Source organism: Streptomyces sp. NPDC058663 (assembly GCF_042716745.1).
GTDB lineage: Bacteria > Actinomycetota > Actinomycetes > Streptomycetales > Streptomycetaceae > Streptomyces.
In genome coordinates, this window is record NZ_JBHXRV010000013.1 from 112,780 (window position 1) to 166,502 (window position 53,723).

The 53,723-nt window shown below is 69.7% G+C and carries 52 protein-coding genes and 3 pseudogenes (1 of these 55 running past the window's edge); 34 read left to right on the top strand and 21 right to left on the bottom strand.

Annotated features, from left to right (window positions below):
• On the top strand, positions 1–81 hold the end of the coding sequence (locus tag ACFWVV_RS12320) for a PucR family transcriptional regulator (RefSeq protein WP_384347335.1). It extends 1,482 nt beyond the left edge of the window; 81 of the gene's 1,563 nt are visible here — the last part of the coding sequence; its start codon lies off the left edge, out of view; the stop codon is at positions 79–81.
• A gap of 162 nt (positions 82–243) precedes the next feature.
• On the opposite strand, the gene ACFWVV_RS12325 is transcribed toward ACFWVV_RS12320, so the two are convergent.
• Entirely contained in the window at positions 244–831 is a 588-nt protein-coding gene (locus tag ACFWVV_RS12325; protein ID WP_384347332.1) for an isochorismatase family protein, read from the bottom strand.
• Between the two features lie 260 nt (positions 832–1,091).
• On the opposite strand from ACFWVV_RS12325, the gene ACFWVV_RS12330 reads away from it, so the two are divergent.
• From ACFWVV_RS12330 to ACFWVV_RS12365, 8 genes are all read left to right on the top strand, one after another.
• On the top strand, positions 1,092–1,586 hold the full coding sequence (locus ACFWVV_RS12330; protein ID WP_384347330.1) for an Lrp/AsnC family transcriptional regulator: 495 nt from the start codon (positions 1,092–1,094) through the stop codon (positions 1,584–1,586).
• A gap of 123 nt (positions 1,587–1,709) precedes the next feature.
• The gene (locus tag ACFWVV_RS12335) at positions 1,710–3,044 is read left to right on the top strand and encodes a serine hydrolase domain-containing protein (RefSeq protein WP_384347327.1); all 1,335 of its coding nucleotides are present in this window, start codon (positions 1,710–1,712) and stop codon (positions 3,042–3,044) included.
• A gap of 31 nt (positions 3,045–3,075) precedes the next feature.
• A complete protein-coding gene (locus ACFWVV_RS12340; protein WP_384347325.1) occupies positions 3,076–3,981 on the top strand; it encodes a serine hydrolase in 906 nt (301 codons plus the stop codon).
• A gap of 25 nt (positions 3,982–4,006) precedes the next feature.
• The gene (locus ACFWVV_RS12345) at positions 4,007–4,912 is read left to right on the top strand and encodes a serine hydrolase (RefSeq protein WP_384347322.1); all 906 of its coding nucleotides are present in this window, start codon (positions 4,007–4,009) and stop codon (positions 4,910–4,912) included.
• A 138-nt stretch (positions 4,913–5,050) separates the two neighbouring features.
• The gene (locus ACFWVV_RS12350) at positions 5,051–6,613 is read left to right on the top strand and encodes an ABC transporter substrate-binding protein (protein WP_384347319.1); all 1,563 of its coding nucleotides are present in this window, start codon (positions 5,051–5,053) and stop codon (positions 6,611–6,613) included.
• The gene (locus ACFWVV_RS12355) at positions 6,610–7,620 is read left to right on the top strand and encodes an ABC transporter permease (RefSeq protein WP_384347316.1); all 1,011 of its coding nucleotides are present in this window, start codon (positions 6,610–6,612) and stop codon (positions 7,618–7,620) included. The genes ACFWVV_RS12350 and ACFWVV_RS12355 overlap by 4 nt, the downstream gene beginning before the upstream one ends.
• Complete coding sequence (locus ACFWVV_RS12360; RefSeq protein ID WP_384347313.1) at positions 7,620–9,449, top strand: dipeptide/oligopeptide/nickel ABC transporter permease/ATP-binding protein; 1,830 nt, start codon at positions 7,620–7,622, stop codon at positions 9,447–9,449. Before ACFWVV_RS12355 ends, ACFWVV_RS12360 begins: the two co-directional genes overlap by 1 nt.
• Positions 9,446–10,144, top strand: coding sequence for an ABC transporter ATP-binding protein (locus tag ACFWVV_RS12365; RefSeq protein ID WP_384347310.1), 699 nt, complete (start codon positions 9,446–9,448; stop codon positions 10,142–10,144). Before ACFWVV_RS12360 ends, ACFWVV_RS12365 begins: the two co-directional genes overlap by 4 nt.
• Before the next feature lie 92 nt (positions 10,145–10,236).
• Here the strand turns inward: ACFWVV_RS12365 and menC are convergent, their stop codons facing one another.
• Genes menC through ACFWVV_RS12385 form a run of 4 tightly spaced genes read right to left on the bottom strand, consistent with a single transcriptional unit; the run spans position 10,237 to position 14,310 of the window.
• Entirely contained in the window at positions 10,237–11,337 is a 1,101-nt protein-coding gene (gene menC / locus ACFWVV_RS12370; protein ID WP_384347307.1) for an o-succinylbenzoate synthase, read from the bottom strand.
• Positions 11,334–12,152: a GNAT family N-acetyltransferase gene (locus ACFWVV_RS12375; protein ID WP_384347304.1), complete on the bottom strand. Its 819-nt coding sequence runs from the start codon at positions 12,150–12,152 to the stop codon at positions 11,334–11,336. Before ACFWVV_RS12375 ends, menC begins: the two co-directional genes overlap by 4 nt.
• Positions 12,149–13,276, bottom strand: coding sequence for a M20 family metallopeptidase (locus ACFWVV_RS12380; protein WP_384347301.1), 1,128 nt, complete (start codon positions 13,274–13,276; stop codon positions 12,149–12,151). The genes ACFWVV_RS12375 and ACFWVV_RS12380 overlap by 4 nt, the downstream gene beginning before the upstream one ends.
• Positions 13,273–14,310 carry a dipeptidase gene (locus ACFWVV_RS12385; protein ID WP_384347298.1) on the bottom strand — a complete coding sequence of 346 codons (1,038 nt, stop codon included), beginning with the start codon at positions 14,308–14,310 and terminating at the stop codon, positions 13,273–13,275. Before ACFWVV_RS12385 ends, ACFWVV_RS12380 begins: the two co-directional genes overlap by 4 nt.
• A gap of 325 nt (positions 14,311–14,635) precedes the next feature.
• Here ACFWVV_RS12385 and ACFWVV_RS12390 point away from each other — a divergent pair, with 325 nt between their 5' ends.
• Complete coding sequence (locus tag ACFWVV_RS12390) at positions 14,636–15,385, top strand: aspartate/glutamate racemase family protein (RefSeq protein WP_384347295.1); 750 nt, start codon at positions 14,636–14,638, stop codon at positions 15,383–15,385.
• Between the two features lie 150 nt (positions 15,386–15,535).
• Here the strand turns inward: ACFWVV_RS12390 and ACFWVV_RS12395 are convergent, their stop codons facing one another.
• Positions 15,536–15,658, bottom strand: a complete 123-nt coding sequence (locus ACFWVV_RS12395) for a hypothetical protein (RefSeq protein ID WP_384347292.1) — start codon at positions 15,656–15,658, stop codon at positions 15,536–15,538.
• Positions 15,659–15,740: 82 nt separating this feature from the next.
• Positions 15,741–16,001, bottom strand: coding sequence for a hypothetical protein (locus ACFWVV_RS12400; protein ID WP_384347289.1), 261 nt, complete (start codon positions 15,999–16,001; stop codon positions 15,741–15,743).
• Between ACFWVV_RS12400 and ACFWVV_RS12405 the strand changes: the two genes are divergently transcribed.
• The 6 genes from ACFWVV_RS12405 (at position 16,000) to ACFWVV_RS12430 (ending at position 22,719) form a co-directional block, all read left to right on the top strand.
• On the top strand, positions 16,000–17,685 hold the full coding sequence (locus ACFWVV_RS12405; RefSeq protein ID WP_384347286.1) for a sensor histidine kinase: 1,686 nt from the start codon (positions 16,000–16,002) through the stop codon (positions 17,683–17,685). The two genes, ACFWVV_RS12400 and ACFWVV_RS12405, sit on opposite strands and share 2 nt — an antisense overlap.
• A complete protein-coding gene (locus ACFWVV_RS12410; protein ID WP_384347283.1) occupies positions 17,682–18,362 on the top strand; it encodes a response regulator in 681 nt (226 codons plus the stop codon). The genes ACFWVV_RS12405 and ACFWVV_RS12410 overlap by 4 nt, the downstream gene beginning before the upstream one ends.
• Positions 18,363–18,576: 214 nt before the next feature.
• Complete coding sequence (locus ACFWVV_RS12415) at positions 18,577–19,386, top strand: ABC transporter ATP-binding protein (protein ID WP_384347280.1); 810 nt, start codon at positions 18,577–18,579, stop codon at positions 19,384–19,386.
• 74 nt (positions 19,387–19,460) lie between these two features.
• Positions 19,461–22,016 carry an ABC transporter permease gene (locus tag ACFWVV_RS12420; RefSeq protein WP_384422668.1) on the top strand — a complete coding sequence of 852 codons (2,556 nt, stop codon included), beginning with the start codon at positions 19,461–19,463 and terminating at the stop codon, positions 22,014–22,016.
• A gap of 200 nt (positions 22,017–22,216) precedes the next feature.
• Positions 22,217–22,471, top strand: a complete 255-nt coding sequence (locus ACFWVV_RS12425; protein ID WP_384347275.1) for a type II toxin-antitoxin system Phd/YefM family antitoxin — start codon at positions 22,217–22,219, stop codon at positions 22,469–22,471.
• Positions 22,468–22,719, top strand: a complete 252-nt coding sequence (locus ACFWVV_RS12430; RefSeq protein ID WP_384347272.1) for a type II toxin-antitoxin system RelE/ParE family toxin — start codon at positions 22,468–22,470, stop codon at positions 22,717–22,719. Before ACFWVV_RS12425 ends, ACFWVV_RS12430 begins: the two co-directional genes overlap by 4 nt.
• A 70-nt stretch (positions 22,720–22,789) precedes the next feature.
• Here ACFWVV_RS12430 and ACFWVV_RS12435 read toward each other — a convergent pair whose 3' ends face one another.
• From ACFWVV_RS12435 to ACFWVV_RS12460, 6 genes are all read right to left on the bottom strand, one after another.
• Positions 22,790–23,383, bottom strand: a complete 594-nt coding sequence (locus tag ACFWVV_RS12435; protein WP_384347269.1) for a DUF6461 domain-containing protein — start codon at positions 23,381–23,383, stop codon at positions 22,790–22,792.
• A gap of 17 nt (positions 23,384–23,400) precedes the next feature.
• Positions 23,401–23,838: a transposase family protein gene (locus ACFWVV_RS12440; RefSeq protein ID WP_384422671.1), complete on the bottom strand. Its 438-nt coding sequence runs from the start codon at positions 23,836–23,838 to the stop codon at positions 23,401–23,403.
• Between the two features lie 148 nt (positions 23,839–23,986).
• Entirely contained in the window at positions 23,987–24,460 is a 474-nt protein-coding gene (locus ACFWVV_RS12445; protein WP_384347266.1) for a ricin-type beta-trefoil lectin domain protein, read from the bottom strand.
• Between the two features lie 196 nt (positions 24,461–24,656).
• On the bottom strand, positions 24,657–24,800 hold the full coding sequence (locus ACFWVV_RS12450) for a hypothetical protein (RefSeq protein ID WP_384347263.1): 144 nt from the start codon (positions 24,798–24,800) through the stop codon (positions 24,657–24,659).
• A gap of 18 nt (positions 24,801–24,818) precedes the next feature.
• The gene (locus ACFWVV_RS12455; protein ID WP_384347260.1) at positions 24,819–25,118 is read right to left on the bottom strand and encodes a hypothetical protein; all 300 of its coding nucleotides are present in this window, start codon (positions 25,116–25,118) and stop codon (positions 24,819–24,821) included.
• A 621-nt stretch (positions 25,119–25,739) separates the two neighbouring features.
• Entirely contained in the window at positions 25,740–28,088 is a 2,349-nt protein-coding gene (locus ACFWVV_RS12460; RefSeq protein WP_384347257.1) for an Orn/Lys/Arg decarboxylase N-terminal domain-containing protein, read from the bottom strand.
• 818 nt (positions 28,089–28,906) lie between these two features.
• Between ACFWVV_RS12460 and ACFWVV_RS12465 the strand changes: the two are divergent.
• Together ACFWVV_RS12465 and ACFWVV_RS12470 are read left to right on the top strand one after the other, a co-directional pair.
• Positions 28,907–29,335 (top strand): annotated as a pseudogene (locus tag ACFWVV_RS12465) (hypothetical protein); the annotation flags it as partial.
• 677 nt (positions 29,336–30,012) lie between these two features.
• Positions 30,013–30,171, top strand: coding sequence for a hypothetical protein (locus tag ACFWVV_RS12470; protein WP_384422680.1), 159 nt, complete (start codon positions 30,013–30,015; stop codon positions 30,169–30,171).
• 308 nt (positions 30,172–30,479) lie between these two features.
• Here ACFWVV_RS12470 and ACFWVV_RS12475 read toward each other — a convergent pair whose 3' ends face one another.
• Entirely contained in the window at positions 30,480–31,160 is a 681-nt protein-coding gene (locus ACFWVV_RS12475; RefSeq protein ID WP_384347255.1) for a hypothetical protein, read from the bottom strand.
• Between the two features lie 188 nt (positions 31,161–31,348).
• On the opposite strand from ACFWVV_RS12475, the gene ACFWVV_RS12480 reads away from it, so the two are divergent.
• Positions 31,349–31,618 carry a hypothetical protein gene (locus ACFWVV_RS12480; RefSeq protein ID WP_384347253.1) on the top strand — a complete coding sequence of 90 codons (270 nt, stop codon included), beginning with the start codon at positions 31,349–31,351 and terminating at the stop codon, positions 31,616–31,618.
• 272 nt (positions 31,619–31,890) lie between these two features.
• Here the strand turns inward: ACFWVV_RS12480 and ACFWVV_RS12485 are convergent, their stop codons facing one another.
• From ACFWVV_RS12485 to ACFWVV_RS12495, 3 genes and pseudogenes are all read right to left on the bottom strand, one after another.
• Positions 31,891–32,265, bottom strand: coding sequence for a hypothetical protein (locus tag ACFWVV_RS12485; protein WP_384347251.1), 375 nt, complete (start codon positions 32,263–32,265; stop codon positions 31,891–31,893).
• Between the two features lie 218 nt (positions 32,266–32,483).
• Positions 32,484–32,657 (bottom strand): annotated as a pseudogene (locus ACFWVV_RS12490) (acyl-CoA desaturase); the annotation flags it as partial.
• A 455-nt stretch (positions 32,658–33,112) separates the two neighbouring features.
• Positions 33,113–33,682: an EF-hand domain-containing protein gene (locus ACFWVV_RS12495; protein WP_384347248.1), complete on the bottom strand. Its 570-nt coding sequence runs from the start codon at positions 33,680–33,682 to the stop codon at positions 33,113–33,115.
• Between the two features lie 972 nt (positions 33,683–34,654).
• Here ACFWVV_RS12495 and ACFWVV_RS12500 point away from each other — a divergent pair.
• The 5 genes from ACFWVV_RS12500 (at position 34,655) to ACFWVV_RS12520 (ending at position 37,712) form a co-directional block, all read left to right on the top strand.
• A complete protein-coding gene (locus ACFWVV_RS12500) occupies positions 34,655–35,032 on the top strand; it encodes a SpoIIE family protein phosphatase (protein ID WP_384347245.1) in 378 nt (125 codons plus the stop codon).
• A gap of 134 nt (positions 35,033–35,166) precedes the next feature.
• Positions 35,167–35,415: an STAS domain-containing protein gene (locus ACFWVV_RS12505; RefSeq protein WP_384422682.1), complete on the top strand. Its 249-nt coding sequence runs from the start codon at positions 35,167–35,169 to the stop codon at positions 35,413–35,415.
• 399 nt (positions 35,416–35,814) lie between these two features.
• Complete coding sequence (locus tag ACFWVV_RS12510) at positions 35,815–36,228, top strand: hypothetical protein (RefSeq protein WP_384347242.1); 414 nt, start codon at positions 35,815–35,817, stop codon at positions 36,226–36,228.
• Positions 36,225–36,959 (top strand): hypothetical protein, encoded by a 735-nt coding sequence (locus ACFWVV_RS12515; protein WP_384347239.1) that lies wholly within the window; start codon positions 36,225–36,227, stop codon positions 36,957–36,959. Before ACFWVV_RS12510 ends, ACFWVV_RS12515 begins: the two co-directional genes overlap by 4 nt.
• Positions 36,960–36,965: 6 nt before the next feature.
• The gene (locus ACFWVV_RS12520) at positions 36,966–37,712 is read left to right on the top strand and encodes a GAF domain-containing protein (protein WP_384347236.1); all 747 of its coding nucleotides are present in this window, start codon (positions 36,966–36,968) and stop codon (positions 37,710–37,712) included.
• A gap of 423 nt (positions 37,713–38,135) precedes the next feature.
• Here the strand turns inward: ACFWVV_RS12520 and ACFWVV_RS12525 are convergent, their stop codons facing one another.
• Both ACFWVV_RS12525 and ACFWVV_RS12530 read right to left on the bottom strand, forming a co-directional pair.
• Positions 38,136–38,861, bottom strand: a complete 726-nt coding sequence (locus ACFWVV_RS12525; protein ID WP_384347233.1) for a GAF domain-containing protein — start codon at positions 38,859–38,861, stop codon at positions 38,136–38,138.
• A gap of 116 nt (positions 38,862–38,977) precedes the next feature.
• On the bottom strand, positions 38,978–39,589 hold the full coding sequence (locus ACFWVV_RS12530; RefSeq protein WP_384347230.1) for a GAF domain-containing protein: 612 nt from the start codon (positions 39,587–39,589) through the stop codon (positions 38,978–38,980).
• 1,434 nt (positions 39,590–41,023) lie between these two features.
• Here ACFWVV_RS12530 and ACFWVV_RS12535 point away from each other — a divergent pair.
• The 10 genes and pseudogenes from ACFWVV_RS12535 to ACFWVV_RS12580 all read left to right on the top strand — a co-directional run bounded on the left by ACFWVV_RS12535 (position 41,024) and on the right by ACFWVV_RS12580 (position 50,019).
• Positions 41,024–41,530: an STAS domain-containing protein gene (locus ACFWVV_RS12535; protein WP_384422674.1), complete on the top strand. Its 507-nt coding sequence runs from the start codon at positions 41,024–41,026 to the stop codon at positions 41,528–41,530.
• A gap of 483 nt (positions 41,531–42,013) precedes the next feature.
• A complete protein-coding gene (locus ACFWVV_RS12540) occupies positions 42,014–42,634 on the top strand; it encodes a hypothetical protein (protein ID WP_384347223.1) in 621 nt (206 codons plus the stop codon).
• Positions 42,635–43,199: 565 nt separating this feature from the next.
• A complete protein-coding gene (locus ACFWVV_RS12545; RefSeq protein WP_384347220.1) occupies positions 43,200–43,454 on the top strand; it encodes a type II toxin-antitoxin system Phd/YefM family antitoxin in 255 nt (84 codons plus the stop codon).
• Complete coding sequence (locus tag ACFWVV_RS12550; RefSeq protein WP_384347217.1) at positions 43,451–43,702, top strand: type II toxin-antitoxin system RelE/ParE family toxin; 252 nt, start codon at positions 43,451–43,453, stop codon at positions 43,700–43,702. Before ACFWVV_RS12545 ends, ACFWVV_RS12550 begins: the two co-directional genes overlap by 4 nt.
• Before the next feature lie 84 nt (positions 43,703–43,786).
• Positions 43,787–45,019 carry an IS30 family transposase gene (locus ACFWVV_RS12555; RefSeq protein ID WP_384347214.1) on the top strand — a complete coding sequence of 411 codons (1,233 nt, stop codon included), beginning with the start codon at positions 43,787–43,789 and terminating at the stop codon, positions 45,017–45,019.
• Positions 45,020–45,202: 183 nt separating this feature from the next.
• Positions 45,203–45,952, top strand: a complete 750-nt coding sequence (locus ACFWVV_RS12560) for an ANTAR domain-containing protein (protein ID WP_384347598.1) — start codon at positions 45,203–45,205, stop codon at positions 45,950–45,952.
• A 459-nt stretch (positions 45,953–46,411) separates the two neighbouring features.
• Complete coding sequence (locus ACFWVV_RS12565; RefSeq protein ID WP_384347212.1) at positions 46,412–47,263, top strand: hypothetical protein; 852 nt, start codon at positions 46,412–46,414, stop codon at positions 47,261–47,263.
• A 404-nt stretch (positions 47,264–47,667) separates the two neighbouring features.
• A complete protein-coding gene (locus ACFWVV_RS12570) occupies positions 47,668–48,870 on the top strand; it encodes a heparin lyase I family protein (RefSeq protein WP_384347209.1) in 1,203 nt (400 codons plus the stop codon).
• 320 nt (positions 48,871–49,190) lie between these two features.
• Positions 49,191–49,457 (top strand): annotated as a pseudogene (locus ACFWVV_RS12575) (IS630 family transposase); the annotation flags it as partial.
• Between the two features lie 250 nt (positions 49,458–49,707).
• Positions 49,708–50,019: a hypothetical protein gene (locus tag ACFWVV_RS12580; RefSeq protein WP_384347206.1), complete on the top strand. Its 312-nt coding sequence runs from the start codon at positions 49,708–49,710 to the stop codon at positions 50,017–50,019.
• Between the two features lie 88 nt (positions 50,020–50,107).
• Here the strand turns inward: ACFWVV_RS12580 and ACFWVV_RS12585 are convergent, their stop codons facing one another.
• Complete coding sequence (locus ACFWVV_RS12585) at positions 50,108–50,404, bottom strand: hypothetical protein (RefSeq protein ID WP_384347204.1); 297 nt, start codon at positions 50,402–50,404, stop codon at positions 50,108–50,110.
• Positions 50,401–52,980 (bottom strand): Helicase associated domain protein, encoded by a 2,580-nt coding sequence (locus tag ACFWVV_RS12590; RefSeq protein ID WP_384347202.1) that lies wholly within the window; start codon positions 52,978–52,980, stop codon positions 50,401–50,403. Before ACFWVV_RS12590 ends, ACFWVV_RS12585 begins: the two co-directional genes overlap by 4 nt.
• Positions 52,981–53,723: the final 743 nt, after the last annotated feature.

Here is a 53,723-nt window from a genome sequence, read left to right on the forward strand (position 1 = left end):
GACCCGTCGGTGCGCTTCGCCCTGATGCTGCAACTGCGCCTGCTGCCGGACCCGGTGCCGCAGTCCGCCAGGGAGGGCTGAGGCCCGGACGCCTTGCGGGCGGCTCCGGTCGCCCCGATGACCCGCCGGCGACACGTTCCGGTGGGAAGGTGTCGCCGACGGGTCATCTCCCCCTGGCTTCCGCCCGCACCGCCCCTGTGACGGCGCGTGCGGGCGGACGTTCGTATCCCCGACCGGGCCTGGTCAGAACCGCAGGCCGGGCGGGACCGGAAGGTGCGGGGTGGCGCGATGGAAGGCGTTGGCCCGCTCGATGGTGCGTACCCAGTCGTAGAAGAGCTCTTTGGTGGAGAGCGTCTCGATGCCCGCGGCCGTCAGCCGTCGCAGCCCTGCGGTATGGGCCGGGCCCGGGGAGAAGGTGGCGTCGTCGACGACGACCACCCGCTTGCCCGCTGCCTGGAGCTGCAGGGCGGAGTGGGCGACGCAGATGTCGGTCTCCAGGCCCACCAGGACCATGGTCTGCCGGCCGGTCGCTTCGATTCCCGCGGCGATGTCCGGGTTGTCCGACACGGCGAAGGCGTTCTTCGGGAAGGTCTGCGCGTCGGCCGCCAGGGCCTGCACGATGGCCGGCTCGGTGCGTTCGTTGTGGTCGGGCTCTTCCTCCGTCACCACGGTCGGCACCTTGAGTTCCGCTGCGGCTGCGGCGATCCAGGCGACGCGCTGCACGGTCTCGCTCAGCCGCAGGCGATCGACGTCCAGGCGCTTGGCCGGGTAGAAGTCGCACTGCACATCGATAACCACCAGAGCGCAGTCGTCAACGTCGAGCAACGGCATGTTCATCTCCCACGGGACCGAAGAAACGTTTCTCCGCCCTCCGCACGACGTGCGAGGTACGGGCGGAGTCGGATCCGGCAAGAGGTGCCGGCGACCGCTGCTCTCACCCTAGGCACCGCAGCCGGGAGCAGGGGTCATCGCCTGGCACGAACGGTGGCCGGATTGTTCGTACCCCACCACCACCTGCCCTGAGCGGCTGTCGCGCAGGATGCCCAGACGCCCGCCGTGGGAGCGGGGCCGTCTGCGAGAAGGATGCAGTCATGCCGAAGTTGCCGCAGGCGCCGGGACCCGGCCGGCGCGAGACACCGGTGGATGCCACGGACCGTGCGCTGCTCGCGGAGCTGGTGAGCAACAGCCGGATCTCCGTGCGCGCGCTGGCCGAGCGGGTGCACATCTCCAGGGCAAGCGCGTACGCCCGGATAGAGCGGATGCTGGCGGAGAAGACCATCCGCGGGTTCACCGCCCGTCTCGATCCGGCGCGCGTCGGGCTGGGGACGACTGCCTATGTCACGCTCTCCATCGACCAGGCTGCCTGGCGTGCCCTGTGCCAGGCGCTGCGCTCTGTGCCGTACGTGGATCATTTCGCCCTGGTCGGCGCCGAGTTCGACGTGCTGGTCCTGGTACGGGCTCCGGACAACGAGGCCCTGCGGGACGTGGTCCTGCGAGAACTCCAGGCACTGCCCGGAGTGCGGAGCTCCCGTACCTGGCTGGTCTTCGAGGAAGCAGACGGCCCCGGTTTCACCGACCAGGCATGAGCCGTCTTCGTAGCCCCGGATGAACATCGCCCAGCTCTTTCGTCTCCGCCGCCATGAGCAGCGACGACATACAGCCATAGTGTGGCGATCCCGCCGCTCTCCCTTCGTCTCAAGGACGGTTTCGTGACGTCTCCTGCCGACCACAGTCACTGGCATCACCGCCTGGCCGCGCTGGCTGCCGAGTTCGGCATACCGGGCGCCTCGCTGGCGTTCTCACACCGCCAGGGCCCCATCCATACCTTTGCTGCCGGAGTTCTGAACCGGAGCACCGGCGCACGTGTGACGGCCGATTCCCTGTTCCAGATCGGGTCGATCACCAAAGTGTGGACGGCCACACAGCTCACGCTCCTGGTCGAGGAGGGCCGGATCGCCCTGGACACCCCGGTGGTGGACGTCCTGCCCGAATTCCGCGTGCGGGACGACGAAGCCACGCAGAAGATCACCGTCCGGCATCTGCTGACCCACACCTCGGGCATCGACGGGGACCTGTTCGTCGATACCGGGCGCGGTGACGACTGCCTTGAGAAGTACGTCCAGGCGTGCGCCGGGCTGGAGCAGCTGTTCGCTCCCGGTGACGGGCAGTCGTACTGCAACGCCGCCTTCGTCGTCGCCGGCCGGATGGTGGAGCGCCTCACCGAACTGGGCTGGGACGACGCGCTGCGCAGGCAGATCGTCGAGCCGCTCGGGCTGACGCACACCTGCACCCTGCCCGAGGACGCCCTGCGGTACGGAACGGCTCTGGGGCACGACGACGACGGCGCGCCCGTGGGAACGTGGGGGCTGCCGAGGTCGATCGGCCCGGCCGGGCTCGTGTGCGCGCGGGCCGCCGACGTCGTCGAGTTCGGCCTGGCCCATCTCGAACGGGGACGGCTGTTGGCCGATCCGGAGGCGCTGCGGGTGCCGCAGGTGGACGTGCCCAACCCGCATGGCGACGCGGAGCAGTGGGGTCTCGGCTGGGGCCTGACCACCTGGGACGGGCAGCAGGTCGCCTTTCACGGCGGGGACACCATCGGACAGCACGCCGTGCTGTGGGTGCTGCCGCACGCCGAAACGGTGGTCGCGCTGCTGACCAACGGGGGCCGCACCTTCGAGTTCCAGCACGCCCTCGCCCGCGAGGCGTTCGCCGAGCTGGCCCAGGTGAGCGTGCCGCCCCCGCCAACGCCCCCCGCGCGGCCAGTCGCCGCCGAGCCCGCGCGCCATGCCGGGGTGTACGAACGGGCCGGAAGCCGTCTCACCGCATCCGTGCGGGAAGGCGGGCTGTGGCTGCGGTCCGAGCCCACCGGAGCCCTCGAAGGACTCGCCCCCTCGCGCGACTTCCCGCTGACCGCGATCGACGAGCACACCTTCCTCTGCCGTCTCGACGACGCGTCCCTGTGGGACGCGGTCGTCTTCGAGACGCGGCCCGACGGCACCGCCTTTCTCCACTACAGCGGCCGGGCCACGCCCCGGGTCCGCTGAACCCTCCGGACCCGACCTGCCAGGAGCAGCCGTGACGGCACCTTCCTCCCTCCGAGCGCCCGCACCGGCCGCGCTCTTCCCTTCTCTCTTCCACCATGCCGGGGTCGACGGCTTCGTCCACGTCCTCGATGTGGATTCCGGGGCCGAGATCGCCTACCGGGCTGACCAACCGGTGGTCCTCGCTTCCGTGCGCAAGATCGCCATCGCGCTCGAATATGCCCGCCAGGCCGCTGCCGGCACTCTCGACCGGGCCTCCCGGCACACGGTGCGGGCGGCCCAGAAGGAGGGCGGCGGCATCGGCACCGACGGGTGCCTGGACGACGTGACGCTGGCCGCCCGCGACCTGGCGTACTTCATGATGGCGATGAGCGACAACGCCGCCACCGACACCCTGCTCTCCCTCGTCGGCGCCCACCGCGTACGGGCCACCCTCGACGAACTCGGCGTCAGCGGATTTCCCGTCGGCACCGGACGTGAGCTGTACGGCCACGAGTGGGCCGAGCTGGGCATCGACCCCGAGGGCGATATCGACGCCCAGCTGGAGCACATCGACGAGGCGCGCATCCGCGCGCTGTCGATCCTCGACCCGCAGATCGCGCAGGCGAGCACACCTCGCGAAGTCACCGCACTGCTCGCCGCGATCTGGCGCGACGAAGCCGGCCAGGCGCAGGCGTGCGCCGAAGTAAGCGAGCTGATGACACGCCAGCTCTCCCGGCACCGCCTCCTGGCCGCCTTTGAGGACGGCATCAAGGTCGCGGCCAAGAACGGCTTCATGTGGAACCTCCGCAACGAGGCCGGTGTCGTCGAGTACCCCGACGGCAAGCGCTACGCCGTCGCCGTGTTCCTGCGCACCCACTCCCTGGCCACCCGCCAGCCGAAGGCCGACGCCGCGATCGGGCGCGCAGCCCGCACGGCGATCGACCTCCTCCGGGCCTGACGCAGCCCCCGCTCAAGGAGTACCCATGACCACCGACCCATCCACCACCCCAGCGCCCACCCCGGCCCCGACGCTGCGCTCGATATTCAACGACGCGGGGGCAGAGGGCTTCGTGCACGTGCGTGACCTCGACACCGAGGCCGAAGTGTCCTTGCGTGCCGATGAACGGGTCGTCCTGGCCTCCGTGTTCAAAGTGCCGATCCTGCTGGAGTACGCCCGCCAGGCAGCGTCCGGAACACTCGACCGGCAGGCCCGGCACACGGTCACCGCCCCTTACCGGATGGGGGGTTCGGGCAGTGACGGGTGTGCGTACGACATCGAGCTGAGCACCCGCGACCTCGCGTACCTGATGATGTCGATCAGCGACAACGCGGCCACCGACCTCCTTCTGGACGTCGTCGGCCTGACGGAGGTCCGTGCCACCCTCGACGCCCTCGGTTTCCCCGGCTTCGGGGTCTCCGGGTGCCGGGAACTGGACGAGCCCGTACGCCGCGACCTGCACATGCCGCCCGACGCCGACTTCGACTCCTGGGTGGCCGCAGCCGACGAGGAGACGATTCGCCGGCTCAGCGTGCGCGACCCCGCCCGGGTGCCCTCCAGCACACCGCGCGAGGTGACCGCGCTGCTGGCGGCGATCTGGCAGGACCGGGCCGGGCCCGCCGAGGCGTGCGCGGAGGTGCGGGCCGTGATGGGCCGGCAGGTGTGGCAGCACCGGCTCACCTCCGGATTCGAGGACGGCGTACGGATCGCGGGCAAGACCGGCACCGAGTTCGGCATCCGCAACGAGGCCGGTGTCGTCGAGTACCCCGATGGCAGCCGTTACGCCGTCGCCGTGTTCCTGCGTACGCACTCGATGGCCGACCGGCAGCCCCGCGCGGACGCAGCGATCGGACAGGCGGCACGGGCCGCCATCGAATTCCTCCGCGCCTGAGCCGGCCTTCCCGCCGTCCTTATCGAGCCTGCCCCCTTGTAACCGGACACCCGGTTCCCCGGCCGCCCATGGCCCACCCCCCTGCTCACTCTGCTTTTGGAGCCCTCGATGACACGTGTGCGCAAGGCGGCACGGTGTATGGCGTGGTGTACCGCGGCGATGCTGTTGGCCGCCGGTTGCGGCAGTCCCCCCTCGGCCGGTTCGGTCGGCGGTGACACCTTCAGTTTCGCCGTCAAAGGAGATCCGGGCCTGCTCGATCCGGCACAGGTCCGCAACACCACCACGTACACGGCGCTGTCCCTGGCCTACGACACCCTCGTCCACGTCGAACCGGACGGGAAGGTCGTCTCCGGCGTCGCTCGGAGCTGGGAGGTCGGCCCCTCGTCGGTCACCTTCGCCCTGCGGCCGGACGTGACCTGCTCGGACGGCAGCCCGGTGACCCCCGCCACCGTCGCGGAGAACGTACGCCACCTCACCGACCCGGCCACCAAGTCGCCGACGCTCGGCGTCACCGTCCCCGAGGGGCTGACCGCGAAGGCGGACACGGCTGCGGGGAAGGTGACGCTGTCCACGCCGAAGCCGTTCGCGTTCATCCTGGAGAGCACCCGGTTCATGTTCCTGGTGTGCGGCAAGGGGCTGAAGGACCGCTCCGTCCTGGCCCGTACGACATCCGGCTCCGGGCCGTTCACTCTGACCTCGGCCAGGCCCAACCAGCTCTACACCTACAAGCTGCGCAAGGACTACACCTGGGGCCCCGGCGGCGCGACCGCCAAGGACCCCAGGATGCCGGGCACGTTCGCCCTCAAGGTGGTGCCCAGTGAACAGACCGCGGCGAACATGATGATCTCCAACCAGCTCAACGGGGCGATGCTCAACGGCCCCGACCGGGCCCGCATGCAGAAGATCCCCGGTGTGACGATCACCGAGCAGTCCATCGGCCCCTCCGAGTTCTTCTTCCACCAGGGAAAGGGCCACCCCGGACAGGACCCGGCACTGCGCCGGGCACTGCTCCAGGCCGTGGACCTGCGGCAGTTGGGCGCCATCGCCTCCAGCGGAACCGGCCGCAAAGCCACCGGACTCGTCCAGAACCCGCGCCCGTGCCCCGGCGACACCGTCTCCGGCAACCTGCCCGCCCCCGACCAGGCGGCCGCCGAGAAGGCCCTGGACGCCGCCGGCTGGCAGCGGGGCAAGAGCGGTACCCGGACCAAGAACGGCACACCTCTCAGGATCCGCATGGTGTACGGGGCCTCCTCCGGTGAGGCCGCCACTGCCGCCGCCGAGTACCTGGCGCAGGCGTGGCAGGACGTGGGCGTCCAGGTCGAATTGCGGGGTGTCGTGGACGCCGCGTACGCCGAGGTGGAATCGGTGACCCAGGACTGGGACGTGATCTGGGAGCCGCTCGGCGTCACCCTCCCCACCCAGCTCTTCGGCATGCTGTCCGGGCCCTTCACCCCGGACGGCGGAAACTTCGCCCACCTCACCAACACCCGCTACGAACGGCTCGTCGCCGAGGCGGGCAAACGGCCGGGAAGCGAAGGCTGCGCCCAGTGGCAGGCCTCCGAGGAAGCCCTGCTGCGCAGCGGTGACATCGTCCCGGTCGTGGACCGCACGGCGACCGTCGCGGCCCGCAACGCCACCTTCCGGATCATGTCCGGCCTCTTCGAACCGACCTCGATCCGGATGACCGGAGACGGACAATGACTCTCGCCGCACCCGCACACGAAGTGTCCGACCCCGCGCGTACCCGTGCCCGCACCCTGACGCCACGGTTCTTCGCCCGGCACCTGATCCGCTTCATCCTCTCCCTGACGGCACTGCTGGTCGCCTCGTTCGCGATGATCCACCTCATCCCCGGCGACCCGCTGCGCAAGATGCTCGGCCCCTCCGCACCCAAGGAGCTCATCGAGCAGCGACGTCACGAGCTCGGGCTCGACGACGCGATACCCGTGCAGTTCGGCCGCTACCTGAGCGATGTGTTCAGCGGCGACCTGGGCACCTCGTTCCTCTCCGCGCAACCGGTGTCGACCGTCATCCGCGACGGCCTGCCCAACACCCTGGCGCTCGCCCTGCTCGCCACCCTCGTGGCACTGCTGGTCGCGGTGCCGCTGGGCATGTGGGGCGCCGTCCGCACCGAGAACGGCCGCAGCCGGCGCACCGAGAGCACCTTCGGCGTACTCACCGGTGCCGCCGTGGCCGTCCCCGAGTACCTGTACGCCCTCGCCCTGGTTATCGTGTTCGCGCTCGGGCTGAGCTGGTTCCCGCCCGCCGGCCTGACCGGTCCGAACTCGTACGTGCTTCCCGTGCTCGCCCTCGGGATCGGGCCGGCCGCGATGATCGCCCGGGTGGCCCGGGTGGAGACCCTGCGCGAGCTCAGCTCCGACTACATGCGCCTGGCCCGCGCCAAGCGCCTGCCCTCCGGGCGGCTCTACGTGCGGCATCTGCTGCCCAACACCCTGACCGCCACCCTCACCATGGGCGGCCTGCTGCTCAGCGGCCTGATCACCGGAAGTGTGCTGGTGGAGAACGTCTTCGCCTGGCCGGGGCTGGGGCTGCGCACCGTCGAGGCGATCACGCAGAAGGACTATCCCGTCGCCCAGGCCGTGATCCTCGTCTACGGCGCGATCGTGCTCACGGTGAACTTCGTGGTCGACCTCGCTCTGGGCGCCCTGGACCCGAAGTCCGCCTTGAGCGCCGGCAAGGAGAACTGATGCACCGCACGTGGAAGTTGTTCAGGAATCCGTCCGCCCTCATCGGCGCACTGCTCGTCGCCGTACTGATTGTCCTCGCGGTCGTCGCCCCGCTCCTCTGGGACGAGGCGGCCACCCGGTTCGACCCCGACTCCATCAACGCCGGCTCCTCTGCCGCGCATCCGCTGGGCACCGACGCACTCGGCCGCGACCTCCTGGCCCGCACCCTGGTCGCCACCCGGCTCTCCCTCGAACTGGCGGCCCTGGCCACCGCGATCGGAGCGTTCCTCGGCATACTGCTGGGCGTGCTGCCGACCGTCCTGCCCCGCCGGACGGGCCGGTTCGTGGTCGGTGTGGTGGACGCCTTGGTGGCCTTCCCCTCGCTGCTCCTGGCCATGTTCACCGCGGTGATCGTCGGGCTCGGCGCACAGGGTGCGGTGCTGGGCATCGGGGTGGCGCTTGCGCCCACGTTCGCCCGCATCACCCACACCCTGACCTCGTCGATCGCCCAGGCCGACTACATCGCCGCCGCCCGCATGCTTCGGGTGCCACGCCTGCGCGTCCTGACCCGGCACGTCCTGCCGAACATCGCCGAACCGCTCATCCTCAACCTCACCCAGGCCATGGGCGGCGCCCTGCTCGGGCTCTCCGCGATGTCCTTCCTCGGCCTCGGCGTGCAACCTCCGTCGTACGACTGGGGGCGCCTGCTCTTCGAGGCGTTCGGCCACGTCTATGTGACTCCCGTCGTCATCGTCGGACCCGCCGTCGCCGTCACCCTCGCCGGAGTCGGCTTCACCCTGCTCGGCGACACGTTCGCCAAAGCCGCGGCACGGAACTCGCAGACCGGCGGCACCGTCACAGCCCCCCGTGCGGAGCCGGCCACCGAGGCGCCGGAGCCGGACGCGGTCCTGGAGGTCCGCGACCTGACGGTCTCCTTCCCCGGCAACGCGCATCCCGTACGGAACCTCTCGCTGACCGTCCGGGCCCGCGAGATCGTCGGCCTGCTCGGCGAGTCCGGCAGCGGCAAGAGTATGACCGCCGCCGCGATCGGCCACCTCGTCCCCTACCCGGGACAGATGACGGCCGCTCGCTACCGGCTGTGCGGCACCGACGTCGACACCCTGAACGCCCACGACCGGCGCAAGCTCCTCGGCTCGTCCCTGGCGATGGTCTTCCAGGACCCCACCGCCTCCCTCAACCCGGCCCTGCGCATCGGCGGCCAGCTCGCCGAGGTCGCCACCGTCCACTCCGGAGCCACCAAGACGCAGGCGCACGAGCGCGCGGTCGAGCGCCTCACCCAGGTCCGCATCCGCGAACCGCACACCACCGCAGGCCAGCACCCGCACGAACTGTCCGGCGGCATGCGCCAGCGCGCCGTGATCGCCATGGGCCTCATGGGAACCCCGCAACTGATCATCGCCGACGAGCCGACCACCGCCCTCGACGTCACCGTCCAGCGCGAAGTACTGCGCCTGCTGCGGGAGGTCGTCGACGACAGCGGCGCCGGCGCCCTGTTCATCTCGCACGACATCGCCGTCGTCAGCGAACTCTGCGACCGCGTCGTGGTGATGTACGCGGGCCGGGTGGTCGAGGAGCTGTCCGTGCACAAGCTCGCCACCGAGGCCGCCCACCCCTACACCCGGGCACTGATCGGCTCCCTTCCAGACATGAGCACCGACCGCACACAGCCCCTGGACACCATCCCCGGCCGCCAGCCCGCACCCGCCGAAGTCCCCTCCGGATGCGCCTTCGCACCACGGTGCGCTCTGGCCACCGACCGCTGCCAGGTACGCCCGGACCTCGTAGAACTCACCCCCGGCCACCGTGCCGCCTGCTGGGAGGCACAGTGAAGATCACCGAACTGACCGTGCGGTACGGCAGGTTCACCGCCGTCGACAACCTCTCGCTGGAGGTACCGGCCGGGTCGGTGGTCGGCCTCGTCGGCGAATCCGGGTCGGGCAAGTCCACCGTCGCGCGCGCCGTCGCCGGCCTGACCCCCTGCCGGGGCAAGATCACGGGCATCGACCGTACCCGCATCCAGATGGTCTTCCAGGACCCCTACTCCTCCCTCAACCCCCGCATGACCGTGGGCGCCTCCATCACGGAAGGGCTCGGCCCACGGGCCCGCCGTACCGAACGCTCAGCAGGGGTCGCACGGCTGCTGGACCTCGTCGCACTACCGTCCGCCGCAGCACAGAAGTACCCCCGGGAGCTGTCCGGCGGCCAGCGCCAGCGCGTGGCCGTCGCCCGCGCCCTGGCCGCACAACCGGCACTGCTGATCGCGGACGAGATCACCTCCGCCCTGGACGTGTCCGTGCAGGGAGCCGTCCTCAACCTGATCCGGGATCTGCGCACCGAACTCGGCCTGTCGATGCTGTTCATCTCGCACAACCTGGCCGTCGTCCGCTACGTGGCCGATACCGTCGCCGTGATGCGCGCGGGCCGCCTGGTGGAGGCGGGCCCCGTCGACGAGGTCATCGGAACGCCCCGCCACGACTACACGCGCTCCCTGCTGGACGCGGTCCCACGGCTCGCCCGCAGTTGAACCGGCACAGAAGAACGGCTTTGGGGCCGACCCTCCAAGGGCCGGCCCCGAAGCCGTTCTCACTTCCCCCGCAGAAGCGGGGCGGGCGCGTCCTAGAGCGGGACCCATTCGCTGGACGTCGTCACTTCGTCCAGGAAGCCGGCCACCGGTTCCACGCCCAGGCCCGGCCCGGTCGGCACGTCAAGATGGCCGTCGGCGAGTTCGAAGGGGGCGGTGATGTCGGTGGCGAAGTAACGGCTGGAGCCCGACGTGTCGCCGGGCAGGGTGAAGCCCGGCAGAGCCGCCAGTGCCACGTTGGCAGCACGGCCGAGGCCGGTCTCCAGCATGCCGCCGCACCACACCGGCACGCCGTGCGCCACGCATACGTCGTGGATGGCCTTGGCCTCCAGGTAGCCGCCGACCCGGCCGGGCTTGACGTTGATGATGGAGCAGGCACCCAGCGTGATCGCCGCCGCGGCGTCCTCGGCGGACTCGATCGACTCGTCCAGACAGACGGGCGTACGCAGCTGGCGGGCCAGCGCCGCGTGCTGGACGAGGTCGTCGTCGGCGAGCGGCTGCTCGATAAGGAGCAGGTCGAAGGCGTCCAGCTTGGCCAGCTGGCGGGCGTCGGCCAGCGTGTACGCGGCGTTGGCGTCGACCTGCAGGAGCAGGTCGTCGCCGAAGCGTTCGCGCACCGCCCGCACCGGGGCCACGTCCCAGCCAGGCTCGATCTTCAGCTTGATGCGTGCGTAACCCTCGTCGATGAACCCGCCGACGGAGTCCAGGAGCTGGGGGATCGAGTTCATGATGCCGACCGACACCCCGCACGGGACCCGGTCGCGGTCGGCACCCAGGTACCCGCCGAACGACTCGCCCGACATCCGGAGCTGGGCGTCGAGCACTGCCGTCTCCAGGGCCGCCTTGGCCATCTTGTGCCCCTTGAAGGGCCGCAGCGCCCGCTTGACCGCATACCCGTCCACCGCCTCGGGCAGCGCGGGAATCAGGAAGCGGCGCAGTACGTCGACGGCGCCGTCGACGTACTCGGAGCAGTAGCGCGGCTCGGACATCGCCACACACTCGCCCCAGCCCTCGCTCTCCGGGGTGACGACACGGACGAGCAGTACATCGCGTGTGGTTTCCACGCCGAAGGAGGTACGGAAGGGTGCCTTCAGCGGCATGGCGATCCGTCGCAGTTCGATTCCGTTGATCTTCATAGTGAGCTGGCTCCAGAAAGAGGGTGGGGCTGGGCGGTGGTGGCGCGTTCGACCACGTAAGCGGTGCGGTGGTGGAAGCCGGTGACGCGGGCGCCCTCGGCGAGCAGGCCGCCCAGCACCTCGCGCGTCGCAAGCCGCCATTCCTTGGCCGCCCCCGGGTCGGTGCGGCGCAGTCCCTCGATGTCGGGCGGAACCTCGACGAGGAGAGTGCGCGCGTCCTGACTGCCAAGGACCGGCCGGCCCTCGCGTACAGCCAGCGCTGTAACAGCCTCGGCAGGCACGGGCTCGGCACGCGGCGCACCTGCCGCGGCAGAGATGGCTGCGGGGTGGGACAAGTCCCAGGAACAGAGGGCCCGGTCGGTGTCGTCGCCGCCGTTGATCGCGTCGTCCATCGGCCCGTAGAAGCAGGGCAGGTACTCGATCGGGCGTGCGCCGAGCTTGGTCAGATTGAAGTGAGCGTTGCGGCGCACGAGAGGGTCGTACGTCCAGGTGATCTGTGAGAGCCCGCGGGTCAGGGCCCAGTCGCGCTGGTGCAACTTGAGAGCGAGACCTGCGGCACGGCCGGGAAGTGCACCGGTGACATGGGAGTGCAGCACCTGTCCGACAGGGGCGGCGAAGAAAGCGACCGACGCACCGATCAGCACGCCGTCCGCATAGGCTCCGGCAACGTAGTTCCCGGCGTGCGAGAGGGCTCGCATCTGTTCCACGCCCATCGGGGAGGCGCCCGGTTCGGCACCCCAGATCTGCTCGAAGAGTGCGTTGGCCTCTTCGAGTTCGCTGAGCTCGTGCAGCTCACGCACGACCGGGGTGCTCATCGGACCACCTCCGCGACGAGAGCAGCGAGAAGCCGGGACCGCGGGACCATCTCGCCGACGATCACGTGCTCGTGATCGGCGTGCGCGCCCCCGCCGATGGCGCCGAGACCGTCCAGAGTCGGGCAGCCAAGCCCCGCGGTGAAGTTCCCGTCGGACGCCCCGCCGACCGACGCCGACGCCAGGGGCGGCAGTCCCTGCCGTTGGGCGAGCGCACTCGCACGCCGGAACAGGTCGGCGGACGACATCTCCTCCAGGGGAGGACGGTTGGGCCCTCCGCGTACCTCCAACTGCGCTCCCGAGACGGTCGCCGTGAGCGCCCTCAGTGCCGTATCCACCTTCGACTGGGCGGCGAGCGTCGGTACCCGGACGTCCACGCTGACCGTCGCCGTCGCGGGCACCGTGTTGGTCGCCGAACCGGCGGTGACCACCGTGGGCGTCACCGTGGTCCGCCAGTCCTCAGGTGCACCGACGTTGACTTCGGCAGCCACCTCGCCGAGCGCGAGGATCAGGTGCGCCGCCTCGACCGCCGCGTTGACGCCCTTCTCCGGCTCGAGCCCGGAGTGGGCCGCCCTGCCGTGGACCACCAACTCGTACTGAGAGGTGCCCTTGCGTCCGGTCTTCAGCGCCCCACCGTCGGCAGACGCCTCCAGCACGAACGTCGCCACACAGCTTCGGGCCGTCTCCTCGATGAGCGCCCGCGACGTGTCCGAGCCGACCTCCTCGTCCCCCGTCACCAGCACGCATACGCCCTCCAGGGACGGCAGCGAGGCCAGCGCGTGGAACATCTGCACCAGCCCGGCCTTCATGTCGAAGACCCCGGGCCCACGTGCCACCCCCTCGGCCACCGACCACGGGTGAGTGGCCAGCGACCCCATGGGCCACACCGTGTCGTGGTGACCGAGCAGCAGCACCCGGGGCGCACCGAAAGCCCACCGCAGATGAGTCACTCCGTCGACGACGAGCCGCTCCGGCTCGGCTCCCAGCAACCGGGCCCCCTGCACGGCCACCAGGTCCGCGCTGCGGGCGACCGCGTCGAGATCCGCGGAGAAGGACTCGCACAGCACGAGCTCCGACAGGTCCGCGAGCATCGCGGAGAGCTGTTCCTCCTGGCCGGCCCCGCTCATCGGCCCCTGCCAAGACCGGCGCGGAAGACCCGCAGAACGTTGCCGCCCAGGACGGCACGGATGCTGTCCTCAGGGAACCCGCGCTTGACCAACGCCTCCGTGAGCGCAGGCAGTTCGGCCGGGCCGTCGAGGCCAGGAAGCGATGCGTCCAGCGCCACGCCCGTGTAGTCGTTACCGTCGCAGCACGGCGGCGTGATGTCGGCTGCCACCTCCTTGAGGAAATCCGGCCCGATACCCACGTGCTCGATGCCGACCAGGTCGGCGATGTACTCGATGTGGTCGACGACGCGCTCGATGGTCCGCAACTCGGGATCGGCCGCCAGGAAGTCCGGGACGAAGTTGACGCAGACGACGCCGCCGGTCGCGGCCACGCCGCGGATCTGGTCGTCCGTGAGGTTGCGGTGGTGGTCGCACAGGGCGCGCGCCGCCGAGTGCGAGGCGATCAGCGGGCGGGTCGCCAGCTCCAGCACGTGGGCCACACCGCTAGCGCCGAGGTGGGATATGTCGAAGACGACGCCCAGGCGCTCCAGCTCGGCGAGTGCAGCCACGCCCTCGCTGGTGAGCCTGGAACCGGTGGCGTCCTCGCCGCTGCCGTCTCCGAGCGGAGAGCGGCCCCAGTGCGCGATCGAGGCCACCCGTACACCGAGCCGGTGCAAGGTACGGAACAGTTCCACGTCCGCGTCGACACCAGGCGCGCCCTCCAGCGCGAGCACCAGGGCGATCTTGTCCTGAGCGAGCGCGGCGTCGATGTCGCCACCGTCCAGGCACAGGTGGACGTCGTCGGCGTTGCCCTCGGCGAGGGCATGGGCGCACTCGATCATCCGCAAGGTGCGGCGCAGGGCCCCTTCGGGGCGGAACTGATCGTCCACGAAGACAGGCAGGACCTGAAGGTTCACCCCGCCCTCGATCAGTTGCGGCAGCCACCGTTCGCGGAAGAACTTGGCCCACCGGTGTGGAGGCCGTTCCACCACGGACATGAGCAGGTCGTTATGTGTATCGGCGACGATCGCGCGCTCGTGCAGGTCTCGGGTCATCTTCGGCTCCTTGGGAGAGACATGTTCCCGACGCTATGAGAGTGCGAGCGCAGAGAGTTCGTCGTAGAGACCCAAGAAAGCCAGCTTGATCCGTACCGGGCTACCGCATCGGGCCCAACCTCCACCCCGCCCCCGCCACATCCGGGCCGGTCAAACAGGTCTGGTGTGACCGCACCGACCGATTCATCGCCTTTCGTTGCGACCGACGAAGTCGCAGCAGACGCAGCACCGAAGACTGACGTCCATGCACCCGACACCAACGGCCACACCGGCACCGACTCCTGCGACGGGGTCGCCCGCGGGAGAGCTCAGAAGACACCCGGAGGTGCGTGGGCCGCACGCCCCAACTCCTCTGCTGGGGGTTCTCGGGGGCATGGGCCCCCTGGCCACCGCCCACTTCTACCGCTGTCTGATCGACCGCACGCCCGCCGGCCGCGACCAGGAGCACCTGCCTGTCGCCATCTGGGCCGACCCCACTGTCCCCGACCGGACCAAGGCCCTGCTGGGGAGAGGTCCCTCCCCACTCCAGGCGATGCTGACCGGACTGTCCTGGCTCGCCCAGGCCGGCGCCACCTGTGTGGCGATTCCCTGCAACACCGCCCACGCCTACCGAGATGCCCTGTGCGACCACACCGACCTCCCGGTGCTCGACATGGTCTCGATCGCCCTACGCGCCTGCCAGGCCCGGGAACCGTCCCTGCGAAACGTGGGCATCCTCGCCACCGAGGGCACCCGCCGGGCACGCCTGTACGAAGCTGCCGCAGACCGGCTCGACCTGCGCATCATCCACGTCACCCAAGACACCCAGAACCAGTGCGTGAACAACGCCATCGCAGCCGTCAAACAGGGACATCAGCTCACCCCCGCCCAAGCTCACATTACCGCCGCCACCCGCGAACTCCACGACGCGGGAGCAGGAATGGTCATCGCCGCTTGCACCGAGATTCCCCTGATCTCGGACGAGGCGCATAAGGTCCTTCCCCTCCTGGACTCGACCGCCTCCTTGGCCGACCACGCACTCGCAGTCCTCATTCCCGACCTCCATCGGGCTCACGCGGAACGAAGAGTGAATTGAACTGGGTTCGTAGCAGCCCTGCAGCAGGCCTGGACCCCGGGGGAGCAGGGGTTGCCATCGGACCACTACCTAACGGTGTCCGTCAGGTAGTGGTACGGGGCGCCGCGCTGAGCCGTACTCCTTCGTCGCCGCCCGCTTCCCGCTGTCGGTTCAGCTGACGATCTTGTCTCCGTCGGGTACGTCCTCGACGGTGACGGAGGATCGGGGCAGGCCGAGTCCTTGGGACACCTCCCAGCCGAGACCGTCGGCGTCCTGGCCCGTCGGGACCGGCACCCGCTCTCCCTGTAACTCTCGATCGCCTTGGTGAAGTAGCTCGAGTGCCACGCGCCCACGGCTCCCCTGACCTGGACGGCGGTCACGGGGCGGCGGCCGACCATTTCGTCGAGTGCGGCAAGGATCGCGTCGGACCGCAGTTCGCCGGCACCTGCATCAGGCAGGCGTGCGCGCCGACCAGGTGGCCGTAGCCGAGCCGCACGGTAGTGGTGAGGCAGCGGGTGACGCCCGGGGAGTCGAGGATCCTCAGCCCGCGCATACGGTTGTCCCCCGATCGGCAGAGGCGCGGCTCGCTCTTGCGGACCAGGTCTTGGCCTCCGGAGGCGTCGATACTGGACGGCATGGCACACCTCGACTTTCCTCCCTTCCGTCGCGGTCTCCTGGCGGGGAGAGTGTGGCGTGGCGTGGGGCGTGCCGGGGCGGAGGTGCTGGGTGTCCTGGCCGGCGGGCTGCTGGTGTGGGGCTGGGCGGCCCTGGTAGGGGCCTTGCCGCACGCCCGTGTGCAGCTGGGTGTGGTGGTGGCCGCGGCTGTGTTGCTGTTTCCGTGGCAGCGGCGTCACCCGGTGGCGGTTCTGGCGGTGCTCGCGGTGTTGACCGGGCCTGTGACCGGCGTGGGACCCCTCACCGCGGTGGCCGCGTACCGGGTGGCCCGCCGGACCACCTCCGTACGGCGGCGCGCCCAGCTGCTCGGCGCGGCCGGGGCGGTTGTGGTGGCGGGGGCGACGGCGGCGGCGTCCTGGACGGGCCCGGGCACCCTGCTTCATGGGTGCGCCCTTGGGTGTGTCATGGCCGCTACCGGGGTGGTTGCGCCGGGGCTCGTGGGCACGGCCCGCGGTCAGCAGGAGCGGTTGGTGATCGCGTGGCGTGAACGCGGGCAGGCGGCCGAACGGGCGCGGCTGGCCGCTGACAGTGAGGCGCGGACCCGTGAGCGTTCCCGGATCGCTGCCGAGATGCACGACCTGGTCGGGCACCGGCTCAGTCTGATCTCGCTGCACGCGGGCGGTCTGGAGTTGGCGGCCGGCAAGCTCGACCCCGAACTGCGGGACCACGCCGTCCTGGTGCGCCGGGCCACGAGGGACGCCATGCGCGAGCTGCAGCAGGCGCTCGGCATCCTCGGCCCGGCGGAGCGGAGCGGCGGCCGCCACACGCTCACCGACGCCACGGGTACCCGCGGGGACATCGAGACGCTCGTGGAGCGGTCCGCCGACGGTGGTGTCGCCGTACGTCTTGAGTGGGCGGGTGCGGACCTGGACACGGCCGCGGCTGCGGTGCGCCGCGCGGTCCACCGCGTCGTGCGCGAAGCGCTGACCAACGCGCACCGTTACGCCCCCGGTGCGGACGTCACGGTGGCAGTGGCGCACGAGGAGGACGCGGTGCGGGTCGAGGTCCGCAACGGGGCTCCCACCGGGCCCGGGGGTCCGATCTCGCCGTCGGTGGGCACCGGTCGGGGGCTGACCGCGTTGCGGGAACGGGTGGAGGTGCTGGGCGGGGTCTTCGAGGCCGGTTCGCTGCCGTCGGGCGGCTTTCGGGTCACGGCCGTCGTACCGGCCGGGGGGCGGGAGGGCGTCTCGGCGCCACGGGCCGACCCGCCCGCAGCCCCTGGGGCTGCGGGCGCCTCGGGTGCCACCGCCTCGGGATCACCGCTCGCGCAGGGGCTGATGGCGTTTCTCGCCTGGGCGGTGCTGGTCGCGCTGATGGCGCTGGGTACGGCCTACGTCCACGGGAGCGCGCCGCACGAACCCTTCCCGGCCGGATCCTACGAGCCCCGGCTCGGCATGACCTACCGGCAGGTCGCCGAGTTCGGCGTCACCGACGACGCCATAGTGCGCGCGGCAGCCACCGGACATGAGCCGCCACGCCCCGCCCGGGCCGCCGGCTGCGTCTATCCCCGTTACGGGGACGGCACCCGCCGGTCCGGCGGCGTGAAACTCGCCCGCTACTGCTTCGACTCCCGCGAGCATCTGATCGCCATCGACCGCTTCACCGTCCCCGCCGTCCGCGAGAGCGCCACCTGGGAGAAGCCGTGACCCCGACCGACCGGCCCGTGCGCGTGCTGCTCGCCGACGACGAGGAGATGATCCGCCACGGGGTGCGGCTCATCCTGCGGCACGCCGAGGGCATCGACGTCGTCGCCGAGGCGGTGGACGGCCGCCAGGCCGTTGAACTCGCCGCCGTCCACCGCCCGGATGTGGCGCTGGTCGACATCCGCATGCCCCTCTGCGACGGCCTGTCGGCCATCGGTCCGCTGCTGGCCCTGGATCCGGCGCCCCGGGTGCTGATGCTGACGACCTTCGGTGACGAGGAGAACGTCGTTGAGGCCCTGCGCGCCGGGGCCGCCGGTTTCCTGCTCAAGAACGACGGCCCCCAGGAGCTGATCGGCGCGGTCCACGCAGCAGCCGCCGGGGGAGCCGTCCTCTCGCCGGGGGTCACCGGGTCGGTGATCTCCCGGATGCTGCGCGGCGACACCGCCGACGCCGACCGCCAGGACGCCGCCGATAGCGGCCGGGTGGCTGCGCTCACCGCCCGGGAGCGCGAGGTCCTGGCCATGCTGGGAGAGGGGCTGTCGAACCCGGACATCGCCCTGCGACTGGGCATCGGGGCGGGCACGGTCAAGTCCCACGTCGCCGCGATCCTGGAGAAGACCGGCTCGGCCAGCCGTGTGCAGGCCGCCCTTCTCGCGTACCGCACCGGCATGGTGGGCTGAGGGGTTCCTCGAGCGGTTGCCGCATCCGCCTACCGGCGTACGTGAGGGAGTATCGCCTCTGCCGACCGGCAGAGCGGCAACCGCGTCTCCCCGCCCGGACGGCAGAGCCCGTGACGAACCTTGCGGCCGATGTTTGCGCAGGTCAGCGCCGAGACGATGGAGATCCAGGGCCCGCGGAACCTCCCGCGAGCCCACGTCCCGTCCGGAGCCCCTCATGTCTCTGACGCTTCCCCCAGCCCCAGCCGCCCTCGTGGAGCCGGCTGCCCGCGCGACCGCCCTGACCAAGACCTACGGTGCCGGTGAAACCCGCGTCACTGCACTCGACGGGGTGTCCGTGGAGTTCGCCCGGGGCCGTTTCACCGCGGTGATGGGGCCCTCGGGGTCGGGTAAATCCACGCTTATGCACTGCATGGCGGGCCTGGACACCGTCACCTCCGGATCCACGCGGATCGGCGGCGTCGAACTCGCGGCGCTGAACGACAGCCACCTCACCCGGCTGCGGCGGGAGAAGGTCGGCTTCGTCTTCCAGGGCTTCAACCTGCTGCCCACCCTCAGCGCGCTGGAGAACATCCTGCTGCCGCTGCGCCTGGCCGGACGCGGGCCCGACCCGGCCTGGCTGGACACGGTGGTTCGCACCGTCGGCCTGGGGGACCGGCTTGCCCACCGGCCGGCCGAGCTCTCCGGGGGCCAGCAGCAGCGCGTCGCCGTCGCCCGCGCGCTCGTCTCCCGTCCCGACATCGTCTTCGCCGACGAGCCCACCGGGAACCTCGACTCCCGCGCCGGCGGCGAGGTCCTCGGCTTTCTGCGGGACTCCGTGCGGGAGCTGGGGCAGAGCGTGGTCATGGTCACCCACGACCCCGTGGCCGCGGCCTACGCCGACCGCGTCGTCTTCCTCGCCGACGGCCGCCTGGTGGACGACCTCCCCGAGCCGGACGCGGCCTCGGTCGTGGAGCGGATGCTCGCCCTCGACACCGACGGCGCCCCGCGGCGCCCGTCCGCCACCGCCCACGCCCGCCCCTCCTAACTCGCCCCCCACCCCCCGGGCCGCGCCCCACTGACCGCCCCGCCACCCCGTACCCGCCTACCGGGAGTTCCCTCGTGCTACGCACCACCCTGCGCAACGTCCTCGCGCACAAGAGCCGCCTGCTCATGACCGTCCTCGCGGTCTGCCTCGGGGTCGCCTTCATCTCCGGCTCCCTCGTCTTCGCCGACTCCACTACCGCCGCCTACCGCGCGTCCCTGACCCAGCGCTACGCCCCGGTCTCCGTCGAGCCCGTGTCCCCGCCGGGCGCCGGGCCGCGCGAGGCGCGCTCCGCCCTGGACGACGCCCTCGTGCGGCGCGTCGCCGCTGTGCCCGGCGTCGCCTCCGCCCGGCCGGTGGCCGACGGTTCGGTAGCTCTCGCCGCCAAGGACGGAACACCCCTGCGCCCTACCGGGCAGGCCGAGTTGGGCCAGGCATACCTCCCCCAAGCCGACGGCAAGGACGTCCATCACCCGCTGCTGACCGGCCGCGCGCCCCGCGACGGCAACGAGGTCGCCCTGGCACAGGAGACCGCGCGCGCCGGCGGCTACACCCTCGGCGACACCGTGACGCTCGCTGTCGACGGCCCGGTGCACACCATGCGCCTGGTCGGCATCGTCGGGAGCAACGACCCTCGGGTCGGCCGGGGCGCCACCCTGGCCGTCTTCGACAAGGACACCGCACAGCAGCTGTTCTGCGCACCCGGCCGCTGGAGTGGCATCGAGTTGACCCCCGCACCCGGCGTCGACGAGTACACGCTCGCCCGCGACGTCGGCAAGGTCCTCCCCGATGGCCGTGCGAAAGCAGTCACCGCGACCGCGCGCACCGACCAGCAGAGCGCGTACATTGCCTCCAAGTCGAAGAGCTACGCACAACTGCCCCTGCTCTTCGCCGTGGTGTCGCTGTTCATCGGCTCCCTGCTCATCGTCAACACCTTCACGCTGCTCGTCGCCGGCCGCACCAAGGAGATCGCCCTGCTGCGCGCGGTCGGCGCCACCCGCCGCCAGGTCGCCCGCTCGGTCCTGGCCGAGGCCACCCTGCTGGGGCTGGTGGCCTCCGCTCTCGGCTTCGTCCTCGGCCTCGGGGTGGCCGCCGCACTGCCCGCCGCCCTCGCCACCGGTGACCACCCGCTCCCCGCCGGACCCCTGGTGATCGGCCCCCTGCCGGTCATCGCCGCCCTCACGGTCGGCGTCGGCGTCACCGTCGCGGCCGCGTGGCTGCCCTCGCGCAAGGCCGCCCGCATCGCCCCCGTGGAGGCGATGCGGGCGGCCGCTCCACTGTCCACGGCCACCGCCTCCCGGGCACGGGCCGCCCTCGGCGCCGTCCTGCACGCCGGCGGCGTCGGGCTGCTGTTCTCCCTCGACGGCGCCGACAGCGCCTCGGACGCCGCCGTGAACAGCGCACTGGCCGGCACCGGCCTCCTCGTCGTCGGACTCCTCCTGCTCGCCCCGCGCCTGGCCCGCCCCGTGGTGCGGACGATCAGCCGGAGCTTCACCCGGTTCGGCGTCAGCGGCGCCCTGGCCCGGAACAACGCCCTGCGCGACCCTCGCCGCACCGCTGCCACCGCCGTCGCCCTGATGATCACCACCACCCTCGTCACCGGCCTCGCCGTCGTCCAGCACTCCGCGAGCCGCGCCCTGGACGCCCAGGCCGCGGCGGGGCTCTCGGCCGACTACGTCATCAGCGCGGACGACGCCACCTCGGGCTCCGTGGACGCCGCCGCTGTGCGCCGGGCGGCCGCCGTGCCGGGCGTCACCACCGCATCCGCCGTCGCCGACTCCGTCATCTCCGCCGGCGCCCTCGCCAAGGAGGTCTCCGGCATCGACCCGCGCACCGTGGGCAAGGTGATGAACCTGCACTTCACCAACGGCTCCGCGACCGACATCGGCCCCGACCGCATCGCCGTCTCCCACACCTTCGCCCGCGACCACCGCCTCACCACCGGCTCCACCATCGAAGCGAGCATCGGCCCCGGCCAACCGGACCGACGCCTGACAGTCGTGGGCGTCTACGACGACAACCCCACCGCCCGCGACGCCCTCGCCCTGCGCGAGGACGTGCAGCGGCAGAGCTTCCTGCGCGACTCCCTCCAGCGCGTCCTCGTCGCCGTCGACCCGGCCAAGACTCCGGCCGACCTGCCGCGGCGCCTGCGCAAGGCCGTCGACGACAGCCCGCTCCTCAAGGTCCAGGACCGCGACCAGCTCGTACGGGAGCAGGCAGGAACCGCCGGCACCCTGCTCGACCTGGTCTTCGGCCTCCTCGCCCTCGGCGTGGCCATCTCCACCCTCGGCATGGTCAACACCCTCGCGATGTCCGTCACCGAACGCACCCGCGAGATCGGCGTCCTGCGCGCCATCGGCATGGACCGCGCCGACGTCCGCCGCATGATCCGCCTGGAATCCCTCGCCGTCGCCACTTTCGGCACCCTCCTCGGCGTGGCCGCAGGCCTGTTCAGCGCATGGAAAGTCAGCGGCCTGGCCACCGGCGCCATCCCGCAATACACCTTCTCCCCACCCTGGGGCACCCTCACCCTGACCGTCGTCCTCGCACTCACCGTCGGCGTCGCCGCAGCCGCCCTCCCCGCACGCCGCGCCGCGCGACTGGGGCCCTTCGAGGCGGTCGCGACCTCGTAAATCCCCCGCGGCAACCAGAGCCGATGCTCGGGCACACCGCCCGGCGTCGGCTTCCGCCATGTGTGCGAATTCGAATCGTCACCCCTGCCCGGTCGGCTCCGTCCGGGACCCGCCTGCCAGGGGCCGGGCGTGCGCAACCCACCGGGACCGAAGGCTGCGCGGTGCCCCTGAAAAGATGCGGGAAGTGTACAGTCGTGTACATGAGTGACACTTTGCCGATCACCGAGGCACGCGCCACCTTGGGGGCGCTGGTGCGCCGCGCGTCGCACGCACGCGAGCGGATCACCATCACCGACCACGGTCAGCCCGCAGCGGTCCTGATCAATCCGCAAGAACTCGCGGACCTCGAAGACGCACTCGCCCTGGCGCAGTACCGCAACCGCCAAACGGCCGGTACCGCAGCCGGGGTCCCGCAGGACGAGGTACGCACCCGGCTCGGGCTGGAGCGTTCTTGACCTACACGATCCTGTGGGACGAAGCCGCGATCGACGCAGCCGCCCGGTTCCTCAAGGACGACCAGGACGGCCTGCGCCAGCTGGTGGACACAGTCGACCTCCTCGCTCAACAGCCCAGCCCCGCAGGCACCGCCGAGTACGGCTCGCCGGACCTGCGCCGGATGCACGTGGGCCGCTACCGGGTCCTGTACGAAATCGTGGACGAGACGGTCACCATCGTGGTCATCCACGTCGGGCGAACCGGCTGATTCCAGGCTCTCCACGAGAAGCCGCCCGGCGTCCAGCCGTCGGGCGTGACGTAGGCAGGTGGCCGCGATCCTAGGGAGGGGTGAGCTGGGCACTGAGAACCGGTGCGATGTCCAGATCACGGGGATCCAGCCCGACGCCCAATTCCTCCGCGAGCCGAAGGAACAACCGCCGCGGCCCCAGTGGGCCGTAGTAGCCGGCCTCCGGGTCCGCACCATGCTTCCGCAGCTCGGAATCGAAGCGCGAGGGCGCACCCTCTACGAGGTCCTTCAGTTCGATGCTTGCCTCCGAGCTGAACCCGGAGAGCACCTGACCGTCCTCTGCGTACCAGAACTCCGCTGGACCCTCGCTGAAATGCAGCACGACGGCGGCCGTCCCCTTCGACGCATCGCTGATCAGCTGGGTGCCCTGGACACACCGCCAACTGGAATGTTCCCAGACCCATGCCCAGTCGCCCCATCGGCCAGCACTCACCAGATAGGCGTCCAGGTCGGACAGACGGCTCCCGAACTCATCGTGAAAGTCATTCTGGTCCCGGACGGCCACGGTCGCCGCATCAACACCCATCCGTTCCAGGAGCTCCAAACCGGTGACGCCCTTCACGAAGGTCAGGCTTACAAGCGGCAGATCCCTCTCGAACATCCAGCACAAACCGGTCACCGACATCCCCGCCCCCTGAGCATCTAAGACCACACGACGCCATCACGACCCCGCAGTTCACACACCTCACCATCCCGATCAACGCCGCCATGCTCCAAACACTCTCTCACCGAGCCACGATGCTGCGCCGGGGGCCCGGCGGCTACTCGCCGCGGACCCGCCGGGTGACGCCCGTCGATCTGTTCGGCGAACGTCGCCCGCGAACAGGCACGCTCGCGGCAGCGGAACCGTCTCACGCGTAAGGCGATCTCCACCGGCCGCCCGCCGGCCGGTCGGTCCGCCAGCCTCCGGACGTACCGGCTGTGCACCCGGCCTGAGAACACTCCGCAACCTGGGCAAGCGGCCTGAACGCTGCGTGCGCGGGCCCGTATGACCACTGCCGCATCGTTGGTCTTGATGTCTTCGATCACGAGGTCGTCGGTCTCGGGGAACCACAGGTCGTTCAGGAGCAAGTCACGCACGGCTGTTCATGATTGCGGATCTGGTGACCCTCCGTGGCCCCAGCACTGAAAGTGATCCAGAGCCACCTTTGGGCCGTCGCCGACATGGAGGACGGGCCTGGCGGTGTCCGGCTAGGAGTTGTCCACGAGCGGAGGGCTGAGGAACATCTCAGCCGATGGTCCACCGCTGATCGCGGTCATTGCGGTCACACGTCTCTGTCGCGTAGAGGCCGCCGTGGGTCTGGTAGAGGCACAGGCGGGTCGCCGTGTTGCGGAGCATGACCGCACTTGCCGGGGCGGGTTGGATGATCTGCCACAGCTGGTTGTTGTTGCCGCTGCAGGTGCTCATGTAGACGTGCCGCTGGCTGTTGCTGTCGAGGCAGTGGTCCCATACGGAGTTCTGGAGCGCGGAGGACGTGTTGGTGTTGCCGTTCCAGTACCAGTACTGCTGGCTGTTGGTCCTGTCGCAGGTCTGGGCCGTCACGATGAACTGGTCGTAGACGCTCTCCTCGATGCACTGTTTGTGCTCGTAGTTCGCGAACCGGTCGAGCCCGATCGCCGCGGTCTCAGCGGCGGTGGCCGCCCCCGGCATCGCCAGGGTCAGCGACACGGCGAGCCCCACCGCCGCCCCGATGACCGACACAACGCGCTTGATCCTTCTTCCCAGTGCGGGCAAGATCGCTTCCTCTCAATCGCTGCTGGCTCCTCTGAATCGGCATCGGCACATGGTCGCAGGCGGTCGCCATGATCGGGGCCCGAACGATGCACCCCGTCGCCCCGGCACGCTGGAACCGCCTGGTGTGAGGTTCCCCCGAGATGCGGCAGGCGTTGACGGAGGGTCAGGCGGGACTCATGAGAGGACCATCGACCATGGCCGCCCCCAGAAACTCGCTGGAGTTGCGTGAGCGTGCGGTGCGGATGTATCGCACCACCGAGCCGAGCCGTTCGTTCAGCTCGATGATCTTCCCCAGAAAGGTGCTCAACCAAGATCCCCGACAGCGTCAGCTACTGAGCCAGCGCGTCGCCGAAATGAGAGCGACCCAGCCAGACGTGAAACGCGAACCGGGTGGGTTCGGTATAGCCGACCGGTGCCCGGACCGCGCGGTCAGCGGGCGGGCCAGGGGCAAACGCTGGGTGAGGATCGCCCATTCCGCGTCGGACTGGCCGGGCACGGCCCGGACTTCCGTTTCCCAGCGCGTGGCGAGCACGGTGAAGATCGGTTCCAGGTCGGCGCGGGGATCCGTTTCACCGCTGCTTCGCTGCCCGCCGATGGGGGGCACGGGCCGCATCGTCGTGATCACGCCGGGCTCAACGCCCGGGCCGCCTGGGTTGCCCACGGCTTTTAGCGCTGGGAGCAGAGGGGGCACTGCGGGGTGTGGAGGGTGGTGACGATCACTGGCCACCGATCCAGCCCTGTGTGCGCGACGGGGCAGCACGTGTGTTCCTGCTTCCACGCCCGGACCGGTCCTGCCCCGGGTTCCACTCGCGCCGGCAGGATCGCGGTCGTCTCGTCCGGTTCCCGGGGCAAGCGGTCATGGCGCCGTCGTCGTACTCGTGCCACCAGCGTGCCTCTCCCAGGAACGTCTGCCGCCGTGCGGTGGCGGGCTGCTGCAGAACCCGTGCCCGCAGGCGGGTCCAGGGTGCGAGGGCGAAGTCCGTCACGAATTCCCCCCGCCCCCGCACCTGCGGCACGCTACCGCCCCCCGGGGCGGGGGCGGCGACACCGTGATGCGCTGGAGGAGGCGGGGAGGGCAGTACTCGCCCGTCTCGAAGCCGGGAGCCGCCCTGGGTATCGACGCGCCGGCAGCCTCTTCGGCGGGGCGGGGCGCCGACCCGCGAACTATGCGGTCACGGCAGCAGTTGCCTGCGGGCCGCCTCCGCCATGGAGGGCGGTGGGGTGAGGGCAGGTGGCCTCGTGCGGGTCATGAGGCGCCGTGGCTGAGCGTGTCGTCCGCGCGCACACACTCGATGAGGTAGTCACCTGTGTCCGGGTCGATGGTCACGCCGTGCGCCTCGCTGTGGAAACCAGGGAAGGCCCGGTCGAAGGCCTCCAGGGCGCTGAGGTAGCTCAGGACGGGTCCGTCGGGTGCGCCGAGTGCTTCTCCAGGCATCAGGACAGGGATGCCCGGCGGCGTGACAGTAACCATGGCGGCGGCGATCCGCCCCGCAGCCTGAGCCAGTGGCAGGCGTTCCGTGCCGCCCCTGATCAGTCGCTGATAACAGTGCTGCGGAGGGTGGACCGGCTCGGGAAGTTGCTGGAAGGCGGTGTCCAGAGCGGTGATCAGTTCGGCGCGGGTGAGGTGTTCGTGCATGTCCTGGCACAGGCCGCGCAGGGTGACGTGGGCGTAGCGCTGCGGGTACTGCTCAACCAGTTGGGGCAGGACCTGCCGCAGCGGGGTATCCGCGTCGTGAAGCGACTTGAAGTCCATCAGGGCGTCCATGAGTGTCCCCCACTTCCCCTTGGTGATTCCCATGGAGAACAGGACGAGCGTGCTGTAGGTGTCGGTCTTCTCAACCACGATGCCGCGACGCGCGAGATAGGAGGTCAGAACGCGTGCGGGGACACCCCACGGCTCGGTCTCGCCCGTCGCGGTGACCCCGGGACAGGTCAATGTCACCTTGATGGGGTCCAGCATGCACTGCCCCTCGCTCAGTCCCGGGAAGCCGTGCCACTCGGCGCCGGGTTCGAGCAGCCAGCAGTTCGGGTCCGAGGCCAGCAACGTCGGTGAGGCGTCCTCGAAGGCCGTACGGGTTCCGGAGACCGGATCGGTCACCGTGCCGGGCTGCCAGACACTGAAGAACCACGGCAGCCGGTCGCCGGCCTCGGCGATCCTGCGGCCGGTCCGGACGACGGCCTGCCGGAACCGGATCGCCTCCGTCACCGCTTCGTTGACCAGCCATTCGCCTTGGGGCCCGTCCATCATGGCCCCCGCCACATCGAGCGAGGCGATGGCCGGGTACAGAGCCGAGGTCGTGCCGTGCATCATGAACGCTTCGTTGAACCGCTCGTGCTCAACCGGCGCCCTGGGCGAGGACTTCACGTGCACCATGGCGGTCTGGGAAAGGGCTGCCAGCAGCTTGTGGGTGGACTGGGTCGCGAAGACGGTAGGACGCTCGTCCTGCTCCTCGAACGTCTCAGGTCCGACCGCCATGCCGTACCGGCCGGCGTAGAGCGGATGGAAGCGCGCGTAGGCGAACCACGCCTCGTCGAAATGCAGTCGGGGAGTGCTGGGCGAGAGAGCACGGGTGGTCTGGAGGGTGTCGTAGCACAGACCGTCGTAGGTCGAGTTCGTGATCACGGCGTACTGCGCCTGAGCTGACACCGCACCCGAGGCCAGAGGATGCGCGGCGATACGAGCGGCCACAGCCTGCTCGCCGATCTCACTGGCCGGCAGGGGGCCCGCCAGCCCGTATCCGTTGCGGGTGGGGACAAGGTAGACCGGGCGGGCGCCGGAGATGACGAGTCCGTGCAGGACGGACTTGTGACAGTTGCGGTCCACCAGGGCGATCTCGTCGGTGGTCACGCAGTAGTGGCCGACCATGCGGTCCGCGGTGGAATCACCGTGCAGCACGAAGTAGGTGCGATCGGCACCGAAGATCCGGGCGGCATTGCGCTCGGCCTCGCCGATCGGGCCGCTGTGCTCGAAGAGGGAGCCGAGCTCTCCCACCGAGATCGACAGGTCGGTCCGGAAGAGCCGCTCACCGTAGTAGTCGAAGAAGGCCCGGCCCACGGGCGACTTCAGGAACGCGACCCCTCCCGCATGTGCGGGGGTGTGCCAGGAGTACTCGTGGGCGTCGTCGAAGCGGCGCAGCGCCTTGAAGAACGGCGGCAGGACGGAGTCACCGTATGCATGTGCCGCACCGGCCACACGCCCCGCGATGAAGGACGGGGTGTCCTCCAGAGGCCAGATGTACCCCACGGCGGTCTCGGCCACCCACAGGGGAAGCCTGTCCAGGCCGTGGTCGGACTGTTCCGTCATCACGACGAAGGTGGGAAGATTCATGAAACGCTGGGAGATCTGCCGCAGGACCGGCGCCCCGCCGCCCTCGGCGCTCCCGCCGGATTCGGACTGAAGATCCCAGCCCACTACGGCCGCGGTCAGCCCGGCCTCTGTGCGCAACACCGCACAGGCGCCCTCGGCTGTGCGTGCCCAGCGGACCTCCAAGCCTCGGTTCTCCAGCTCCTTGCCGATACGCCGAAGCTGGTCACCGCCCACCCCGCCGCCCAACGGGTCCTCGCGCAAGGCCAGCAGGACAGTTCCGTTCGCCATGACACACTCTCCATCGGGTCGGCCGGTCTTCACTCCGCAGTCGAGTGTTCCGGTTGCCTACGGGAGGTTCGGCGACTCCCGCACGGACCACTCGAAAGAGGAGCGAGGGCGCGAGGGCCAGGGACGACGGAGAACAGTGGACTCCTCCGGTCATCCCGCGAACCGGTGCAGGTGCCGCCCCGCGTGCACGGCCTCCGCGACCGTGATCTCGGCAAACAGTGCGGCGATCGTCCGCAGGAACCACTCGCGGCGGTGCACGAGGTCGCCGCAACCGAACCCGGCGCAAGCAATTCATCCTCCGCGAAACCGCCGGACGCCTGTCCCAACTGACACAGGGCATTGTCCACTGCGCCCAGAACCACGCCCGGCTCGTCGTGCGGGCCCTCTACGTACGGCTGGACCGCCTCATAGAACCCCCCTGGCCACCGCGTAGCCCACAGGAGCAGCGGTCCGAGATCCCAGGGCCACACACACTCCAGTGCGATGCCGCCGGGCCGGAGCAGCGAAAGATCCCGGCTCGCAGAGCCGCCCGGGGTCCTGCTCACCAGCCTTACGACGCCGCCGACTTCAGTCCGAGGACAGCACCTGCAAGTGTCAGCTTCATGATCACCCAACGACCGGGCAGGCAGGTTACCCGCAGGGCCGGGGGCGGCTCGAGGGGGTTGCCGCAGGGCGTGGGCGGCGCACGCCGCAGGGGCGTGCGCGCCTCGTGATGCTGCCCGGGTTCCCCTTTCCGTGAAGACCGTGTTCTTTCCTGCCGGCGCGGTGGCAGGGTGATGGTGCTGCTTGTTCCCGCTCGTTCTGCTGATGGGACCGTCATGTCGCCACACGTACACAGCCCCCTGCCCGCCCGTGCGGTGTCGGGGGGTGTTCTTGTTGCCGCCGGGGCGGACGAGTTCGGGCAGGTCTCGGGAATCCTGCGGACCGCCCAAGGCAGGAAGATCAGGGCGGTGTCTGCATTCACGGCCCTCAGCCTCGCGGTGACCGAGGAAGGAGAGCTTTTGGCCGCGGGAAGCGACCACCGCCAGGAGATCTCAGGAATCCTGCGCCTCGCCGACAACAAGCCGATCAAGGCGGTCGCCGCCGGAGGAGCCTTCAGCCTCGCGGTGACCGAGGACGGCACGCTTCTGGCCGCGGGCCTGGACACGGAAGTGTTCCTGCGCGCCGCGGAGGGCAAACGGATCAAGGCAGTGTCCGCCGGCAGCGGCTTTATGGTCGCGGTGACCGAGGACGGAACGCTCCTGGCCGCCGGAAGTGACGACACCGCCGGGCACGTAACGGGACTTCTGCGGGCTGCCGAGGGTATCCAGGTCGCGGCCGTCTCCGCTGGCTGGCAGGCAAGCGCGGCACTCTCCCAGGACGGCACCGTGCTGCTCCCTCACACGGAGTCCTCCCCGTGGGCGGACCGTGCACAGGCGGTCTCCGCCCGGCGGGTCACGGACCTTTCGGTGGACTTCAACCTCTCTCTGGCGGTGGCCGAGGGCGGCACCCTCCTGGCCTTCGGCGAGGAAGGCTACGGCGAGATCTCGGGGATCGCCCGGGCCGCGGAGGGCAAGACCATCGCCACTGTGGACGCCGCAATGTTCCTCAGCCTGGCGGTGACCGACGAGGGCACGCTGCTGGCCGCCGGGAACGACGACTACCACCAGGTGTCAGGGATCCTGGAGGCCACCGCGGGCAAAAGCGTCACCACCGTGGTCGGGGCCGGACACATCCTGGCCGTGGTGCAGGAGAGCGGGCAGGACTGCGTACCGCTCGAACCCCGGCAGATCTGCGCGACCCTGCACACCACCGGCGACCCCGCGGACACGTGCGCGGTGGTGTTCAAGGTCGCAGACCAGCAGCACAGACCCTGGTCTCCGGGCAGCCGTGCCAGGCCCTGGACACCCAGAGCACCCAGGCCACCCACATCGTCGTGCGGCGTGTGTCCACCTCGCAGGACCTCGCCGGAGGATCGGTGTACTTCACCTACGACCAGAAGACCGGCACGGTCGGCATCGACACCGCCGCCAGCCAACTGCCCGCCCAGCTCACCTGCCACGCCTCCGGCAGCAACCGGTTCGCCTTCACCTGGTCCCCGTGACCCTGCCACCTGCACGGCCCGCCCGATCACCCAGGGGACCGCGCGGCAACGCTGACGGGCACCGTTCAGAGCCCGAGCCGCCTTGTCGGAGGGCGCAGCGCTACCGGCCGAGGCCCAGCAGGCGAAAGGACGCGCAGGCGCCCGAAGTTGTTCGCTGGGCGTGCGCCCGTTTCAACGCCTGGCGGTCCCCGAGCACGTTCGAGGGCTTGGGGCGATCGCCTCATTTGTGCCAGCGCGCAGATGCTCGCGGACTCGAGCCGGCTGAGGCGAGGTCGGCAGGGGTGGGGGCAACGCCGAGGACTCGTCGGTCAGCCGTACAGGAGGTGTGCGGAGTCGGTGGCCAGGTTCTGGTGGCCGGGGGTGGTGTAGGCGAAGTTCAGCACGGTGCGACGGGTGCCGGAGCGGCGCAGGGGGGTAACGCGGTGGGCGGTAAGGTCACTGCGCAGCAGGTAGGCGTCGCCTGCCTGGTGGTGGGCCTGCCGCGTCCCGGATTCTTCCAGTGCGGCCAGGTCCTGTCGGCCGGGGTGGTACTCGAGCAGGCCGCCGTCATCCGGCTCGGACGGTGATTCGAGGAAGAGGACCAGGGCCAGGGGGTAGTCGTCGGTATGGGCGCCGTGGGTGTCGCCGGGCCGGTGGAGGATGTTCAGCACGTGCCGCTCGACCTCCTCCTGGACGGGGAGCACGGCCGTGCCCGTCAGGGCAGTAAGCAGTTCCAGCAACCCCGCGTCGCGGTACAGGGCGCTGATCAGTGCGGATTCCCTTGCGATGCGCCGACCGCCCAGGGCCGTCATGTGCCGGGGACTGTCGTCCATGCACTCCATGCGGAAGTCCCGGCGCTTCGCTGCACTCTCCAGGCGGCCGGTCTCCTCCTGCAGCGCTTTCAGCCCGTTGCCGCTCAGCAGCCCTGGGAGCGGAAGATACCGGGCCTCGACGAAACGGGCGTTCAGCGACTGGGGGCGTATCGGCAGTGTCAGCACGAACACAGCCATACCCCCCTCGCGGGCGGCAGGAAACGCAGGGCGCGCCACCGTTGCGCCTGGTCGCCGGGCACGATCCGGTCTCTGGAGGGGGCCGTACTGCGGGTGGGCTTGCTCGTCGCTGTCCCGCGTGCGCGCAGTTTCTCGGGGCGCTGAGGGCAGCCAGTCCGTGCCTGGACGAGGCGGCCTACAGCCGGCTCATGCTGTTCGTCCGGGAGATCGCCCTCGCGGTCGAGGCCGTCTGCGAGCCGGAGCGCACGTACCTCTACTCGCTCGGCAGCCAGCAGGGCAATGCCCATCTGCACTGGCACATCGCCGCCCTGCCGCCCGGCGTCCCCTACCCTGAGCAGCAGTTCCACGCTCTGATGACGGAGAACGGTGTCCTGGCGCTACCACCGGACCGGAGGGCTGCGATGGCCGCAGTCCTGCGCGAGGCGGTCATCATCCGGGGGGTGCTCAAGCCGGGATGACCGGCGACGTCCGGCTGTTCCCAAGTCGGCCGCACACCTGACGGGTCTTGCTGGCCGTAACAGGTCGGTACAGGGATGCGGCCACCGTTGATCATCGGTGTGAGGCGTCGACGGTGCTGCGGCGACCCGGTCAAGCATCTGCGGCGCCGGGGTGCGGGGCACGCTCAGCTCATACCGGGGTGGTGTCGTGGGCCGCGGGCCATCAGCACTTTCGCGTCGCCGTCATGGGCTCTGAGTGATCGGGAACTCCAGAGCCCATGACGGCAGACCCCTCAGTAGGTGTAACTCAGGCCGGACTTGTAGGGCGTCAGGTACTTCGAGCCAACCGGCCCGTTGTAGTTGAACCAACCCCACTTCTGGCATTTGATCTGGTAGCTGAGCGTGTTGTACGCCCTCGACCCCACCCGGACCCGCGGGTAGATGACGTTGTCACCCCAGTCGCCGCCCGCTGGGCCGGCTGAGTAGCCATCGACCGCCCAGTAGACGCCGACCACCTTGGCATTGGGGCAGTTCCAACTGCCGAAATTCACCCAGACATTTCCCCCTGTCCAAGCACTGGCCGGAGCAGCGGTCAGGGCGACGATCGCACCCGCCGCCAATGACCCCGTGACGGCAAGACGCACCTTGTTGAACAGTCGATCACGCACGAGTTCTCCCCTCATCCGAATACACGCCGAAGGCTTGCTCTCATCGGATGAAGCGAGTCTCCTCCCCTCGCCGTTCAATTATTATGACGTTCCGATAAGCGGAAAAATGGAAAACTCGTGCGAGTAGCGAGGTGTGTTCCGGACGGATGGGGCAGAGGGTCTCCGAGTCGCTGGGGCCGGGGCCGGGGCCAGGGCTGGGGCCAGGGCGGGGCGAGTGCGCGGTCCGGCGTTGCTACCCTGGGCCTCTCGCTCGTCAGCGAGAGCCGGAAGACCTTGCACCACGCGGAGAACACCTGCTGGGGAAGCGGGCCGGTGACGTACTCAAGCTCGTACTTCTCGAACGGCGCGCACACCTTCACCGCGCCCTCGGCGTACCGGTTGCTCGTCAGGTCTGCCGCGTCCCCGCCGCGGGGCCCTGGAGGACGGTCGGGGTCGATGTTGCACCAGCGCGTTACGCACGAGGCGCGCGCCCTGTCGGCACGGGTCTCGTGCGGTCTTGCCATCCGCCGCACCACACGCATCAAGTCTCGTCGGGACTGCGCCTGCAGGTGCTCATATGAGTCGCGACATCGGATGCGGGGCCTTTCTTCCCGCAACCGGCTACTGCTGCCCGTCGTCACGACCTTTGCAGCCCGAACCTGGGCGGGTGCTCCACTCGTTCAGCGCCCATGCGGCCCGGTTCGACCGTGACGGCCTGGGGGCGTACGTCTTGCAAGGCAGTGGTCTGATGCAAGCGAGCACCCTGGCTGCTGCTGAGCTGCGCGCCGTTGTGGGCGTCCCGCAGTATCAGCAGGCTCTGCCCGGGGGTGAGCGGCTGGTGCATCTGCGGGAAGGCGGCGCGGCTGGTTCAGCTTTGTGGGGACGGGGGGCGTCCCATCCACCAGTTGCCGGTGGCGTGGGGGGCTGTGCTGGACCAGAACTCGATGACAGCGTTGGTGAATTCGTCGGGTGAGAGCATTCCGTCGCCGTCAGTGTCGAGATGGCTGAATGCCTCGGCTGCCATTGCCTCGGTGAGCTGAGGGAAGTGCCCGCGCTGGAACGCGAGGAACTCCTCGGGGCTGATCTGGCCGTCCTGGTTGATGTCGGCGATGGCCAGGTAGGTTTCGGCGAGCGCTCCAAGGGCTGCCCTGGCGGCTTCGGAGTCGTCTGCCAGCGTACGGGTCGAGGCGACGAACTGGCTCTTGGAGATGCCCTGGCTCCCGGCCGGGACGAAAGGAGCGTGCACGTCCCGCCAGATGGTGGTGTAGGCACCGATGATCTGATCCGCCTGCGGGGAACCCGCGGAATGGCCGAGCGAGATCGCCACCCGACGACCCATCTCCACGTGGTCGTCCTCGGTGAGGATGCCGTTGCCGTTCGCGTCGAGCTGATCGAAGCCCTGCTCGATCTTCGAGGTGAGGAAATCCTTGCCAGACAATGCCGCTCCCTGCGGGTAGCCGAACAGAAGTGACAGGCACCAAAAAAGGGAACACCTGCCACTTCGACGGTACTTACCGCAGAAAATACCGGGGCGGATTCCGCATGTCATACACCTACGAGTGAAAGAGGGTGAAGTGAAGGGCCACACCGTGGTGCTTCGCCGTCGGCGGGCACGCCGCCCGCCCCCGCGTCACGCCGACCCGTCCCACCTCCACCACTTCACTCAAGGCCGTCAGCGCCGTTCTGAGCGACCTTGGCTGGACGGGCGGCCCTCTCGGTCACCAGATCGGGTGGCGCGGGGGTGCTCGGTAGAGTTCCGGGGTGCTGGCTGTCCGGCCGGTGTGCCGGGGGGTGAGTGAGACGAGGAACGAGCCGCAACAAGCGAGTCCGTCTGCGATATCCCCGAACGGGTCCTCGGCTGGGCCGGTGGAGGCGGTGCGGATGGCGGCGGTGCGCCGTTACGACATTCTCGACACCCCTCCGGACGGCGCCTACGACCGGGTGGCGGCGCTGGCGGCGCGGCTGTCGGGGTGCCGATGGCGACGGTAACGATCGTGGACGAGGACCGGATCTCGTTCAAGGCCACGCACGGCCTGGAGGGCGTGACCGAGATCGGCCGCGATCCGGGCCTGTGCGCCTCGGCGGTGCTCAGCGATGACACGACCGTCATCCCCGACACCCTGCTCGATCCGGTGGCCTGCTCCAACCCGCTGGTCGCGGGCCCGATGGGGGTACGGTTCTACGCCGCCGCCCCCCCTCGTCACCGCGGACGGGTACCGGCTGGGCACGGTCAATGTTCTGGACACCCGCCCCCGCGAGATCAGCGAGGCCGATGCGGCCACGCTCGCGGACCGGCCGCTGTGGTGCGCGATCAGCTGGAACTGCGGCTGTCGGCACTGCACGTCGTGCGCGCCGAACAGGAACGCCGCCCGCCTACCACCTCAGCCCCACCCCAGACGGCGGTCTGCGAGTGGAGGCGGCACGTGCCCAGGGCGGCATGCTGTTCGGTGCGTTCGCCGAAGCCACCTTCGCCTCACGCACCCTGCACCTGACCCCCGGCCAGGGACTGCTGCTCGACACCGACGGACTCACCGAAGCCCGCACCGCCGACGGCGACATGCTCGCGGGCATCGGCCTGACCCACTTCCTGGCCCAACGCCCGGCACCGGTCAGTGCCAAAGCCCTGATCGAGGACACCGTCGCCCTCCTAGACACCCTCCCCGACACCGAACGCGACGACGTGGCCCTGCTGGCCTTGTCCGTCCCCACCTGCGATGCCGCTCCCTCAGGCATTACCACCACCGCTCACAGCGCCGCCGCCCCGACCGTCGACACTTCCGTCGGGTAGGAGAACCGACGCCCATGACCGACGCACTGCACATCGACGTCCCGCACACCGACGGCACCCTGGCCGTGATCAGACTGTCCGGCGAATTCGACATCGTTACCGCACCCGCCGTATGAGCCCGCGCCCTGAACCTCATCGCCGACGGGCACCCCCACCTGGTCGCCGACCTGGGCGGCGTCACCTTCTGCGACTCCTCCGGACTCGGCGCCCTCATCGGCATCTGGCGCTGCGCCAAAGAAGCCAACGGCTCCCTGACCCTGGCAGCCATCCCGGACCGACTCGGCCGTCTCCTCCACGTCACCGGCATGGACACCCTGCTGCCCGCCCACCCCAACGTCGACGCCGCACTGACCGCGTACCAAGGCGACCGCACCACCGCCTGAGCACACAGCCCGCAGACAGAAACGGCTGGCTCAGCGCGCGTTAGGGCCGATGAACCGGGTCGCAACGCGCGCGCGTCCGCTCCCCGGACGGAGTGACACAGCGAACGCCGTGCAGCGGCACCCCCCGCCACCCTTCCTCTCGCCGCCCGCCGACACTCAGTCCCCCTCGGCCGTCCACGCCCGCTTCTTCATCTGCCTGGAGCGCTGACAGCCTGTCACCCCCCGGCGCACGTGCGGTGCTCGCCAACGGACGGGCTGGGCGTTCGGGCAGTTGCGTATGGCTGCCTATTCCCGTCCGGGCGGGGTAGTCATGACTACGCTGGTACTACTGCATCCCGGACCCTGATGTGGCTGCTGAGCGGCTTCGTGCCGCTGTCGAGCGCATGCAGGGAGGGCCGCATGAACACGACCGTCCAGGCGCAGGTCTCAGGCCCCAGAGGGCCGGTACGGCCCGCAGGGGTACGGGAACCCGGGGTCCGCCCGTTCGGGGATGCGCTGTCCGCGGGTGAGGGTGAGGGTGAGGCGCTGGCGCTGTGGCGCATCCCGCTGCTGTGGTGCGACTGCCACCTTTTCGCCATGGTCTGCCTGGCCACGCTCGTGGGTCACCGCGAGCACGGGGTCGTCCACCCGGCTGGTTGGCGCCGTGCGCCCCGGCAGCCGGCACTGGTGAGGGAGGTCGGTGCCGGGGCCCGGCGCCCGCACCAGGCCTGCGCAAGAGACCGGGTGCCCCCGGCCATGACCCTGCTGGGCGCCCACCGGCAGTGTCCACGCCCGGCTCCTGCCCGGTGTGCCGATGGCGGGGTGAGCGGGTGATCAGCGACGAGATGGCCACGGTCCTGGGCCTGCTGCAGACCAAGGGCCCCGGGTCGCTCACCGACACCGCCGAGGCTGCGGCCGGCGCGCTGGGCATGGACGGCCTGGCGGTGTCCCTGGTGACCACCGGCGACCTCACCGAACTCCTGTGGTGCACCGACGGCACCGCCCGCCAGTTCCAGGACCTGCAGCTCACCCTGGGAGAAGGCCCCGGCCCCGACACGGTGCGCACCGGCGCCATGGTCTGGGTACCGGACCTGGCAAGTGTCAGCGCCCGGCGCTGGCCCGCGCTGGCCATGGAGGCCCCGGGCCTCACCGCGCGGGCACTGTTCTGCTTTCCCATGACTATCGGGGCGATCAAGGTCGGGGTGCTGACCGCGGTCCGTGACACCCCCGGCCGGCTCACCCCCGGGCAGGCCGACGACGCGCTGGTCCTGGCCGCAGCCCTGACCGCCCGGTGCCTGAACCACCAGGAGCCGGAAACCACCGGCCTGGACCCACTGGACTTGCTGTGCGACCTGGAGCACGCGGTGGTCCACCAGGCCACCGGCATGCTCAGCGTCCAGCTCTCCCTTCCGCTGCCCGCCGCCCTGCTGCGGCTGCGCGCGCATACCTACAGCAGCGGCCGCCCCCTCACCGAAACCGCCCAGGACATCGTGGCCCGGCGGCTGCGCCTGGACCACTCCGGCAACGGCGAGGGCACCCCCGGGGCCCTCGCGGACAAGGACTGATTCGCCATGACCCGCGAACAGCAACTCACCAACATCGTCGTGGAGGTCGCCGACTCCCTGACCGCCGACTTCGACCTCATCGACCACCTCCAGCAGCTCTCCACACGCTCCATGGAACTCCTGGACGTGGCCGCCGTCGGCATCCTGCTGGCCGACCAGCACGAACACTTGCAGGTCCTGGCCGCCTCCGACGAGCACACCCGCCTCCTGGAACTCTTCGCCCTGCAGCACGACCAGGGCCCCTGCGTCGACGCCTACCGCAGCGGCACCCCCGCCACCAACCTCAACCTGCACGACCCCCAAGCCACCGCCCACTGGCCGCAGTTCGCCAAAGCTGCCCAGACCACCGGCTTCGTCGCCGCAAGCGCCATCCCGATGCAACTGCGCGGCCAGGTCATCGGCGTCATGGGCCTGTTCCAGACCGCCCCCAACACCCTCAGCCCCCCGGACATCCAACTCGCCAAGGCACTCGCGGACCTGGCGACCATCTCGATCCTGCAGCAGCGCACCCTGGCCGCCGCCGAACTCGAACGCGGCCAACTCCAGTACGCCCTCACCAGCCGCATCACCCTGGAACAAGTCAAGGGCATCCTCGCCGAACGCTGGCAACTGAGCGTCGACGAGTCCTTCACCGCCTTCCGCACCTACGCCCGCTCCCACCACCACCAGCTCACCCGCCTCGCCCAACAAATCATCGACGGTCAGATCGACACCGACCAGATCCCCCACCCGACCGCCCCACCAAAGACCTGACCCCAGCCGCGCGGGCCGTCGGTGTCGGGGTTATGCAGCGGCGTCCGCTTCCCCGGGGCAGAGCAAGGCCTTGGGTCCGTCCCGGCGGCTGCATAACATCGCAGATCTGTGCTGTTATGCGCGAGATGTATGCACAGCTGCTGCATGGATCGGCCACGGCTCGAGCAGACCCGAACGCGGCCAGAGTGGCGGCGGACCGTTCGGTTGCGAAGAGGCGGCGTCATGTGTCGGCGTACAAGTGAACGTGCACCACCTCGTACGAAAACGAGAAGGACACGGCAGGGACACCGGTGGTTGCACGGACTTCCAGGGGCAGGCTTGAAGTGGAGAATGGCGACGCCCGGCATCCACTTCGCGCCTGAAGCGCATGTCGTGTGAGGGCGTGGCCTGAATGCGGGCGCGCCCCTCCCTCGGGGGTGGTTCTCAAGGGTTGGTGGTGAGCGTGAGAGTGCCGTCGATGATCTGGCGTGCGGTGTCGGACAGGCCCTGCTGATGCGAGCGTGCGTGCGCACGGAAGAGGGTGAAGGCTTGGTCGGGGGTGAGGTTGAGGCGTTCGGCGAGGATGCCTTTGGCTTGTTCGAGGATGCGGCTGGTGAGGGCGGCCTGCAGCTGGGTGGCTTCGGTCTGGCTGGCTTCCAGGGTGCGCTGCTGGAGGATGGCGATGGTGGCGATGTCGGCGAGGGCCTGGGCGAGGACGGCGTCCTGGTCGGAGAGGTGGTGGGTGTCGGTGTGGAAGAGGTTGAGGGCGCCGACGACCCTGTCGCGCAGGCGCAGGGGCACGGCGTGGGTGGTGGCGAAGCCGCTCTGGCGGGCGCGCGCGGCGAACCGGTCCCAGCCCAGGGTTGCCGCCGGGTGGGCGAGGTCGATGTTGATGCCCGGAACCCCGGTGCGGTAGCACTCCACGCAGGGGCCCTGGTCGTGCTGGAGGGCGAACAGCTCCAGCAGGCGGGTCTGTTCGTCGGATGCCGCGACCAGGCGGAGTTCCCCGTGGGTGTCGGCGAGGAGGATGCCCGCGGCGGACACGTTCAGGAGTTCCACGCGGCGTTGGGAGAGGCGGTGGAGGAAGTCGAGGAAGTCGAAGTCCTCGACGAGTGTGTCGGCGACCTCGACGAAGACCTCTGTCAGGCGCTGTTCACGTGCCGTGGTCATCAGGCATCATCCTCAGGGTCTTCGGGTGTGGTCGGTACGGGTGCGGGTGGGGCGAAGCGCAGGCGTCGGACGATGACGTCCTGGGCCACGTCGCCGCCGAGGGGCGTGTTGTGCCTCTAGGCGTGGGCCCGTAGGTACAGGAGCGCCTCGCTCAGCCGCACGCTGAGCTGGACGCTGACCATGCCGGTGGCCTGGTGAACCACCGCCTGGTGCAATACGGCGTCCTCGGAGGATCCGGTGCTGAGGGGTTCGAGCAGGTTCTGCTCGCCGCCCAGCAGGAGTGCGGTCAGCGCGGAGGCCAGGACGAGGGCGTCATCCATCTCCGAGGCATTCAGCACTCCCCGGTTTTCACGGATCAGGGTCAGGACTCCCACGGTGATCGCCCCGAGGCTGAGCGGGAAGCAGAACACCGCACCGACCGGGTGCTCAGCGAGGGCGGGCAGCAGGGCCGGCCACCGGTCCTGGCGCACCGCCCCCACATCACTCACCAGGACGGCAACGCCCGTGCGGGCGGCGTCGGGCCCAGGGCCCTCGCCCAGCGTGAACTGGAGCTCCTCGAACCGGGCACCCGCCCCGGCGCTGGCCCACAGGACTTCGCGGCCGCCGTCTTCCAGCAGCGCCGACACCGCGAGACCGTCGGCGCCCAGGATGTGGGCGCAGTCCTCGACGAGAGCGGGATCGGCGGCTTTCAGGCGTGGCAGGACTGCGGCCATGGCGTCACTGATCACCCACCCCACCGCACTCCTTGCGTGCGGGGCCGCCTCCTGCGGAGACCCTGGCGGGCGTGCACCCTGTCATATCCATCGAGCCTACTCGCCACCACGTCACGCGGTGTAGCCGTGCGAAGACTTGGTACCCGGCGCGTGGACGGGAACCGGCCAAGCCCGCCGGTTGGCTTCCGCTGCTGCTCCCTGTTTTCTACCGTGGGTGACAGACGTCGGGCTCTGCCCGTACATCACGGCTCCCAGCCCCCGGGCCGCGTCACCCTGCTGAGGACCTGCTGGAGCCGCTGCCATCCTGTGCGCGGTCCCAGCCCCTGCCCTCATCGCGGGCCGGGGCAACTCCCGCTGTCCCAGGCCCGCCTGCGAGGGCATGTGCGCGAGGGGAAGACCCATCGGAGGGCCCCTTGCGCCCGGCCGCCGCCGTGGCGAACCCGGCGGCGGCCGGAATCCACCTTCAGCTGCAGCCACCACCCCACCCCACTTCGCAGCACGGCCACAACCCGCGCGGGCCCAGTCGTGCATGCCGCCGCCCGGTAGGGCTGTTCCGGTACGGACGGCCTCCACCTCGGGGCAGGTATCCGCGCACCGGCAACGGCTACGTACCGCGCGGTGTCCCGGCCCCCTCCTGCAAGGGCCGGGACACCGCAGCCCGGCTTCTGCACTCCCGCCGCCCCGTTCTACCGGTGCGGGGGCGGGAGTTGCCGGCTGATCTCGAGAGCCTGGCGCAGAGCGAGGGAAGGTCGGCGTCCTCGGTGAACTTCTCCAGCAGCACCCCGATCCGCTGCTCGTGCCCCTCCCGGACGGCTGCCACGATCTCCTCGATGGCTCTGCACTGGCCCGGTGAGGGAAGAGCCTGCATGTCCACGACCTCCTTCCACCCGAGCGGCGGCCGGGGCGGCCGCCGCTCCCACCCTCCTCTCCTTTGCAGCTCCCTGACCGTGCCGGTCGGGAGAATCCGGCAATTCCCCTCACAGCGTCATGGAAGTACCGCCTCCGCGTAACGCCCCGGGTGCGGCGCCTGCACTCCGCACGTACGCGTGGACATCACGGCCGCCCCCTGCCGCCAGGCGGTGCCCGCGGCCCTCGCCGACCTGAGCGGACCACTTCCTGCCCGGCCGTACCAGGTCCGACGGCACGGCGGGGCAGCCGCAGGGCGCAGCGCCCCCCGCGCTGCAGGGCGGCCGAAGCGCTGGGTGGCCTGTGGGTAATCGTTCCGCGATCGGCCCGCGGAGCGGACGGGTCTCTGCGCGCTGCACGGAGTCAACCCTCATGGTGGGGTTTCGCAGAACGGTCACCCGTAGGAGTGCGCTGGAGAAGGATTTTCGTTCCTGCGCTCAACGGGCTCCTAGAGTGGACGCTCTTCACCCCAGCCCTTGGTGAGTGCTACTGACCGCCTGCCCCGCTGTGCGGGGCTGCCGCACCCTGGGGGCTTTGATGCGCATGTCGTTCCGCCCTGTCCCGCCGGACCCCAGCTTGGCTTGGCCGCTGGCCGACACGTGGCCTCCCACGGAGCTTGCCCGTATCCGCATCCTGCCTGACGAGGGCATCACCGTGATCGAAATCCACGGCGAAGCCGACCTCGCCACCGTCCCCCCACTGCGCGACCACCTCCAACAGGCAGTCGCACCCGGTGGCGCGCGCCTTGTTGTGGATCTGCGTCCGGCCACCTTCTTCGACAGCTCCCTCCTCGACCTCCTGCACGGTGCCTGTGAACAGGTCCGCACTGGTGGGGGCTCCTTCACGCTGGTGTGTACGGACCGCTGGCACCTGCGCGTCCTGCACCTGGCCGGGCTGAGCGCACCGCACCCGCCGACCTCCACCCTCCGCGACGCGATCACCACCGGGCGGGCGGACGCCACCGCTGAACCACGGTCGGCCTGCCCCGTTGCGCCGACGTCCCCCGCACGTAGGCCGGTTCTGGGTGTGAGGCGCCGTCAGCAGCCCTGACCCCGGGCCCAGCAGCCGGGCGGGAGCTGTCACACCAATGACGGCTCCCGCCCGTTCCGCGCCCTGCCTGGTTACCTCGGCTGTGTGCGACCGCCCGGGACGCGTGGCGGCAGCTGCATGCGCCTTTGACCCCCGGGAGGTGACCCCCTGTATGCCGTCCGGAGCTCGCCGCCTCGTCAGCCTGAAGGTCAGCGGACGGTGCGCATGAGCCGCACAAATTCGGATCTCTTCCGCACCCGGCGCGGTGCAGAGAGAAATGCGCCGTTCCCCGGTAAGGGGAACGGAAACACCAATTCTGACGAAAGGCGCAAAAATTAAAAAACGGCGAAAAGTAACGTTTTGGAATTTACGGCCAAAGTTTGAGAGATCAGTCTATTTAAAGACAATTAAGCATTCTTTGGGCGCGGTGCGCGGTGGGTTGCGCCTACGTTGGTGTCTGTCAGCCGGGGATTTTCTCCGGCGGCAAACCGAAGGATGTATGCCATGCGCTTCATGCGCAGCACGGCCACTGCACGGACCTTCCTGATCGCTTCGATCGCCGTAGCGGGCCTCACCTTCACTCCGGCTCTCGCTTCCGCCCAGTCCGGTGCAAGTAGTGCCCGGGTCCACTCCGCACTGGGGGTCCTGGGATTCCCCGGCGCCAACGGTGCCAACGGTGTCGGGACCAGCGGCGGGCTCGGTGGCCTCGGCGGCACCGGTGGCGCTGCGGGCGCGAACGGCAACGGCGGCAACGGGGGCAACGGCGGCAACGCCACCGGCACGGCGAGCGTCGGCGGCGCCGGCGGAACGGGCGGCGCGGGCGGCGCCAACGGCAACGGCGGCGCCGGAGGCACCGGCGGCAGCGCCTCACTCGGCGGCACCGGCGGCAAAGGCGGGGTAGGCGGCGTCGGCAACGCGGGCGCCGGTATCCACGGCGGCAAGGGCGGCAACGGCGGCGCGGCCACAGCCGGAGGCGGCTACAAGGGCGGCCAGGGCGGCGCCGGCGGAGCTGCCAGCCCGGTCTGCCCCGGCAAGCCCGGCGGCAACGGCACCGCCGCCACCTCCACCTCCAACGGCACCACCGGCGCCACCGGCGCGGCCGGAAATTCCACCCTCCCCTGCTGAACCACCTCGGTCAGACAACCGGAATGCTGAGGGCAGCCAGCCCCCGCTGACCCTGACCCGCACCGTCTGACCACAGCCCAAACACGCTGCCCGGCTGACAACCCTCAGCCGGGCAACGTGCTGTCACAGCCCAGCACCGCCACCCGCCGCTCGTGCTCACCAGGCCGCCAACCGCTCCGCGGAGACCAAAACTCCGGACTTCACCCGCCACCCGCTGACAGGACACCTGGATCCAGACACACGCACACCGATCCCACGACGGCTGCCAGCCGATCGCAGCGGCCGCACGAAAGTCTTCCCTGTGGCGCGGGAGAGCCCGAGCCGTCGCACGCCGCCGCCGCCGCGCGGCTTGCTGCGGCATTGAGGCAGCGTCAGCGCTCTCGGGGGACAGTGCCTCTCGGTGGCAATGCATCTCCACATCCTGCACCCGGCGGCCAATTACCTACTCCGCCGCCGGCCCGGGCTGGACGCATCCCCGCTGCCGGGACCAGGTACGCGCAATCCACCGAGACTGAAGCCTGCACGAAACCCCCCGTAAAGGCGCGGGAAGTGCACAGTCGTGTACATGAGTGACACTTTGCCGATCACCGAGGCACGCGCCACCTTCGGGGCCCTGGTACGCCGTGCGTCCCACGCGCGCGAGCGGATCACCATCACCGACCACGGCCAGCCCGCAGCCGTCCTGATCAATCCGCAGGAACTCGCGGACCTGGAGGACGCGCTCGCCCTGGCGCAGTACCGCAACCGCCAGGCGGCCGGTACCGCAGCCGGTGTCCCGCAGGATGAAGTACGCACCCGGCTCGGGCTGGAGCGTTCTTGACCTACACGCTCCTGTGGGACGAAGCCGCGATCGACGCGGCCGCCCGGTTCCTCAAGGACGACCAGGACGGCCTGCGCCAGCTGATGGACGCCGTCGATCTCCTCGCGGAACAGCCCCGGCCCGCAGGCACCGCCGAGTACGGGTCGCCGGACCTGCGCCGGATGCACGTGGGCCGCTACCGGGTCCTGTACGAGATCAAGGACGAGACGGTCACCATCGTGGTCATCCACATCGGGCGAACCGGCTGACACAACGCGCCCACGCGAACGGCCCGGACCGCCGACCGGCTTCCGTTCTAGTGGTCGTTGCAACACCCCAGCTCAAGGGGTGCGATGGACTTCAAGACCAGGGATCGGACCGTCAACCGGGGCCGCAGGCCGCTCTCTGCCGAGCGAGCTGCATACTTCCGGCTCGTGAAGCAGGGGTACAGCAATAACGAGGCATGCCGGATCGTCGGGATCAACCCCAAGACCGGCAGACGTTGGCGCAACGGACGCAATGCGTCAGGGCGCACGGCAGCGGCGCCACCGGTTCGCCCGGTGGCGCCGGCCTCTGCGACCTCCGGGCGGTATCTGCGCGAGGAAGAGCGCATACAGATAGCGGACCGGCTGCGGGAGAAGGCTTCAATCCGCGCGATTGCGGCCGAGCTGAACCGCAGCCCGTCCACGATCAGCCGGGAGATACGCCGCAACCGCACCGCCGATCCACGTGGCCAGTGGCACTACCGCCCCTACGCCGCCCAGACCCGCGCCGAAGCCCGCCGGTCCCGTCCCAAGCCCGGGAAGATCAGCCAGAACCCCGAGCTGCGGAACTTCATCCAGGAGCATCTTGAGCGCCGTTGGAGCCCGGAACAGATCTGCCAGGCTCTACGGGCCCGCTTTGCCGACCGGCCGGAGATGCACGTGGTTCACGAGACGATCTACCAGGCCCTCTACGTCCAAGGCCGCGGAGAGCTCCGCCGCGAACTGACTCACGCGCTGCGAACTGGCCGGACCATGCGCCGGCCGCACCGCCAGTCCTCCAGGCGTCAGCCCCGCATGGCGAAGGACATGGTGATGATCAGCGAGCGGCCACCCGAGGCAGCTGACCGCGCGGTCCCCGGGCACTGGGAAGGCGACCTCATCATCGGCAGGACGAACAAGTCCGCCATCGGAACGCTGGTGGAGCGCTCCAGCCGATTCGTCGCTCTCGTCCACCTGCCCGACGGCCGGCACCCCGCCCTGGTCCGCGACGCGCTCGTCCAGACCGTCTCCGCTCTCCCTGCTCGGCTGCGACGCTCACTCACCTGGGACCAAGGCTCCGAGATGCACCTCCACCAGCAGTTCAGCATGGCCACGAAGATGCCGGTCTACTTCTGCGACCCCGGCAGTCCCTGGCAACGCGGCTCCAACGAGAACACGAACGGGCTGCTGCGGCAGTACTTCCCCAAGGGCACCGACCTTTCGGTCCACACCCGCGAACACCTGGACGCCGTCGCCGCAGAACTCAACGGCCGCCCACGCAAAACGCTCGGCTGGGAAACCCCAGCCGAGCGTCTCGCTAAGCTCCTGGCCACAGCCAGTTGATCATTGTGTTGCTACGACCCCTGGAATTCGCCCCGGTGAACCGGCGGGCCGCGTACATGCCTGCCGAGTTCAGCGCGTTGACATGGGACGGTGTCGAACGCGTGGGGTGCGGAAGCGCCGGACTGTGATTGGCGCGGAGACTTTCCTTGTTTGTGCTGGTCAATGAAGGGGCGGGGCTTGACCGTGCTCCAGGAGGGCATGGGACTGGGTATGGATGTGCGGGAGAGCATGGCGGCCTGGGAGCGCGTGGTGGAGGTTGCGCGTGGTTCCGGCCAGGTGGTGGCGTTGCCGTCGGCCGTGACGGCATGCATGGAAGACGTGGGCGCGGACGGCCTGGGACTCAGCGCCATCACGTCGGGTGAGATCCGGTCGGTGGTCTATGCCGTCGATGAGCGCAGTCACCGTCTGGAGGACGCGCAGCTGGTGGCGGGGGAGGGCCCGTGTACGGAGGCGTACCGGCACCGCAGGATGGTGGAAGCGGAGTTGCAGTCCGTTTCCGGGAAGTGGCCGGTCTTCACGCGGACGGCCGGTGAACTGGGTATTCGCCGCGTAGTGGCTGTGCCGCTGCTGGTGGGCGGTGGTGTCCCCGTCGGCGCCGTGGACATCTATCGCACCACCGCCCTCCCTCTCGACCCGGCGCATCGAAACCTGCTCGGTGCCTACGCCAGGATCCTCGCTCTCCTGACTGTGGACTTCCAGCCGGCGCTGATCGGCTGGGAACAGGCGGCTCCGCAGACGGGCCCGGTGGGCTATCCGCCCGTCGTGCACCAAGCGGCAGGCACCGCCGCCGAGGACAGCAACGTCACCGTCTCCGAGGCCCTGGCCCGGATGCGCGCCCACGCCTTCAGCCACCAGCAGCTCCTCAAGGACGTCGCGCGTGACATCCTCGCCGGGCGCCTGCGCCTCGAAGATGACCGTGACACTCCCGGCTAGCCCTCGTTCGCCCGCCCCTCGACGGCCCGTTGGCGGGGCGTAATGACGGGACCGGACGGCCGGCCGGACTACGACCACTCCGCGCGTGCGCGACAAGACGGCCCGAACACGCTACGAGGCCATGAGGCAGAACCCTTCTCGGGCAGGACCCTTCTCACTGGTGTCCGGGCAGACGTCAGGCCCGGGGCGGCCAGATCCCAGAAGCCCAAGAACGACCGGGACCAGAAGGTCGCCCCCCAACCACCGGCGAAAGAGATCCGTCTCGTGGCGGCGTTCCACCCCGTAGGACGCGGGGCGTGCACTCCGGCGTGAGAGGAATCCCGCCGGACCGCCCCCCTACGCCCTTGTGGGGCCAGTCCTGACCGGCGAGTCTGAGCGACGGCTCCACGCGTAGAACTGACCTCGCGGCGCGCCGCGCCGCGCAGGATCCCGTTCGGTTTCAAAAAAAGAGGCGGCGTCATGCGACGTGTCCGCACCATCGTCCGGATCATGGCCCTCACCACTGTCGTGGCCGGAGGGCTGGCCGCCACCACCACCGCGGCGCACGCCGCCACCATACCCGTGGCGTGCAGCGAGAACGCCCTGGTCGCCGCGGTCAACCTCGCCAACTCCACCAGCGCCCCCGACACCCTCGTCCTCGCATCGGGCTGCACCTACGCGATGACCTCCCCGCACGGTGGGTTGGCCAACGCACTGCCGGTCATCACCTCCCGCATTGAAATGCTCGGCCCCGCGACCGTCACCCGTTCCTCACTGCTGCCCTTCCGTATCGCCGAAGTCAGCAGCAAAGGCTCCCTGACCCTCACGACGGGCGTCGCGTTCACGGGCGGGAGCGTCGTCGGCAGTGGCGGCGGCATCCTGAACTCCGGCGCCGTCACCCTCACCGTCAGCAGCCTGACCGGCAACACCGCGACACTGAACGGAGGCGGCCTGGCCAACGCCGACACCCCCAACGGGACCGCACCCGCCGCGACGCTCACGCGCAGCCCCGTCTCCGACAACACCGCACTGCTGCAGGGAGGCGGCATCTACAACGGCGTCAGGGGCACCCTGACGACCACCGGTGTGACGGGCAGCCCACTGTTCATCATCGGCAACGCCGCCGGGACGCAGGGCGGCGGCATCGCGGCGAACAACTCCACCGCGACCACCCTCACCGACACCACCGTGACCTCCAACAGCGCCGTGCTCACCGCGGGCGGCGTCCACCGATCCGGCGGAACGATGACCACCACCAACACACCCATCACCGCCAACATCCCCAACAACTGCGTCGGCAGCGCCCCTGCAGTGCCCAACTGCACCGGCTGACCACCTGACCCGGCGCCCTCGCAGCCCGCCGTTTCCGGCGGGCCCGGGTCCGTGGCGGCCTCGAGGGATGAGGTGCTGCCCACGGGCGGGACGTTCGCCGCCCCGCCGGAGGGCAGCGTGCGCGCCGATCTCGTGTACAGCGCGGCGGGCCAGGACGTGCCCGTGCTATGCGTGGAAGCGGACAAGATTGCCCGCTACCGGGAGTTCTTCAACCGCGGAGTCACTACCAGGGGTCAGCTGGAGCCGCTGTCACCGAGCATGCGGACCCAGCCCCTGCCCTCATCTGCGGGCCGGGGCACCTCCCGCTGTCCCGCGCCCGCCCGTGAGCGCACACGCGAGGGACAGCTTTATCACGGCCGGCCGAGAAGCAGGATCCGCTTGGCATCCTACGAAGGAGCTCGAGCATGAAGAGAGCACGTGTCAAAGCCTGGATACTCACGGTGAGTTCGATGATGCTGGCCGCGGGGGTCGCACTGGCTCCCGCGCAGACAGCAGCGGCCGACCCGGCCGGAGTGCAACGCACCCTCGACTGGGAGCAGTCCGCCGACCGCGTCCTCCCTACCGCGGCACCGCCCAACCTCAACAAACAATGGGCCACCTCGTACGGCGCCACCAACGTCACCAGCCCCACACGCGACGGCTCCTACGCCGCCCGCTTCGAGCTGCGTAAATCCGACCCGGTCGTTTCCAGCAGCAAGCGGGCCGAGATCTCGCAGCGCGACGACCAACCGGCCGGCGCCGACCGGTGGTACGGCTTCAGCATCAACCTCGCTTCCACCTGGGCCCACGACACCTCGGCCGAGATCGTGAGCCAGTGGCACCAGTGCGACGTCGGGTGCCCGGGCGGCTCTCCCCCCTTGGCACTCATGACCGACGAGGGGCGTTGGAAGATCGACTTCCGCGGTGAGTTCATCGACCTGGGCGCCTACACCACGGGGGAGTGGGTCGACTGGGTCTTCCACGTGACCTGGCGTACGGACACCACCGGTCTCCTGCAGGTGTGGAAGAACGGCGAACGCGTTGTGCACAGGACCGGAGCCACCCACGACGGGGGACCACGCTCGCCCTACTTCAAGTTCGGAATCTACAAGTGGGACTGGAACACCGGCGCACCCTCCAGCACCTCGCAGCGCGTGATGTACTACGACGCCCTGCGCCTGGGTGACGAACGCGCCGTCCACAGGGACGTCGCGCCGCAGCGAGCCTGCACCAGGACCCCAGCGGTCGCCGCCGCGTCCGCCACCACGTCGGAGCCTGCGAACCCACCCTCCCACGCCATCGACAACAACCCGGCGACCCGTTGGTCCGGCCAGGGATTCGGCGCCGCACTCATCCTCGACACCGGCGCACCCCGCCAGCTCTGCGGAGCCACCGTGGCCTGGCACCGTGGTGACCTGCGGTGGAACGACTACACCATTCACGCATCGCAGGACGGTGTGTCGTACACCAAGGTGTGGGAAGGCCGTAGTTCCGGCACGACCACGGCGCCGGAGACCGTGCTCTTCACCTCGGGCGCTCTGGATGCCAGGTATCTCAAGATCTCGTTCTGGGCGAATCCCGAGAACGACTGGGCAAGCATCACCGAAGCGAAACCACTCGGTCTCTAGCGGAGCGAGGACCCGCCGGCCCGGACCCGCCGCATCCCGTGGCGGGTCCGGGCCGCTGAACCGACGGGTCGCGCACGGGCAGTGCAGACCGACCGGAGTCCGGGACGAAAGCACCACCTGTACTTGGCGCTGATGTCCCTGGACTCCGACCGGCAAGGGCCGCAAGCGTGGGACATGCGCTGGAAGGCACCGCTGGTCGCGCCTTGTGCGCGTCAGGGGTTGTCTACGTGGCGGTCCGTGACCGCTCCGAACTGGGCGCGCGCAAGCTGATCGACACGGCCGCCTTGCGCAACGCGCTGCTCCTGCCGACGCCGCGCACCTCCTGGCTACCGGCCCACTCGCGGTTCCATCTGCACTTCACGCCGACTGGATCGTCCTGGCTCAAGCTTGTGGAGCGATGGTTCGCCGAACTGACGAACAAACAGATACGGCGAGGCGCCCACAAGACCGTCCAAGCCCTGGAGAAGGACATCCGGACCTGGATCGAAACCTGGAACACCCACCCCAGGCCCTACATCTGGACCAAGACCGCGGACGAGATCCTCGAACGCCTCGCCTCATATCTGAACAGAATTCCTGACCCAGAAGACTACAGTAGGGCGTGTTTTAGAACTGGGGTCCATGCCTCGACTCGTGCCGTGATGATCTCGGTGTGGGACGAGGGGAACTTTCAGATGACCAGTGGGCGGTGCTCGGACCGTTATTGCCGGTCGCAGTGTTGGACAGGCCGTCGGTGTGCCGGCGGCGTACGGTGAGCGGTGAGGCCGGGTACTGGGTTCGCCCCCACCCGCCTCGTCCGGGACGTAGCGAGTGCCCTCATCATCACCTGGAGGCGTCATGAACCGTCGTACATGGAAAAGGTCCCTCGCCCTGGCCACGGCCCCCGTTCTTGCAGTAGGAGGCCTGATTTTGGCCGCCGGACCCGCCGCCGCCAGCTCAATTTACTGCGAGACCGGTACGCAGGCCGCTGGTGAATTCGTGGGCTACAACTGCCGCTCCACCGACAACGACCCTGACGGTCCCATCCACGTGACCTACAAGTTCCTCGGCCAGACGTACACCGCCACCTGCCAATCAGCCATTCTTCCTGGTGCTGGTCCGGCTGAGGACGGGTTGGTCCTGTTCTTTGTGGATTGCGAGAACCCCTAGGGGCGTGGTGTAGAGGTTGCGGGTGGTCTGGGTAGGCCGTCCGGGAAGGTCGCGGGCGGCCGTCCAGATCGTGAGGTCGCGGGCGATCCTATCGACAGAATGACATGCGGGACCGACACTTCCAGCAGGTCACAGCCATTCGTTGATCGCGGCGATGAGTCACGAACACCTCCAGCCGCTCCGGGTACGCCTCCCGTTCCTTGTCCGGGATCACCGACCACAGGACGGGCAGGACTTCCTCGGTCATGCCGTCGTCGAAGCGGACGTGGACCGCGAACGCGGCGTACGACCGCACGGCGACCGCCAGCACCCTGTCCGCAGCTCCCTCCCGTACCTCCTCTGCTGCCCGGTCCACCGGACCGCTGGTGTACGCGTCCGTGGTCATCGCGCCGCCGCCTTCTTCGCCGTCGTCCACCGCATCCCCAACGCGTTCAGCTCGGCCCGGCGTTCATCAGTGAGCTTGTCGGCGCGCTTACGGATGTTGTCCAAGACCATCCCCAACTTCACGTCCACCACCTCAAGGCCGTCAGCGCCGCTCTGAGCGCCTCCGAACACGTCGTGCGGCTCCACGGACTCCACATGCTTCCTCGGCACCTGAAGGTGCCCCTCACGGGCATGGAACGCCTTCGCCGCCGCGAGGTTGAGCATCCACTTGTCGTCCTGCGTACGCTTCACCGGCCGCTCCGACTCCTGTGCCGGCTCGAGCCCGAGCGCGTTTTCCAGGAGCCACTGCTGCGCGGGCAGCAGCGCCTCCCATCCGAACCGGCAGCCCTGCACCCATCGTCCGAGGTCCTCGCCCTGGACCACGACCACCCCGGCCTCCATCGGCATGCTGCCGCCGTGCTCCAGGTGCTGCTGCACCAACCTCAGGCAGCGCTGCCAGCCCGCGTCCCAGGCCGGCGCCCACCCTGGGTCGATCTCATCGAGCGCGTCCCGCCGCTCCTGCGACAGCCCACCCGTGATCGCTCCCTCGGACAGGCCCTGTTCCTCCAACTGCTGCGTGAGAGCGTCCGCGAGCCGGGCCGCGGTGCGTTGGTTCTTCGCCCATGTCCCGACGGGGTAGCCGTCCCAGACGGCGGTGGCCGGTGGGAGGAAGTGCCCGTGCTCTGCAGCCCAGTGCCGGGCGGCGGTGAGTCCTTCCTCGAAGGCATGGTCCTGGTGCGCCCACACCACCCCGAGCTCCTCCAGCTCCCGCACCCGCTCCGCGGCCAGGTCACCGGCCCGGTAGTCCTTGCGCTGCTTCTTCAGCCAGGTCCCCAACGGGAAGCCGCCCGGCGCCCAGTCGGCGGGCGTGACGTAGTCGTACGGAACCTTCAGCTCCCCGTTCTTCGCGACCTCCTTCGCGTACTGCACCGCGGCCGCCAGCCCGGACCGCCAGTAGCCGGTCTCCGGGTGCAGCACCCGCAGCGCCACGAACCGCGCCACTTCCGCCGGATCACGCGGCGTCGAGAACTTCAACAGCTCCCGCGCGGGCGCGCTCGGGCCCTGCGCCTCACCCTGCTGCTCCTGGTCCTCGGTGTCACGACCCTCGCCGATGTCGTCGCCCTTCCAACTCCCTGTACGAGGGCGGGAGTCGGCGAGGGCTTCGATCACGTCCGTGTCATGTGCCCGCAGCGCCCCCAGGACCTTCGCGAGGGTCTCAGCCCCCGGCGACGTCAGCATTTCATCCGGACTTTCCCCCGGAGCGAGGAAAACGGGAACGACCAGACTGGCAATCTTCCCGTCACCGGGCTGCATACGGAGCGCCCGCCCGACCATTTGCACGATGTCGACCATCGAGCCCCGCGCGTCACAGAAAGCGACAGAATCACAGTCCTTCGTATCGACACCTTCACCAAGGACACGAACGGACGCGATCATCTTGAACATCGCGGGGTAAGAAACCGTGCCGCCCTTCCCGTCCGGCACCTCGATCACGTTCGACGCGAACTCCTCCAGCTGCTCCTTGCGGTAGCCGGGCTTGTGCTCGCCGTACAGCCACGACGACCACACCCGCTCCGGCGCGTGGTACCGCTTCGGGTCCTCCGCGTACAACCGCGCCGCGACACCGGGCAGGCCCTCCGCCATCGCCTCGGCCTCGCTGACCCGGGAGTGGAAGGTCAGGCATTTGCGCAGGTTCTCCTCCGCGGCTGCCGTGAGCAGCCCGGCCTGGAGCGCCGCGAGGCGTGCCCCGCGCACCACGTCCGAACCCCGGTCTCCGCCGACCTGCGCGGCGTGCAGGTCCGGGTCGGAGATGTCCACACACACCACCTGGTACGGGGCCACCAGACCCCGCGAAATGGCCTGCGAGAGCGTCAGCTTCCAAGCCACCGGGCCAAAGACGGGCGACCCAGGCTCCATACTCGCGATCAACCGCGGTGCCGACCGTCCAGCCCGCTGCGCCTCGTCGGCCGCTTCCCAGATCCTGGCTGTCGCGGTCATGTACAACCGACGCACCGCCGGGATCTTCGACTGGTCGTGCACAGCCGCCCACGCCTTCTCAGCGTCACCTGACGTGCGGTGGGCCTCGTCCACGACCATCAGGTCAAACGGCCGCATTCCGAGCGCGTGCGCCTTCCGCACGGCCGTCGTCGCGGTCGCGTACGTCGAGAACACGGTCACCAGCTCGTCGTCCCCCACCCACGACAACAGCTCCGCCTCGTCGGTCGTGCAGGGCATCCCACTGGACGCCGCGACCTTCGCCTCACACGCACCGACCATCGCCCCCGCACGCCCGGCCCGACGCCACTCCGCGGCCATCTGCGCCAACAGATCCGTCGTCGGCACCAGGACCAGCACCCGCCGCGCATTGAGCCGCTGAGCGGCCACCGCAGCGATCCGGGTCTTCCCCGACGCCGTCGCCGCGATCACCTGGCACCGCAGCCCCTCCTCCGGCACAGGGGAGCCGGCCGGGAGCTGGAGATGGCGCAGCACAGCATCAACAGCCTCGATTTGATGCGGACGAAGCTCTTCCTTCGACATGCGGGTCCTTCCCTGGGGCATACGTGGTGCACGTTGACCGAGCAACCAGTCGGGGGCCTGCCATGGATCTTGCGATCACAATCTTCGTCACCATCCTCGGTGCTGCATTTGCGCTTTCCGCACGAAGGCTTGCCCGAAAGAACAAAGCAAACTCAGCCCGGTTTGGACTGAAATTTGATCTCAGCGAGAACGGTTATATTTGGATGTACCGAATATTTGGGTCTTTCTTCTGCATAGTGGGAATTCTGGCTTTAACAGGTGCCATAAAGCTTGGCTAGTATCGGTGAGTTTTCCGGGCGGATGGTGGTCCGTGCTCTGGGTCCAAGGTAGCGGACCTTGGAGTATGACGCACAGGGGTTGGGGGAGTGGTAGGGAGTGTTCGGAACTGGTAGTGTCGGGGGTGCGGTTTGGAGGGTTCGGCCCGTTTCCGGCCCTGACCCGGTTCGGGTTTCGCGGCCGCAAGTACGGGTGGCCGACCCTTCGGGCCTCCTCCGCTTCCCGCGCCGCGCCGCCCCGCCCCGCACGCTACCCCGTCGCCGCTGTCAGCGTTTCAGGGTCGCGCGGAGCGTGACCCTTGGCCGGATCGCGGAGCGATCAGGCCCGTCGGCGCAGCGCGCCGACTCGTCGTGCGGCGAAGCCGTACGACGGCGCTGGTGGGCCACGGAGTGGACCGGCAGCCCGTATCGCGGAGCGATACGGGAATGAGCCGCGTAGCGGCTCCGCGTCGCGTCTGCGGAGCAGAC

What these genes read in the sequence shown, in the direction of transcription:
- ACFWVV_RS12325 (WP_384347332.1), bottom strand. Translation starts at nt 831, where the DNA reads ATGCCGTTGCTCGACGTTGACGACTGCGCTCTGGTGGTTATCGATGTG.
- ACFWVV_RS12330 (WP_384347330.1), top strand. Translation starts at nt 1,092, where the DNA reads ATGCCGAAGTTGCCGCAGGCGCCGGGACCCGGCCGGCGCGAGACACCG.
- ACFWVV_RS12345 (WP_384347322.1), top strand. Translation starts at nt 4,007, where the DNA reads ATGACCACCGACCCATCCACCACCCCAGCGCCCACCCCGGCCCCGACG.
- ACFWVV_RS12350 (WP_384347319.1), top strand. Translation starts at nt 5,051, where the DNA reads ATGGCGTGGTGTACCGCGGCGATGCTGTTGGCCGCCGGTTGCGGCAGT.
- ACFWVV_RS12355 (WP_384347316.1), top strand. Translation starts at nt 6,610, where the DNA reads ATGACTCTCGCCGCACCCGCACACGAAGTGTCCGACCCCGCGCGTACC.
- ACFWVV_RS12360 (WP_384347313.1), top strand. Translation starts at nt 7,620, where the DNA reads ATGCACCGCACGTGGAAGTTGTTCAGGAATCCGTCCGCCCTCATCGGC.
- menC (WP_384347307.1), bottom strand. Translation starts at nt 11,337, where the DNA reads ATGAAGATCAACGGAATCGAACTGCGACGGATCGCCATGCCGCTGAAG.
- ACFWVV_RS12375 (WP_384347304.1), bottom strand. Translation starts at nt 12,152, where the DNA reads ATGAGCACCCCGGTCGTGCGTGAGCTGCACGAGCTCAGCGAACTCGAA.
- ACFWVV_RS12380 (WP_384347301.1), bottom strand. Translation starts at nt 13,276, where the DNA reads ATGAGCGGGGCCGGCCAGGAGGAACAGCTCTCCGCGATGCTCGCGGAC.
- ACFWVV_RS12385 (WP_384347298.1), bottom strand. Translation starts at nt 14,310, where the DNA reads ATGACCCGAGACCTGCACGAGCGCGCGATCGTCGCCGATACACATAAC.
- ACFWVV_RS12405 (WP_384347286.1), top strand. Translation starts at nt 16,000, where the DNA reads ATGGCACACCTCGACTTTCCTCCCTTCCGTCGCGGTCTCCTGGCGGGG.
- ACFWVV_RS12400 (WP_384347289.1), bottom strand. Translation starts at nt 16,001, where the DNA reads ATGCCGTCCAGTATCGACGCCTCCGGAGGCCAAGACCTGGTCCGCAAG.
- ACFWVV_RS12415 (WP_384347280.1), top strand. Translation starts at nt 18,577, where the DNA reads ATGTCTCTGACGCTTCCCCCAGCCCCAGCCGCCCTCGTGGAGCCGGCT.
- ACFWVV_RS12425 (WP_384347275.1), top strand. Translation starts at nt 22,217, where the DNA reads ATGAGTGACACTTTGCCGATCACCGAGGCACGCGCCACCTTGGGGGCG.
- ACFWVV_RS12435 (WP_384347269.1), bottom strand. Translation starts at nt 23,383, where the DNA reads ATGTCGGTGACCGGTTTGTGCTGGATGTTCGAGAGGGATCTGCCGCTT.
- ACFWVV_RS12460 (WP_384347257.1), bottom strand. Translation starts at nt 28,088, where the DNA reads ATGGCGAACGGAACTGTCCTGCTGGCCTTGCGCGAGGACCCGTTGGGC.
- ACFWVV_RS12475 (WP_384347255.1), bottom strand. Translation starts at nt 31,160, where the DNA reads ATGGCTGTGTTCGTGCTGACACTGCCGATACGCCCCCAGTCGCTGAAC.
- ACFWVV_RS12480 (WP_384347253.1), top strand. Translation starts at nt 31,349, where the DNA reads ATGCTGTTCGTCCGGGAGATCGCCCTCGCGGTCGAGGCCGTCTGCGAG.
- ACFWVV_RS12510 (WP_384347242.1), top strand. Translation starts at nt 35,815, where the DNA reads ATGAACACGACCGTCCAGGCGCAGGTCTCAGGCCCCAGAGGGCCGGTA.
- ACFWVV_RS12520 (WP_384347236.1), top strand. Translation starts at nt 36,966, where the DNA reads ATGACCCGCGAACAGCAACTCACCAACATCGTCGTGGAGGTCGCCGAC.
- ACFWVV_RS12525 (WP_384347233.1), bottom strand. Translation starts at nt 38,861, where the DNA reads ATGACCACGGCACGTGAACAGCGCCTGACAGAGGTCTTCGTCGAGGTC.
- ACFWVV_RS12535 (WP_384422674.1), top strand. Translation starts at nt 41,024, where the DNA reads ATGTCGTTCCGCCCTGTCCCGCCGGACCCCAGCTTGGCTTGGCCGCTG.
- ACFWVV_RS12540 (WP_384347223.1), top strand. Translation starts at nt 42,014, where the DNA reads ATGCGCTTCATGCGCAGCACGGCCACTGCACGGACCTTCCTGATCGCT.
- ACFWVV_RS12545 (WP_384347220.1), top strand. Translation starts at nt 43,200, where the DNA reads ATGAGTGACACTTTGCCGATCACCGAGGCACGCGCCACCTTCGGGGCC.
- ACFWVV_RS12555 (WP_384347214.1), top strand. Translation starts at nt 43,787, where the DNA reads ATGGACTTCAAGACCAGGGATCGGACCGTCAACCGGGGCCGCAGGCCG.
- ACFWVV_RS12565 (WP_384347212.1), top strand. Translation starts at nt 46,412, where the DNA reads ATGCGACGTGTCCGCACCATCGTCCGGATCATGGCCCTCACCACTGTC.
- ACFWVV_RS12570 (WP_384347209.1), top strand. Translation starts at nt 47,668, where the DNA reads ATGAAGAGAGCACGTGTCAAAGCCTGGATACTCACGGTGAGTTCGATG.
- ACFWVV_RS12580 (WP_384347206.1), top strand. Translation starts at nt 49,708, where the DNA reads ATGAACCGTCGTACATGGAAAAGGTCCCTCGCCCTGGCCACGGCCCCC.
- ACFWVV_RS12585 (WP_384347204.1), bottom strand. Translation starts at nt 50,404, where the DNA reads ATGACCACGGACGCGTACACCAGCGGTCCGGTGGACCGGGCAGCAGAG.
- ACFWVV_RS12590 (WP_384347202.1), bottom strand. Translation starts at nt 52,980, where the DNA reads ATGTCGAAGGAAGAGCTTCGTCCGCATCAAATCGAGGCTGTTGATGCT.